Source organism: Burkholderia contaminans, from assembly GCF_029633825.1.
Taxonomy (GTDB): Bacteria; Pseudomonadota; Gammaproteobacteria; order Burkholderiales; family Burkholderiaceae; genus Burkholderia; species Burkholderia contaminans.
In genome coordinates, this window is record NZ_CP090641.1 from 1,722,819 (window position 1) to 1,778,570 (window position 55,752).

Genomic DNA, 55,752 nt, shown 5'->3' on the forward strand with positions numbered 1-55,752 from the left:
ACAACTACTGGTCGATGCGCGACCCGCAGGGCGCGCTGACGATCCAGAAGCTGATCGGCGCCGCGTCGAGCGGCGGCGGCTACGTGCGCTACGCATGGCAGCGGCCGTCGACGGGCCGCGTCGCGCCGAAGCTCGGCTACGTCGTCGCGCTCGAGCGCTGGGGCTGGATGGTCGGCACCGGCATCTATCTCGACGATGTCGACACCGCGCTGCAGCGCATCGACGCACGCGCGTCCGCGAACATCGAGCGCACGATGAGCTGGCTCACCGCGATCGCGCTCACCGGCGCGGCGGCGATCGCCGTGTGCGCGCTGGTGCTGAACGTCAGCGAGTCGCGCAGCGCCGACGCGAAGCTCAAGCTGCTCGCGCAGCGCGTCGTCGAATCGCAGGAGCAGGAGCGGGCGAGGCTGTCACGCGAGCTGCATGACGGGATCAGCCAGATGATGGTGTCCGCGAAGCTGATGCTCGAATCCGCGCTCGCACGCTTCGAACGCGGCTCGGCGCGCATGCCCGAAGCCGAGCAGGCGCTGGCGTCGGGCGTCGGGCGGCTCGGCGACACGCTGCGCGAAGTGCGGCGCATCTCGCATGCGCTGCGTCCGTCCATGCTCGACGACCTCGGTCTCGCGGCCGCGCTCGAGCAACTGGTGCGCGAGCTCGGCGCCGAAAGCGGCATCGACATCGGCTATACGCAGGTCGCGCACAGCGGCGCCCGGCCGCTGCCCGAAGCCGTCAACACCGCGCTGTTCCGGATCGCACAGGAGGCGCTCAGCAACATCGTGCATCATGCGCAGGCATCGCGCGCGGCCGTCACGCTCGACGTCGGCGCGCAATCCGTCACGCTGACCATCGCCGACAACGGTTGCGGCTTCGACGCCGAACGCTCGCAGGCCGACGCGCGCCGCGGCATCGGCCTGCGCAACATGCGCGAGCGCCTCGACGCGCTCGGCGGCATGTTGACGATCACGTCGCAGGTCGGCCACACGATCGTCGCCGCGCACGTACCGCTGCCCGGCGCCGCGTCATGACGCGCCCCATAACAGGAGACCTTTCACGCATGAGCGCCCCCGACACCGCCCGGCCCGTCGCCCGACTGTTGCTCGTCGACGATCACCCGCTCGTGCGCGACGGCTTGCGGATGCGGCTCGAAGCGGCCGACCTGTCCGTGGTCGGCGAAGCCGGCAACGCCGACGAGGCGCTCGCGCTCGCCGCGTCGCTCGAACCCGATCTCGCGCTGATGGACGTCGGCATGAACGGGATGAACGGCATCACGCTCGCGGGCGTGTTCCACGAGCGCTTTCCGGGCATCCGCGTGCTGATGCTGTCGATGCACGACAACGTCGAATACGTGACGCAGGCCGTGCGTGCCGGCGCGAGCGGCTACCTGCTGAAGGATTCGCCCGCGAGCGAGATCGTGCGCGCGATCGGCGCGGTGCTGGCCGGCCAGACGTTCTTCAGCGAAGGGCTCGCCGCACGGATGATCCAAGCGAGCGCGACCGCGTCGCCGCTCGACCGGCTCACGCCGCGCGAACGCGACATCCTCGACGCGCTGGCGGAAGGGCTGTCGAGCAAGCAGATCGCGCAGCAGACGGGGCTGTCGGTGCGCACGGTCGAGACGCACCGGCTCAATCTGAAGCGCAAGCTGGAAATCGAAGGGCAGGCGGAGCTGATCAAGTTCGCGGTCGAACATCGGCGAAAGTAGGCGCACCGCGTCGTTCGGGCTGTGAAGATCTCACGCATGACTCGACCGCTCGCGTTTCCCCGTCGCCCCGTCACGCCGCCTCATCGGCATCACGGCTACCCCCATACCCGGAGCAAAAGTCCACGATCGCCCCCAGCCATGAAAAAGGGCGCCCGAGGGCGCCCTTCGTGCATCCGGATTCCGGACCGCTCAGCGGCCGATCAATTCGTCCGCGAATTATGCTTCTGCAGATACGCGATCAGCCCATCGATCCCGCCCGATGCGAGCTGGCTCTTGAACTGGCCCTGGTAGACCTGGATCAGCCACGCGCCCGACATGTCGATGTCGTAGATCTTCCAGTCGTTGCCGACCTTGCCGAGACGATAGCCGACCGACTGGCTGTCGCCCGGCGTCGTGACCGTCGACTGGACGAGCGCGTCGGCGCCCGACGCACCGCCGGCCTTGAACGAGAACTTCGCATCCTGGCCGCCGAGCTGCGCGAGCGATGCGGCGTAGGTGCGCGTCATCAGCAGCTTGAACTGCTTGTACAGCTCCTGCTGCTGTTGCGGCGTGGCCTGCTTCCACGCGTCGCCGACCGCGATGCGGGTCGTGCGCTCGAAGTTGGTCGCGGGCAGGAAGCGCTGCTCGACGACTGCCGAGACCTTCGCCATGTCACCGCCGCGTGCGGCCGGATCGGCCTTCATCGCGTTGACGGTGCCCTCGACCGCATTGCGGACGATATCGACCGGCGCGCTCTGCGCGAAAGCGGAAACCGACACGGCGGCCGCCGCGACGAAAGCAAACAGATGACGTTTCATACGAATATCGCTCGATGAGAAAAAACGACCGGTTCATTGCACCGGCCGACGAAGCAAAGTATACCGGGCCCGGCGCCTCGGTGTGCCGACGTGACCGACTGTTACCTTTCAGCCCCCTTTGTCACAGGCGTGCAGCGGCGCGTCGAAGCAGCATGGCGCCGATTATGTAAATATCCCCTTACAAACCGGCCGGCCACCGGTATCGATTCCGCCGCCGCGAACAAATCTCCTTCCCTCCCCGAAACCCCCAACGTCACGACCGCCGCCACGCTGCGCCGGTATACTTGGCTACTTTGCCCTTGCCAGCCGCTCCCCACCGCCACATGGTGACATCTCTCATCGTCCGACTCGTTGCATGGTCGGTACGCCGCCCCGTCTGGGTCGTCGTGCTGTCGCTCGTCATCGCCGCGCTCAGCGGCGTCTATGTCGCGCAGCATTTCAAGATCAACACCGACATCAGCAAGCTCGTCGATGCGGAACCGCAATTCGCCGCGCTCGGCCAGGCTGTCGACAAGGCGTTCCCGCAACGCAACGGCACGATCCTCGCGGTCGTCGAGGCGCCCGCACCCGAATTCGCGACCGCCGCCGCGCAGGCGCTGACCGACGCACTGCAGAAGGATGCCGACGCCGGCCGCATCGGCCACGTCGCCGAGCCCGGCGGCGGGCCGTTCTTCGAGCACAACGGGCTGCTGTTCCTGTCGCCGCAGGAAGTCACCGATACGACCTCGCAGCTCGCGAGCGCGCGCCCGCTCGTCAACGAACTCGCGAAGAACCCGAGCCTCACCGGGCTCGCCACGACGCTGTCCACCACGCTCGGCCAGCCGCTGCTGACCGGCCAGGTGAAGCTGCCCACGATGGCGAAGCTGCTCGCCCGCAGCGCCGCGACGGTCGACGACGTGCTCGCCGGCAAGCCGGCCGCGTTCTCGTGGCGCGCACTGGTCGACAACGATGCCGCGCGGCAGCCCGCGCGCGCGTTCGTCACCGTGCAGCCGGTGGTCAACTACGGCGCGCTGAAGGCCGGCGCGGCAACCAGCCAGGTGATCCGCGACGCGGCCCGTTCGATCGACCTCGAGAAGCGCTATGGCGCCGTCGTGCGCCTGACCGGCGAACAGCCGCTCGCCGACGACGAATTCGCGTCGGTCGAGGATGGCGCGGCGCTCAACGGCGTCTTCACGCTGCTTGCCGTGCTCGTCATCCTGTGGCTCGCGCTGCGCTCGAAGCGGATGATCGGCTCGGTGCTCGTCACGCTGTTCGTCGGCCTCGTCGTGACCGCCGCGCTCGGCCTCGCGATGGTCGGCTCGCTGAACATGATCTCGGTCGCGTTCATGGTGCTGTTCGTCGGCCTCGGCGTCGATTTCTCGATCCAGTACGGCGTGAAGTACCGCGAAGAGCGCTTCCGCGATCCGCGCATCGATCATGCGCTGATCGGCGCCGCGCACTCGATGGGCATGCCGCTCGCGCTGGCCACCGCGGCCGTCGCGGCGAGCTTCTTCTCGTTCATCCCCACCGCCTATCGCGGCGTGTCCGAACTCGGCCTGATCGCGGGCGTCGGGATGTTCGTCGCGCTGCTCACCACGCTCACGCTGCTGCCCGCGCTGCTGCGCCTGTTCGCGCCGCCGGGCGAATCGAAGACGCCGGGCTTCCCGTGGCTCGCGCCGGTCGACGATTACCTCGACCGCCATCGCAAGCCGATCCTGATCGGCACGCTCGTGGTCGTGGTCGGCGCGCTGCCGCTGCTCGCGTTCCTGCGCTTCGACTTCAACCCGCTGCACCTGAAGGATCCGAACAGCGAATCGATGGCGACGCTGCTCGCCCTGAAGGATTCGCCGGAAGCGGCCGTCAACGACGTCGCGCTGCTCGCGCCGACGCTCGCGGACGCCGACGCGGCCGCGAAGCGCCTCGACGCACTGCCCGAGGTCGGCCGCACGACCACGCTGTCGACCTTCATCCCCGCCGACCAGCCGGCCAAGCGCGCGGCGATCGCCGCCGCCGCGAGCGACCTGCTGCCCGCGCTGACTCAACCGCCCGCGCCGCCCGCGACCGACGCGCAGCGCGTCGCCGCGCTCAAGCGTGTGTCGGACCTGCTGAGCTACGCGGCCGAGGATCACCCGGGCCCGGGTGCGGCCGCCGCGCAGCACCTGTCGGCGTCGCTCGCGAAGCTCGCCGCCGCGGATGCCGCCACGCGCGACCGCGCCGAGCGTGCGTTCTCCGACACGCTGCGCATCGCGCTCAACCAGCTCGCGTCGCTGCTGCAGCCGCAGGACGTCACGCGCGAATCGCTGCCGCCGCAGCTCGTGCGCGACTGGGTCGCGCCGGACGGCCATGCGCTCGTGCAGATCTCGCCGAAGGTGCCGAAGGGCGTCGACCCGAACGACGACACGATGCTGCGCCGCTTCGCGAAGACCGTGAAAGCCGCCGAGCCGGGCACGACCGGCGGGCCGATCTCGATCCTGCATTCGGCCGACACGATCATCAACGCGTTCCTGCATGCGGCGCTGTGGTCGATCATCTCGATCACGGTCCTGCTGTGGGTCACGCTGCGCCGCTTCGGCGACGTGCTGCGCACGCTGGTGCCGCTGCTCGTGTCGGGCGTCGTGACGCTCGAGCTGTGCGTCGTGCTCGGCATGCCGCTCAACTTCGCGAATATCATCGCGCTGCCGCTGATGCTCGGCGTCGGCGTTGCATTCAAGGTGTATTTCGTGATGGCGTGGCGCGCGGGGCAAACCGGGTTGCTGCACTCGAGCCTCACGCATGCCGTCCTGTTCAGCGCCGCGACGACGGCGACCGCATTCGGCAGCCTGTGGCTGTCGCACCACCCGGGCACGTCGAGCATGGGCAAGCTGCTCGCGCTGGCCCTGACCTGCACGCTGATCGGCGCCGTGGTGTTCCAGCCCGTCCTGATGGGCAAACCGCGCGTCAAACGCGCCAAGAACCAATCGCAAGGAATCAATGAATAAGGTGCGAATCATTGCGGCGACCGTTGCCGCCAGCGCAGTGCTGTCCGGCTGCGCGACGGGACCGGACCGCAACCCCAACGACCCGCTCGAGCCGATGAACCGGGCGATGTACAAGTTCAACGACACCGTCGACACGAACATCGCGCAGCCGATCGCGAAGGGGTACCAGAAGGTCACGCCGACGCCCGTGCGCACCGCGATCAGCAACTTCTTCTCGAACCTCGGGGATCTCGGCAACATCGCGAACAACCTGCTGCAGCTCCGCATCACCGATGCCACCGAGGATCTGATGCGCGTGGCGATGAACTCGGTGTTCGGCGTGGCCGGCCTGATCGACATCGCGACGCCGGCCGGGCTGCCGAAGCATCACCAGGACTTCGGCCTGACGATGGCGCGCTGGGGCGTGCCGTCGGGCCCGTATCTCGTGCTGCCCGTGTTCGGGCCGAGCACGATCCGCGACGGCGTCGGCCGCGCGGTGGACGTGCGCTTCAACCTGCTGAACTACATCGAGCCGGCCGCGCGCAACCCGATGTACATCGCGCAGTTCATCAGCGCGCGCTCGGACCTGCTCGGTGCGACCGACCTGCTGAAGCAGGCCGCGCTCGATCCGTATTCGTTCGTGCGCGACGCCTACCTGCAGCAGCGCAAGTCGCTGACGTATCGCAGCCAGTCGTCGTCGGCCGCGCTGCCGACCTACAACGAACCGGGTGAAGCGGGCGCCGTGCCGGCCGCAACGCCGGCCGTGCCGGGGCTGCCGAACTACGAGGATCCGGGCGAGTCGGGCGGTGCATCGGGTGCTACGCCGAACAACGCGCCGGCCGCGCCAGGGCTGCCGCAGTACGACGATCCGGGCGCGGACAACGCGATGCCGGCGAGCGCGCCTGCCGCTGCTTCGGCCGCTGCACCGGCGGCGGCATCGGCGGCCGCACCAGCGACGCCTGCGAGCGCGCCGGCCGTGCCGCAGTAACGCTGCACCGGCCGTCGCCGCCAAGACAGAGAGCGCTGCAGCTGCAGCGCTCTTTTGTCCGCGAGAAACGGAAGACCGGGGAGAAGGGTGAGACAGGCGGCGCGCGCCGCTCAGGCGATCCGCATCGCGCCGGCACGCTCGAACGCATGCCGCGCCTGGATCAGCGTCGTGCGCGCGCGCGCGCGTCGCTCGCGACCTGCAGCAGCGGGCCGAGCTGCGACGGCTGCTTCAGCAGTTCGCGCAGGATCGGCAGGATCGCCGTGCTGCCGTCGTCGCGCAGGCCGGCCGTCGCCGCGCTCGGCAGCGTGCGCCACGCCGGATCGACGATCGCACGGCACACAGCGAACGGTACGCCGCGCGCGGCCGCGAAGGCCGCCGCGATATGCGACTCCATGTCGACGGCAAGCGCGTCCTTCGCGCGATACAGCGACGACTTGTCCTGTTCGCTGATGACCGGTGCGCCGACGGCCGCGATCGTGCCGCGCGTGACGCGCGCCCAGACCGGCGTGTCGTGCAGCGCGGCGACGAGCCGTGCGCTCCAGCCCACGTCGGTCTCGACGCGGCCGAACGGCCCGTCGATCGCGTTCGCGACCACCAGCGCGCCGGGTGCCAGGTCGGGCGCGAGCCCGCCTGCCGTGCCGAAGCTCACGATGCCCGCGCAACCGCGTGCGGTCGCCTCGGTCAGCGCGCGTTCGAGGCGGTCGGCCCGCGCGGCAAAGACGGCTTCGACGCCGTCGCCGCGCGCGATGCGCGCCTCGAACGCCATCCCCGTCACGGCGATGACGGGCAACGAGCCGGTGGATTGCGGCGCCACGCGTTACAGCCCGACCGTCACGCGCGTCGTGTTGTCGCGCTTCAGGTTGCGATAGCGGGCGAGCGCCCACAGCGGGAAGAACTTGCGATAGCCGTGGTAGCGCAGATAGAACACGCGCGGGAAGCCGGTCGCCGTGAAGCGCGCCTCGTCCCACAGGCCTTCTTCGTTCTGCTCGGCGATCAGGTAGTCGATGCCGCGTGCCACCGCCGGGTTGTTCACCTCGCCGGCCGCCATCAGGCCGAGCAGCGCCCACGCGGTTTGCGACGCGGTGCTCGGCGCCTGCTCGAAGCCGCGATAGTTCAGCTTGTAGCTGTCGCCGTCCTCGCCCCAGCCGCCGTCCTTGTTCTGGATCGACAGCAGCCACTGCGCGCCGCGCTTCATGCGCGGATCGTCCGGCGTCAGGCCGGCCGCGTTCAGCGAGCACAGGGCCGTCCACGTGCCGTACACGTAGTTCATTCCCCAGCGGCCATACCAGCTGCCGTCCGGTTCCTGCTCCTTGAGCATGTAGTCGAGTGCGCGACGCGCCGGCTCGCTGTTCAGCGGCGTCTCGCCGAGCTGCGACAGCATCGACAGGCAGCGGCCCGACACGTCGGCCGTCGGCGGGTCGAGCAGTGCGCCGTGATCCGAGAACGGGATGTTGTTCAGGTAGTACTGCGTGTTTTCCGGTTCGAACGCGCCCCAGCCGCCGTCGCTGCTCTGCATCCCGACGACCCACTCGCGCGCACGCGCGATCGAATCGCGATACGCATCGTTCTGCTTGAGTTGCTGCGCGCGCTCCATCGCCACCGCGACCACCGCCGTATCGTCGACGTCCGGGTAGTGCGCGTTCGCGTACTGGAACGCCCAGCCGCCGGGCCGCACGTGCGGGCGGCGCGAAATCCAGTCGCCGCGCACGTCGAGGATCTGCAGCGGGCGCAGCCATTCGAGGCCGCGGATCGCGGCATCCTCGGCGCGCGGGTCGCGCGTTTCGAGCAGCGCGTGCGCGGCGAGCGACGTGTCCCACACCGGCGACAGGCACGGCTGGCAATACGCTTCGTCGTCGTGCACGACGAGCAGCTTCTCGATCGACTTGCGCGCGATCGCGCGGTTCGGGTGATCTTCCGCGTAGCCGAGCACGTCGTACATCATCACCGCGTTGGCCATCGCCGGATAGATCGCGCCGAGGCCGTCCTCGCCATTCAGGCGCTCGTCGACGAACGACACGGCCTGGCGGATCGCGCGTTCGCGCGTGTAGTTCGGGAACAACCCGTCGACCGCGCGCAGCGCATGGTCGACCACGCGGAAGAACGCGAACCAGCCCGGGCTCTGGTGGCCCTGGCGCGGCAGCAGCCCGGCGTTGACGGGCGGATCGATGAACAGTTCGTCGATGCGCACGCCGCGCGGGTTCTTCGCGAGCGGGCGCTTCGCGTTCAGCACGAGCAGCGGCACGATCACCGTGCGCGCCCAGTACGACACCTTCGACAGGTGGAACGGGAACCACTGCGGCAGCAGCATGATCTCGACCGGCATCATCGGCACCGCGCGCCACGGAATCGCGCCGTACAGCGCGAGCTGGATGCGCGTGAACACGTTCGACATCTCGGCGCCGCCCATCGCGTGGATGGCACGGCGCGCGCGCTGCATGTGCTCGGCGTTCTCGTCGTCGCCGATCACCTTCAGCGCGAAATACGCCTTCACGCTCGCGCTGATGTTCGGCGCGCCGTCGGTGAACAGCGGCCAGCCGCCGTCGGCCTGCTGGATGCGGCGCAGATACTTGCCGATCTTCTGTTCGAGCTCGAGGTTCGGCGTCTCGCCGAGATAGTGGACGAGCAGCACGTATTCGGCGGGAATCGTCGAATCGGCTTCGAGTTCGTAGACCCAGTGGCCATCCGCGTTCTGCGCGGCCAGCAGCGCGTCGGTCGCACGCGCGACGGCCGTATCGACGCCGGCCGGCACGGCGCCGGCGGACAGGGTAGCCATTTCGGTGAGATCGTTCATCGGTCCCTCTTTTACTTACTGTGTCTGGAGCACGTCCGCGGCCAGCTGGCCGGAGCGGATCGCACCCTCGATCGTGGCGGGCAAGCCGGTGGCAATCCAGTCGCCCGCCAGCACAAGATTGGTCCAGCGCGTACGTACGGCCGGACGTTTCATTTCCTGCGACGGCACCGCCGCAAAGCCCGCGCGCGGCTCGACGACGAGCTGCCACGCGGGGATGGCTTCCGGATTCGCGCCGGTCACGCGCGCGACGTCTTCCCAGATGCGCCGCGCGAGCGTATCGCGCGGCGTGTCGAGCCAGCGGCCCGCGTCGCGGATCGTCGCCGCGAGTTGGCCGCCGCCGGTGCGCACCGCATCGACGACGCCGTTGATGACGGTGGTCTGCAGCGGATTGCCGGCCGGCGCTTCAGCCGCAAAATACGCGGTCACGACCGCGCTGAACGTGTCGGGCGCGGTGAGTTCCGGTACCAGCGGCTGTGCGACCTCGGGCGGCACGGCCAGCACGACGGCGTCGCCCGGTGCGAGATCGATCCGCTCGCCGCCGACCGAAACCGCATCGACCGCGTTGCCGTGCGCGCCGAATTCGAACGCGTCGAGCCGCGAGTTCAGCCGGATCTGCGCGCCGCCGTGCTGCAGCATCCGCAGCGCGGGTTCGACGAATGCGCTGCCGAGGCCGTGTCGCGCGACGAGCGGACGGCAAGCGGCGCCGCCCGCGGAAAACGTACTGCACAGCGCCGCGCGTGCGAGTTCCGCACTCGCATGGCGCGGCTCGACGTTCAGCACACCGAGGAAATACGGCCGCAGCCAACGTTCCCACAACATGCCGTCGCATCGCATCGTCTGTGCGAGTGAGCGGCCCATGCGCGCGAACGCGAGCGGGGCGAGCGCGAGGTAGTCGAGCGGCGTCGTGTCCGGCGCGCGCGACGCGGCATCGAACAGCCACGACGGCCAGCGCCCGTTGCCGAAGCGCAGCGTCCAGCGCTGTTGCGACGCGACGTCGACGACCGGGAATTCAGGCAGCGCCGGCCCCGCGAGCTGGTCGGCCGCGCCGATCGCGCGCAGGTAGCGCTGCGTCGCGGGCTGTCCCGCGAACACCGTGTGCAGCCCGCTGTCGAGCGTCGTGTTCAGCATCCCGTCGAACCAGGAGCGGCAGCGGCCGCCCGCGTGCGCGTGCGCGTCGTGCAGCACGATGCGCCGCCCGCGGCGTTGCAGTTCGACCGCGGCCGACAGGCCGGCAACGCCGGCGCCGATCACGTGGACGGTTCTGGGCATCGACTCGGTTGGCTCAGAACAGCGCGTAGCGCGCCGCGATCATCAGCATGCGCGCTTTCGGCTTGCGCAGCGGCGCGCGCGGGAAGGCAAAGCCGCGCGCGATCGCGGCTTCGAGGATGCAGCGATACGCGCCCGACATGATGCGCGGCGCCTTCACCTGCGCACGCGGGCAGGTATCCATCACCGCGTCGGCCTGGCGGAAGTGCTCGAGCGCGCGCTCGACGAGCGTCGTGCACACGCGCGGCAGCGCCGGATCACGCACGATCGTCGCCGGGGCCGTGATCGCGATGCCTTCGCGCGCGAGCAGTTCGCGCGGCAGGTAGCAACGGTTGATCGCGGCATCGTCGTCGATGTCGCGCAGGATGTTCGTCAGTTGCAGCGCGCGGCCGAGGTGATGCGACAGCGTGATCCCTTCGGCTTCCGGCATCCCGAAAATCCTCACCGACAGACGGCCGGCCGCGCTCGCCACGCGGTCGCAGAAGAGGTCGAGCGTCGGTTCATCGGGTGCGCAGATGTCTTCGACTGCATCCATCGCCATCCCGTCGATCATCGCGTGGAAGTCGTCGCGCTGCAGGTTGAATGCGCGGATCTCGCGGTCGAGCGCGGCCAGGTGGCGCGGCGGGCGGCCGGCGAAGCACGCGTCGATGTCCGCGCGCCAGCGATCGAGGCCCGCGTTGCGCTCGGCGCGCGGCAGGTCGCTGTCGGCGATGTCGTCGACCGCGCGGCAAAACGCGTAGACCTGGAACATCGCATCGCGCTGCACGGCCGGCAGGATGCGCATCGCCAGATAGAAAGAACTGCCCGATGTGACGGCAGCGGCGTCGGTTTCTTGTTCGTCCACGACGGAATTGGAAACGGCCAAGACGAGCTCCACGGAGACACCCACGCGGGGCGATTGAAGAAGCCATGCCCGGCGGGGATGGTCAGGGTGTCAAATGCATGCGAGATGTGCGAACGATCGACGCAGACATGCACAAATTACCGGCCGGAAGCCGGAATTGGGCGAAAGTATAGCAATCTTTGAAGTTCGATGGCGGACACGCGCCACGGGCGGCGGCATGCCGGAAGCCGTTGGCCGGCAAGCGCGGCAGGCGCGGGCGGGCCCCGGTGCCGGCCGCGCGTCAGCCGTAAACGATGTCGCGTTGCAGGTCGAGCGCAATGAGCCCCATTTCGCGGGTGAGCTGCAGCATCGAACGGCGTTCGAGGCGCGAGCCCATGAAGCTCGTCACGCGGCCGTCGGGCTCCGCGGTGAACTGGAAGGTCGCGCCGCCCGTGCCGAACCACGCACCCGGCACATCAGGCGATTCGTGCCAGTCGATCTGCGCGAACACGCGTGCGATGCCCGCACGCACCAGGTCGCCCGGGCCGATCGGCGGCGCGATGTCGCCGAGATCGTCGAGCGAATAGGGGCCGGGCTTGTCCGGCCTCCGGTAGAAGAGATAGTCGACGTTCATGGGGCGCAATCGGAAGCAAAGCAACAAATTAGCGTGGTTCGCGATAAATTCAAATCAGATACGCACGAAATGTGGCCTGTACGAGACAAGAGGACAGATCGAAGCCGGCCCGTCCGGGCGCACGGGTTCGTCTAAGATGACACCTTTCCCAAAATCTGAAGAGCCGGACATCATGGAGACGAACGCAAGCGCCACCCCGCAGTCCGATCATCCCGTTTTCGTGCTCGTGCACGGCGCCTGGCACGGCGCGTGGTGTTACGCGCACGTCGCGGCCGCGCTGGCCGCGCGCGGCCACCTGTCGATCGCGCGTGACCTGCCCGCGCACGGGATCCATGCCCGCTTTCCCGCCTCCTACTTCGCACGCCCGCTCGACAAGGACGCGTTCGGCGCCGAGCCGTCGCCGGTCGCGAACACGACGCTCGACGATTACGCCACGCAGGTGATGCAGGCGGTCGACGACGCGTACGCGCTCGGCCACGGCAAGGTCGTGCTCGTCGGGCACAGCATGGGCGGCCTTGCGATCACGGCGGCCGCCGAGCGCGCGCCGGACAAGATCGCGAAGATCGTCTATCTCGCGGCCTTCATGCCCGCGTCGGGCGTGCCGGGCCTCGATTACGTGCGCGCACCTGAAAACAAGGGGGAAATGCTCGCCCCGCTGATGCTGGCGAGCCCACGCGTTGCCGGTGCGCTGCGCATCGATCCGCGCAGCGGCGACAGCGCGTATCGCGAGCTCGCGAAGCGCGCGCTGTACGAAGACGTGCCGCAGGCCGACTTCGAGGCCGTCGCGAACCTGATGAGCTGCGACGTGCCGGCCGCGCCGTTCGCGACCGCGATCCCGACGACCGCCGCGCGCTGGGGCGCGATCGATCGTCACTACATCAAGTGCCTGCAGGATCGCGTGGTCCTGCCCGCGCTGCAGCAGCGCTTCATCGACGAAGCCGACGCGTTCGTGCCCGGCAACCCGACCCACGTGCATCAGCTCGACAGCAGCCATTCGCCGTTCATGTCGCAGCCGGCCGTGCTCGCCGGCGTGCTGGCCGACATCGCGAAAAGCTGAGCGCGGCACGCGCCCAGGGCATCCGCTCCCCGCACGGCGGGGCGGATGCGCTACCTATGCATACGCGACCGACCGGTCGCGCCCGAGCCGCTTCGCGCGATAGAGCGCGGCGTCGGCCTCGTTGACGAGCACGTCGCAGGTCGGCGCGCCCGCCTTCGCACACGCACCGCCGACGCTCGCCGTCACCGGCACGCTGACTCCTTCGGCATCGACCGGCACGCTGCCGATCGCATCGCGCACCTTGTCGGCCACCAGCATCGCCTCGTCGAGATTCGTGCACGGCAGCAGCAGCGCGAATTCCTCGCCTCCGAAGCGGCCGAACGTATCCTGCGCGCGCACGATCGACGCGACGCGGCGCGCGGTCTCGCGCAGCACGGCATCGCCGGCCGCATGCCCGAAACGGTCGTTGATCGTCTTGAAGTGGTCGAGATCGAACAGCAGCACCGACAGGTCGCCGCCATAGCGCTGCCAGCGCGCGAATTCGTCGCCGAGCCGCGCCTCGAAGAAGCGCCGGTTCGCGATGCCGGTCAGGCCATCGCGATTCGCATGTTCGCGCAGCTTCGCGACCGCTTCCTCGCGCTCGCGCTGCATCACGCTCACGTGCGTGACGTCCGAGATCGTCACGCACACGGCTTCGACGTCGCGGCCGCGCGTGAGCGGCATGAACGTGCAGTCCTGCTGCATGTAGTCGACGCCGCCCGTGATCGGCCGGTCGTGCTCGAAGCGAAACAGGTAGGGCCGCTGCTCCCACGAGCTGAACGCGAAGCTGCCGAGCTGGAACACGCTCTCGAGCTTGCGCGACAGCCACGCGCGCGGCAGGTCGGGAAAACAGTCGAACAGGTTGCGGCCGATCACGTCCGCGGCGGGGATGCCGCTGTGGTCCTGCATGAAGCGATTCCACATCAGCACGGTCATCGCGCGGTCGAGCACGAACAGGCCGAAGCCCACCCGCTCGATCACGAGGTCGCTCAGCGACGAGGTGGCGGCCGTCATAGCGCGGACAGCAACGCGTCGAGCGCGTCGCCCATCAGCCGGATCGAATCCTCGGCCATCAGCATCACGAAATGAGCCCGGAACGCGTGGTCCTCGAGCCCGAAGTTCACTTCCAGCAGCAATGCCACGCTCCATGCCAGCTCGGTCGGCTGGAATACGTCGTCGAACGACACGTTCGCGCCGAGCAGCCCCGGCGGAAAGAACACGGGCTTGCGGCCGAGCTCGTCGAGGATCGACGCGACGCACGCGCCCATCAGCACGTTCGCGACGTCGAACACGACTTCGTCGGGGGTCGCCATCCCGCCGTACACGCCATCGCCGAACGTGCGGTCGACGACCGACATGAGCCGCGCGATGCTCGCGGTGCGGCACAACACGATCGCTTCGCCCTTGATGTCGGAACGAAAGCCCTGGCGCACGGCGGTCACGTTGTCGTGAATGCCCGTCATCTCGCGCAGCGCGTCACCCGCGTCGGTCGCTTTCACGACCCGCACGCGCGGCACCGACAGCTCGATGAAGTGCCCGAGCAACAACGCGAGCCGCGCAGCGGCGCGGCCCATAGCGAGGTTGGCGATTTCCTGCAACGCGTCGCGTTGCTCCGCCGTGAACACCGAGTCAGGCATACAACCCATACTCCTTGAGAATGGGCAGCAATGCCTCCGACGTCACGGGCTTGGCTACGAATGCGATCGCGCCCAATTCGCGCACGCGTGCTTGCGCCTGCGGCTGAATATCGGCGGATACCACGATCACGAACGTGTTCAGATCTTCGTGGCGCAGTGTCTCGAGCACCTGATATCCGCTCATGTCGGGCATCGTCAGGTCCAGAAACATCACGGAAGCTTTGCCGTCACGATAGAGCGCCAGGGCCTCTCGACCATTCGCGGCATACGCGACTTCGACGTCCCAGCCTCCCGGCAGCGCCTTTGTCAGAAGTTTGCGAGCGAGCAGCGAATCGTCGGCAATTACAATCGGCAAAGGCATGGGGCGATGCGGTATACGGAATGGTCTCTCTCGCGTTAACGACCGCGCGGCGCACTTCTTTAGGCGCCATGCGTTCGGGTGCGGGCAACCGTCTGGCGGCCACGCGCGGGCGCCGCGACGCGGGTGCGCGCGACGCACCGCACGGCGAACGCCGGCGGGCGCATATATCTGTCATAGGGAAAGCAAGGCGCGATTCTCTGAGTAAACCGGAGGCGATGCAACTCGCCATTTTCACCATTTCGAACAGAATCGATCCGAACACGCGCCATTCCGAAAACAGCCACGATCATTTTCGAGATAAGCACGCAAAATTTTTCCTTGTGTACGTTTGCGCTGCCGGATTCGTCGCGTTTTCAATCTGACAATTTCCCCCTGTCGAAATCGACAGGATGGCTGGCGTCAGGGGCCGTGCGGCGGGCCGTCGCAACTCGTTTATGATGGCAGGCACCTCTGCCTCACCCGCTTCCTCGATGACGTCCGACCGGCCTGCCGACTCCCACGCTCCCGCCTCCCCACCTGCCGACGACTGGCAGGACGACGGCAACTATGCGTCCGGTGCGCCCGAGCACGATTTCGCGGTGCGCCGCGTGACGCTGATCGTGCTGCTCGTCGCGGCGATCGTGCTGCCGTGCATCTACGTCGTGGTGATGGCGTACAACGACCTGAAGACGCGCGAGGCAGCCGCGAGCGACGTGACGATGCGCACCGTGCGGGTGGCCGAGGAGCACGCGCTCAAGGTGTTCGACCTGAGCGAGACGCTCGATGCGCGCATCGTCGATCTCGTGCAGGACATGGACGACGCGACCGTGCGCAACCGGGAGTCCGACATCCACGAAGCGCTGAACACGATCGGCGGCGGCTATCCGCAGGTGGCTGCCGTGTCGATCTTCGGCGCGAGCGGGATGCTGCTCGCGAACAGCCTCTACTATCCGGCGCCCTATGCGTCGATCGCGAACCGCGACGACTTCGCCGGCATCCGCGACGGCAAGGTCATCGAACACATCTCGCGGCTGATGATGGGGCCGCTCAAGCTCGAGAACATTCCCGTGTTCAACACGGGCGTCGCGCGGCGCCATAGCGACGGTTCGTTCGCCGGGATGGTGTCGATCGCGCTGAAGTCGTCGTATTTCAACGCGTTCTACCGAGACCTGCTCGGCGGCGCGAGCACGCAGATGACGATGGCGCTCGCGCGCTCGGACGGCGCGGTGATCGCATCGTATCCGCCGCCGCCGGCACTCGCGCACACCGATCGCGCCGTCACGTTCGGCGACGCGCGCAACGATCCGCGCGCCGGCGTCGTGCACGTGCGCCACGACGGCGCGAGCAGCGAGATCGTCGCGTATCGCCAGGTCGGCAGCTATCCCGTCTACGTGACATGCTCGTACCGCACGTCGGCGATCTGGCATGAATGGTACGAACACCTGAGCGTGCTGTTCATCTCGATGTTCGCACCGTCGGTCGCGCTGTGGTCCGTGATCTGGCTGTCGCTCAAGCGGCTGAAGGCGGAGGAGGAGGCGTGGGACCGCTGGCAGGCCGAAGCGTCGATGCGGCGCTCGATCGAATCGGCGTACCGGCAGTCGCGCAAGATGCAGGCGCTCGGCAATCTCGTCGGCAGCGTCGCGCACGACTTCAACAACCTGCTGATGATCATTTCGAGCAACGTGCAGATCGCGCGGCGGCGCGGGGTCCAGCATCTCGACAAGGAGCTCGGCGCGATCGAACGCGCGCTGAAGAACGGGCAGTCGCTCACGCGCCAGCTCCTCGGTGTCGCGCGCAAGCAGCCGTTGCACAACGAAACGATCGACGTCGGGCACTGGATCGGCACGTGCCACGAACTGCTGAAGACATCGCTCGGTTCGAAATCGTCGCTGGTCGTCGCGATCGAGCCGGGTGTCTGGCCGATCCGCGTCGACGTCGCGGAGCTCGAACTCGCGGTGATCAACCTCGCGGTCAACGCGCGCGACGCGATGGTGACGGGCGGGCGCTTCACGGTCGGCGCACGCAACGTGACGCTGCGCCGCGAGGACGGCTTTCCGCTCACCGGCGATTTCGTGCAGATCTCGCTCGACGATACGGGTTCGGGCATGGCGCCCGACGTGCTCGCGCGCGCGTTCGAACCGCTCTTCACGACGAAGGCGCAGGGGATGGGGACGGGGCTCGGCCTGCCGCAGGTGTTCGCGTTCTGCGAACGCTCGGGCGGCCTCGCGACGATCGACAGCGCGGTCGGCGCCGGCACGTCGGTGCGCCTCTACCTGCCGCGCGCACGCGTCGAGGATGTCGTCGCGCGGCCGCCGGCGGTCGTGCACGATGGGGGGGCGGGGGCGCTCGCCGGGCTGCACGTGCTGCTCGTCGAGGACAACAGCGAAGTCGCGGCCGGCACCGAAGCGCTGCTGTCGCTGCTCGGGCACCGCGTGACCTACGCGCCCACCGCCGACGACGCATTGCGCCTGATCGAAAGCGCGGCCGCGAACGACGCGTTCGACCTCGTGATTTCGGATATCCACATGCCGGGCCGCCTGAACGGCATCGACCTCGCCGAAGCGGTCGAACAGCGGCCGGAGAAACTGCCCGTGATACTCGTCACGGGTTACGCGGAGGAACTCGACCGCACGCGCACCGTCAACGTCCGCGTGCTGTCGAAGCCGTTTGACATCGCGCTGCTCGACGAAATCCTGCTGGGCATCCGTGAAGCGCGCGATGCTCGACACGCGCGGCACGCCGGCACGTGACCGGCTGCGAGCGGGCCGGTGCCGGCGGCGTGATCGGGCGTGGCGCTCAGGCCGACTTCAGCAAGCGCACCCAGCCCGTGTAGCGATCGACGAAGCCCTGCAGGAACTTGCGGGTGTCTTCGCTGACGATCTGGCCCTGGTCGTCGATGCGCGCCGGATCGTGCTTGATGAACATCTCGGGCTGCCCGAGCGTCTTCACGTCGAGATACGCGAGCACGTTGCGCAGGTGCTGCTGCGCGAGCGCGGTGCCCGTCGCACCCGGCGACGTGCCGAGCACGGCACCCGGCTTGCCCGACCACGAGTTGGAACCCCACGGGCGCGAGCCCCAGTCCAGCGCGTTCTTCAGCACGCCCGGAATCGAGCGGTTGTACTCGGGCGTGAAGAACAGCAGCGCGTCGGCGGCCTCGATCGATTGCTTGAAGCGCTTCGCGACTTCCGGGAAATCCGCGTCGTAGTCCTGGCTGTATAGCGGCAGCTCGCCGATCTCGACGAACTCGAACGAGAAATCCGCGGGGGCGAGCGAGATCACGGCGTGTGCGAGCGCGCGGTTCGACGAAGCGCGACGCAGGCTGCCGACGACCACAGCGATGCGATAGGACATGGCATTCTCCTTCCGGTGAGTAAGGAATCGGATCGATTGCTTCCGATCGAGCGACAAAGGTCTGTTTATAGGCAAGCCAGCCCGCGAACCGCCCCACGGGGCCGTACGGCCGACTTTCCACAAGGTTTTCCACAGAAATTGTGGATAACTCGGCCGTTATGTTCCGACGTTACAGATTGCCTATCGCGGGTCGTTGCCGACACGCGACACAGGGTTCGGCAAGCATAGCGCAGCGCGTCGGCCGGCTTCGTGAATTCGTGACGGAACATGCATTGCAGGCCGGCACTGCGCCCAGTAAGCTGCTGGCACTGCGATACGCCCGCCTGTGGCGCACGCTCGATCGCTTCGAGACACTTGCAACCCATCCATGCCGTCCGCCTACGACGATCCCGTTTATCTCGCGCAACTGCGGCGCGACCTGCTGCGCTTCGCGCGGCTCCAGCTCCGTGATGCCGACGCGGCCGAGGACGCCGTTCAGGAAGCGCTTGCCGCCGCCTGGTCCCATGCGGGCGATTTCGCGGGGCTGTCGGCGCACAAGACCTGGGTGTTCGGCATCCTGCGCAACAAGCTGATCGACGTGCTGCGCGCGCGGCAGCGGACGGTGAGCCTGTCCGCGCTCGATGCCGAGCTCGACGGCGAATCGGTACTCGATCGCGAGCTGTTCAAGGAAAACGGGCACTGGGCCGCGCATGCGAAGCCGCGACCGTGGCCACGCCCCGACACGCTGTTGCAGCAGCAGCAGTTCTGGACACTGTTCGAGGCGTGCCTCGATCACCTGCCGGAGCAGATCGGGCGCGTGTTCATGATGCGCGAATTCCTCGACTTCGAAATGACGGACATCTGCAGCGAATTGACGCTGACGACGAATCATTGCAGCGTGCTGCTTTACCGGGCGCGCACGCGCCTGCGAACCTGCCTGAGCGAACAAGGACTGACGACCGAAGATGCTGCCGGGGAAATGTACTGACGTGACGCGACTGCTGTCGGATGCGCTCGACCGGCATCTGACCCTGCATGAGCGCCTGCAGGTGCGCATACACCTGCCGACCTGCAGTGGCTGCAGAGCCTATCGCGGACAGATCGCGCTGCTGCGGACGGCCGCGAAAGCGGCGGCGGGGCGGGGGCCTGCCCCGGATGATGACGGGGCGTCGCCCGGGGAAGGCTAGGCCCGGATCGCGTTGACGGCGATCGTCAGGGCCGTGGTCGCATGCTGCCCGGTGATCGGGCTGGCTTCGATTGCCGATGCTCGTGCGAGTGCTTGCGCCGGGCTGACGCAATCAGAAAAATACGGCGGACAAAAATTATTCGAACAGTGCCTGCACCGATTCGGGCGGCCGGCCGACGGCGGCCTTGCCGCGGTAAACGACGATGGGCCGCTGCAGCAGAATCGGATGAGCGGCAATTGCCGCATAGGCATCCGCATCAGTCAGATCGACACGGGCAAGATTCAGCGCCTTGTACGGCTCCTCGCCGTCGCGAAGCATGTCGCGAACCGGGCGACCAAGCTGCCGATGCAGCGCTTCCAGTTCCTCGACCGTCGGCGGCGTCTTCAGATACTCGACGACATTCAACGGCGCACCGGTGGTATTCAGCGACTCGACCAACGCAAGCGTCTCGCGCGACTTCGAGCATCGGGGGTTGTGGTAGATCGTGATCATCATTCAGGCCTGGAGGGTAGATCCCTGTATTGTAGCCAGTCTGGATTGAGGGCTTGGTGGGACGAGCGGTGAGGAATCGGGAGATCGGGCGCGGATTCGCTGCTTCACAGAGGCAGGTCGACGAGGCAATGCGATGGACCGCGAGAGGGGAGTGCTGGTCGGGGGTGCGCTTCAATGAATGGGTGGGTTTATGCGCATAAAGGCGAGCGGGATTCTTTCACGGGATGGCGAATGAAGGTCGCGCACGCGTGGCCAATACCATGGGGTTTGGTCTGCAAAGGGTGTCGCCGGTGGCATCGCAGGCCGGTTGGTTTATGCGCATAAAGCGGGCGATTGCCGATCACGGGGACCTCGCGATTCGCGGCGCGGCGAATGCGGACGCTTCGGCACGTCGGTGTCATGCCTGCTCCGGTGTCATGCCTGCTCCGGTGTCATGCCTGCTCCGGTGTGATTGCTGCGTCCGTATGCTGCCTCGCAAGCAGGTCGCCCTGTACTGGATTCCGGCGGTCGGGACGTGACCTTCGTTACTCGCCCCGATCGATCACGGTTTATGCGCATAAACGTCGCGCCGGGATAGCGCGTTGGGTCGACATACACCGGTCAGATGGGATACATCGGTGCTGCATACCCAGCCAGGGTATGCTACTCGCAACCTCCGACCAGAAGCGCCTACTCCCCCGATACGATCGCGCGCCACGCTTTCCGCGGAGAGTTTATGCGCACAAACTCTCCAGCTCTCAGCTGAGGCGACCCCATCGAACGATAGGGCAGTACACGCGGCACGCGCGGCAACTCGCTACTCCCACCGACGGCGACACACGCGACGCCACCGAGTCGCGCACCGCCCTCTCGGGCATCCGACACGCCATCCGATCGAGTCATCTGCCATCGTCGCTTCGTTTATGCGCATAAACCGATAGCCCAAATGGCCAATGCGTAGTGGTCAAACGACAATTTCATTGAAATTCAAATATCGTCCTGTAGAATTCCAACGACCAAAATAGGAGTGAAAATTGGCCGCGGAAATCATTGCAGTCACTCAACAAAAAGGTGGCGTCGGCAAAAGCACGATTGCCATGCACCTCGGTGCCGCGTTCCATGAAAAAGGGAAGCGCGTCCTCGTCATCGACGCAGACCGTCAAAACACACTGGTTCACTGGTCGAGCGCATCCGGCGACAGCGACACCGGCATTCCGTTTCCGGTCGTCAACCTGGCTGAAGCCGATGGCCAGATCCATCGCGAGATCAAGAAGTTCATCAACGACTACGACATCATCGTCGTGGACTGCCCGCCGTCGATCACCGAGAAGGTATCGGGTGTGGTCCTGCTGGCCGCATCGATTGCCGTGATCCCGACGTCGTCGTCGCCGGCCGATTACTGGTCGAGCGTCGGGCTGGTCAAACTGATCCAGCAGGCGCAGGTCATGAACGAAGACCTCCGCGCCGTCTTCCTGCTGAACAAGACCGAAGAGAAGCGCATGCTGACCCGCGAGCTCAAGCGTGCGCTCGAGGAACTCGGCTTCCCGTTGCTGAAAACGCAGATCCCGACCCGGGAGGCGTACAAGCAGGCGATGGCGCTCGGTCAGACCGTGCTGCAGATGAACGATCGTGGCGGCAAGCTGGCCGCCGCAGAAATTCGCGCATGCGCCGACGAAATCGTCGCCATGCTGCCCTGACTTTATGCGCACAAAGGAGTCACATGAAACCCTCCCAATTCGCCAAAGGATTCCAAGCGCGCCCGGATATCACGACGAGCGAGAAGCGCACGGCGCTCGATCGACTCAATGCGATCGACGGCATCGTCAAGTCCGAGACGCCCACGCCGGCGCCGACCAAATCCGCGAAGAAAGACATCGCGCCGCCGCCCGCTCCCGACTTCACGCTCGATCCGTCGATCGATGAATCGGCGCAATATCGCGCGTGGCGTCTCGAGAACCGCTATGCGCCGGGGCAGGTGATCGAACTGCCGCTGAAGGCGATCAAGCATAGCCCGTTCAATCCGCGGCACTTCTATCTGAAGTCGTCGATTGCCGAACTCGCGGTCAACCTCGCGAAGCAAGGTCAGCAGCAGGCGATCCACGTGATTCCGGACTACGAGAACCCGGGCACGTATTTCGTCAGCGACGGCGGCCGTCGCGTGCGGGCACTGAAGGAAGCGAACAAGGAATCCGTCAAGGCAATCGTGATCGACGTGCCGATCGGCATCCAGAGCTACAAGCTCGGCTACGATCTCAACGTCCAGCGCGATTCGCAGACGGTGTTCGACAACGCCGTCGTGTGGCGCCGCTTCCTCGACGACAAGCATTTCCAGAGTCAGAAGGAGCTCTCCGAGCACCTCGGCCTCGACGAATCGACGGTGGCCGTCGCGCTGTCGATCGGCAAGCTGCCGGAAGCGATCATGCAGGAAATGGTCGCGCGCCCTGATCGCTTCGGTTCGAACATGGCGTATCAGGTCGGCCGCTATCACAACGCGCGCGGCACCGAGGCCACGCTGCGACTGATCAACAAGATCGTGTCGGACGATCTCAGCACGCGCCAGGTGTCGGACATCGTCAAGGGCCGCGTCGCGGCGCAGGAAACGCCGAAGGCCGCGGGCCGTCAGCGCTATGCGCAGCGTCTCGAGATCAAGCTCGGCGGCAAGTCGGTCGGCGACCTGAAGTCGTATGGTGAAGATCGCATCGAATTGCGCCTGCGCGGTCTCCCGAAGGACAAGCGCGACGCGATCCTCGAGCAGCTCGAGCGGATGCTGTTGTCGGAGTGATGGAAACGGCCGGCAGGGCCTGGTGAGGATGCCGGGCCCGCCAATCGAGCGGCGGGGCCGGCGGCGGCCCGTCAGCGGGCCTGAGCGGGCCTCAGGCGGCCCGCGACTGGTTCAGCGTGAACGACAGCAGGTCGCCGTCCGTCGGCTCGCCCCAGGTCCTCTGGGCCAGCCAGTCGAAAAAGGCCGTCTCGGCCAGCTTGGAATCGAGGCCGCGCTTGCGCCAGTCATCGCGCAGATGCGTACCCATCGTCGGCAGCGCCTCCGATTCGAACGACTCGCGCGCCACTTCGCGCTCCGCGTCGCCCTGCTCCTCGTACAGCACCTTTGCTTCCTTGCGCCGGAACGCCGCGAACTCGCTCAGCAGGCGTGCCTTCAGATCGTCCGGCTGGGCTGCTGCAATCTTCGGGGACGGCGTGCCGGCAGGCAGCGCGTCGACCGACTCGACCGGCGGCGCATAACCCTTCTTCAATGCATCCTTGAACAACGCCGGCGCGCTGCGCACCGGCGGCAGCGTCGTGCTGCGCATCCGCTGCTCGGTCATCTGCAGCGCGGCACGAATGCGGTTCTCCTCGCTATCCGCATAGAGCGTCTGCGCTTCCTTCAGCGGGATCCCGAGCTTCACCATCCGGTCGACCAGCGTGCTGTCGAACACGTTCGGGTGTTCGTCGAGCGCGAGCATCGGCTGCTTACGTTCGGTCACGCGGAACTGGATCTCCGCGACCCGGCGCCCTTCACGGTGCTCGATCAGCTCGACGAAGATGTTGGTGACCGCATTGACTTCCGCGATCGCGGGACGCAGATAATCGCGCTTGAAGTACTTGTACTCGCGCTTCGCCTCGTCGCCGGCTTCCGTGTCGGGCGTGCCCGACAGGATCGGCCGCCACCATTCCCACGGCTCGCGCATCGTCAGGTGGCTCGGGTTCGTCAGGTAGCGCACGCAGATTTCGTACAGCGCGAGACCGGCGCTGCTGCGCAGCTGGCTCTGAAACTGCAGGCTCAGACGCGCATACTGGACCGGGTCGAGCAGCTTCTTCTTGATCTTCGGCGCGAACGAGAATTCGACCCACACGCGGCGGGTCGCCGGATCCTCGAGAATTTCCGCGTCGGCGATCAGCGTCGAGATCCCCCACTTGCGGCCCGGCTTCTGGCTCGACGTCCCCGTGCTCCATTCGACCTGCACCGACACCATGCGGCGCAGGTGTTCCTTCACCAGCGCGGTGTCGTTCGAATCGAAGGCGGAGTTGGCGACGATGTCCGACAGCAGCGCGCGATACGTATCGCCCGAGTCGTCGGCCTGCTGCGCCACGGCCAGCAGGACATTGAACAGCTTGCGAGTGAGGAGCGTGATCTTGCCGCTCTTCGGCTGAATTGCGATCGCCTCGACGGCCTTCCGCAATTCGGCTGAACTGGCACTCACCACATCCACATCGGTTTTCTTGGCGCGCTTCGTCGTGGCCATACGTCGGGTCGGAGGAGAAGTTTTCCGGAAGGATAGCGCCTGCGGTGAAGTGCGTCCAGAACGACATGCTCACCATAGCGGGTGAAGTGCGCGTGCAAAACGGCACTCACCCCAGGCGCTCCCGAAAACCCTCACCGCTCCGGATTTGCAGCGTTCCGGACTCGTCCAGACGTGCTGCGGGATGCGCCGATTCACAGAATTTCACCTGTGCGCGACACGTGCGAAATGACCTCCCGTATCGGCTCACCTTTCGATTTGTCGTAATTTTACGACTGCGCGGCCGTGCATTCGGCACAGGGTTGCGATCCCACGACGGCGCGCCTCCCGATCACCCTCCATCGGCCTGTATGCATGTACAGGCGCGACTTACCGAGAGATCGGAATCGGATCCGGCATCCCGAAAGTCGCCTGCGAAACCGGCCGGCGCGACCCGATCAGGCGTGCTTTGCCGGCCCGGGCGCGCATTGTACAGCGCACAAACCGTATCGGGTCCCGAAAATACTCACCTCGAGCACAGTGTCTTCATTCGTCCGAATATCGGCGAATGCCCGACACGCGCGGGATTCGCTACCAAGGTCTCCCGAAAACGCTCACCTTACCGAAAAATCGCTGTGCGTCCCGAGGCAAGGAAACGACTCCCGAAAAATCTCACCGTAACCGCCTCGGTATCAAAAATCTCAATGCGTTCCGATACTTATGCACAGAATGCATTTGGCTGTGCGTCGCTGACAGCCCCCGAAAAGCCTCACCTTTCGACGGAAATCCTTCATACGACAACCTCGTGTCGGGCCCCGAAAAATCTCACCTGTGCCAAAAAGTGGCACAGCAAAAACGAGATTTCTCCCAGTCCTGGCGGGCTTTTCGACGAATTCAGCCGTTCACAGGTCCCGAAAAGCCTCACCTTTGACCATTTTTCGGGCAAATTCCATTCCCGAAAAGTCTCACCTGTGGCCGGAATCACAGCCTGTGATCGGGGCCCCGAAAAATCTCACCTCAAGGGGATCCGGGCAGGAAAACCCGGATTTCCCTCCCGAAAAGCCTCACCTTTGGGGCTTCACAGGCCCCCATGAGCGCTTTTGCTGTGCAAAATGGCGGGCGTTTCCCGGAAATCCTCACACCAAAGACCCGTGGAGTCCCGTGGAATCTCACCTTTCGAAAAAACTGCCCAAAAGATGGGCAGAATCAGGGCTCGAAGAAGGTCCCGCAAATTCTCACCTATGTCTGCACAGGCAGAAAACTGTGCAGTCAGGCACCGCGCGGGTTCTGTGGGTGTGAGGCCCCGAAAAGCCTCACCTTTGGTAAATCTCGTGTTTCACTGTGATCCCGAATCCGCTCACGACCTTTCCCGCAACGGCTCACGCAGCTCCCTGAACCCCATCACTTCAGCTCCCGCAGAAGATCACCTTGGCTCCCGTAAAACTTCACCTTGTCGGCCGGAAAGCCTTGCAGCATAAGGCTGTGCCGTGGCGTTAACGTTTTTAACTAAGGGTTCAAGGGTGTTTACTTCTAATACTCTCAAGACATCGGGCTGCCGAGTTTTCCACAGACACCCCAACCCCTGAACACCCACGAGCAATCGGAACCGCCGTCATGTGAAACAAATGCCGAAATTCGGGGCCTGCAGGAAAATGCTTGTGAGACAAGGACTTGGCTAATTTTCTTCGCTTTGTTTCACGGAATCCTGGACCACAGTCGTCCGGATTGGCTCACAGGCCCGATTTCTGTGCAAAGCGACGTAAATTCACAACGACAAGCCGAAAAAGGTATCGATAGATACGTATTTCGTTATGATTGCCACATTTCAATGTCTGTGAGCACAGCGATGACCCTGGACGAAATACGCCAAGCCATTCGGGACGAACTGGAATCGCTGCGTGCGAACGGTGCACGACGGCAGGAATTGTCGCTGCACGCATGCAAGCGGTTGTTCTTCGATCTCGGCATCAGGCCGTCGGCTGCCAACGTCCGCGATCTCACCCAGACCGGCAGCGCCAGCGATATCCCGAAAGACATCGACCATTTCTGGGAGCGCATCCGTTCCGCCTCCAAAATCAGGCTCGACGGCGCTGCAATCCCGAAAGCCGTCGAGGAAAAGGCGGGGGCATTGCTCGGCGCACTCTATGAAGAAGCGTTGAAAGCCGCGCGGGACAGTCTCGATGAAGATCGCGAGCAGGTTCGCGCCGGCGTTGCCGACGCCGAACAGCGGCTGCGCGACGCAACCATCCGCCAGGAGACGCTTGAAGGCGCGCTCGCGCGGAGCGAAGCAAAAAACGAGCAGTTGCAGGCTCGCGTGACCGAGCTCGAAGTCCAGCTTGCGTCGCAAACGACGCACGGTTCGGCCAGTGAAGCGTCGTTGCTCACCACAGTCGCCCGACTGGAAAAGGAACTGGCCGCGGCCGCCGGCCGCATCGAAGCCGAGCAGACGCAAAATGCGACGCTGCGAGACCGCATCGATGCGCTGCAGGCCGAACTCCAGCAGCGCACCGAGCACTACGCGCAGCAAATCAAGGATGCCGTGGCCGAAGCCGAACGCCGCGTGAAGCCGATGCTGGTCGAGCTGGATTCGTTGCGCAGCATGGCGTCGACCTACCAGAGCGGTTTGCGCGACGTTCAACGCAAGGAATTCGATTTCCTGCAGCAACTGAGTTCGGCCAAGGCACGTGCCGACCGGCTCGAAGAACAGTTGCGCAGCCAGGGTGATGAACTGGAACGTGCGACGCGCGATGTGAGTTCGCTGCGCGCGAGCCGCGGCATGAATCCGGAAATCGCCGCGCTGATTCGCCGCCTGGCCGATGCCGGGCAACTGGATGCGGACGCGTTTGCCGCGATCGGCACCTCGCTGGATCAGGAGATTCCGGTGCCGGCCCATTGTCCGCATTGCGACGGTGAGCCTGAGCTGTCACACAGCGAAGAAGGTTTCGAAGTGGCCTGCCCCGAGTGCGAGCATGCTTCGGGCGCGTGGCCGTCCCGATTCGAAGCGGTCTCGCGATTCGCGCACACGTGACGCCCGCATAGGCCATGCCGCACAGGTGAGACGATCCGGGGAGCCTGGGGTGAGGTTTTTCGGGAGCTGTGAAACGGTGAGGCTACGCCACACAAGGCTGCTCACGGATCGCTTCGCGTGAGCAGCCCATTCGTGATCAGTGAGTTTCGTCGCTATCGGACGCGTCACCGTTGCTGTCGGCCAGACCATCGCGCCAGTTCTTCCAGGCGCGGTGCAGGCGGTTCGACGAGATCGGCCGCATGAAGCCCAGCCATTTGCCGACCCGCTCGGGCGGCACGTCGTGTTCGAACAGTTCAGCTGCATAGGTATTGCGCAGCGTTTGCGGGCTCGCGCGCGCGGTGCGCGACGACGTGAGCCCCGCGGATTCGACGATCGCATCGATCGCGCGCAGCATCGTCGCCTTGTGCATCGGCCGCCCGGCATGGGACGCGGGGAACACGAGTTCCCCCGGAATCTCCTGGCGCTTGCGCTCGGTGAGCCAGGCTTCCAGCAGCGCGATCGCGAACGATGCCAGGTGGGTTTCGCGTGCGAAATCCGGATGCGTCGACTCGATCCGCAGTGACGTTCCGCTTGTATTGATGCAACTAATCGTGAGTGCTCGCGCTTCGCCGGTTTTGATGCCCGCACCGAGAAAGGCGGCAACGAGTGCGCGGTCGCGCCGCTCTTTCCAGTATGCGGAACCGGATACGCCGATCGGCGAAAAAAGATACGCGAGCAATGTTGCGCGCTCGGCCGGCGTGAGGAAACCGGTCGGTTCGTTGTCGCGCGCCTTGCGCCAGTTCGCTTCGCCATCCTGAGCAATGAATCGGGCCGGGTTGGTCGACGCGTATTCGGTGCGCCGGATGTGATCGAGCACGCGCTCGATCAGCCGCAAATAGCGCATTCTCTGGGTTTTCCGGATCGGCAGTTCGCCGACGAAATTCGCGATGGTTGCGGTATCGACCGTGGCCAGATTCTTCTGGTGCGCGCGCATCCATGTGAGAAACGCGCCCCATTGCGCGCGGTAGACGTCTGCTGACGAGCGGCGATAGTCCTGCATGGCGAGCCAGGCATCGAATGCGGCTTCCGGCGAGACGATCCAGTCGGATGCGCCGCGGTCGAACAGATCTGTTTCTTCCGGGCGTGCCGGCGTGTCGGGAGAGGCGGGAAGAGACATGTGATTTATTCCGTTAGTTGCGTATATGGTAGCCCTTTCCGCAACGTCTCGGGCAGCAAGAGGCTGATCAAGGCCGCCATACGCAGCGGCCCGGGCTCGGAGTCAGTCGCCCCATGCCTTGGACGGGCGATGAACGCGCGCGTGCGACGCCGTGTCGTTCGACGCAGTTGACGCTGCTTCATAGGCGAGAACCGCAAACGAAAATACGGCGGGCAGCGCATTCGAGCGCCCGAAGTCGATCGGATCGTCCGTTTCGGGAAAGGTCATGTCCAACTGTCGTTCGAACAATTGGCGCATGCCGGCGTCGTGCCGGCTGGCAAAGCCGAGATCGGCAAGCGCCTCGGCCTCGATGGCGTGCAGTAGCCGCCACGTCAGCGGAACGCGCTGGTGGATGTAGCGCCCGGCGATATGCCGGACGATCAGCTCGAGGTCGTGCGCGGCAGCCTTGAAGCTGAGCGCGGCCAAATCTTGTTCTTCTGTCATTGCAGGCTCCTGTCGACCGGGCAGGCGCCTCGGTGCGCCGGCTCCGGCCCATGCATGGCGGAATGTCCGTATACTGTACAAACATACAGTACTTTCCGCAACTGGCCTGCAATTGGCCGTTTGGCCAGCTGGTCGCGCCGTCAGCGATGGATCACGATCAGCAATGCCCGCGCCTCGGCCTTGCCGGGATTGCGGATTGCGTGCGGCTCATCGGCCGGGTAGCGCGCGGTGTCGCCCACCTTCAGGCGCCGGCTGGCTGCCGCGGCTTCGATTTCCATCGCACCCTGCAGCACGGTGAGGTGTTCGCGCGTGCCGGGCTCGTGGGCGTTCGATATCAGTGCGCCGCCGCCCGGCAGCGTGAGCTCGTACCACTCGAACTTGCCGGCGAGGTCGATCGGGCCCCACACACGCAACTGGTAGCGGCCGTCATGGCCGGCGAGCGTCGGGATGTCGTGCGGGCCGTCTACCCGGATGGTCTCGGGTGCCTTCGGCTGCGAGAACAGCTCGTCGAGCGTGATGCCGAGCGCGTTCGTCAGCCGCCATGCCACGGCGATCGTCGGGTTGGCCTTGTCGCGCTCGATCTCGGAGAGCATCGATTTCGATACGCCGGCCGCGCGCGACAGGTCGTCGAGCGTCAGCTTGCGTTCGTTGCGCAGCCGCTGGATCTGCTCGCCGACACGCGGCGGCGTTGCGGCCGGCTGTTGCGGCGCGGCGCTGGCAGGCGTGCGCCGCGAACCGGAGGAACTTGCCATTTGGATTCCGTTCGCTTAGAGTTGTTCGATATTTCGAATTCTAGTTCGGAATATCGGATAAATGCGGTCAACCGAACGACCGACTATAACAGTAGCAGGCCGTTGCGCCGCCGCCACGAGTGGCGCGTTGCGGAATGCGAAACCCTGTCAGGAGCTTTGCGATGCGTGATGCCTTTCTCGCCCAGGTGCGCGGGACGCTGGACCAGATCCGCGCGGACGGTTTTTACAAGACCGAGCGCGAGATCGCGAGTCCCCAGGCGGCGGACGTGCGGCTCGCCGGTGGTGCCGGCGTGCTCAATTTCTGCGCGAACAACTATCTGGGTCTGGCGAACGACTCGCGCCTGATCGACGCGGCGAAGGCCGGCCTCGACCAGGACGGCTTCGGCATGGCATCGGTGCGCTTCATCTGCGGCACGCAAACCGTGCACAAGCAACTGGAAAGCGCGCTGGCCGCGTTTCTCGGCACCGAGGACAGCATCCTCTATTCGAGCTGCTTCGACGCGAACGGCGGGCTGTTCGAGACGCTGCTCGACGAGAACGACGCGGTGATCAGCGACGAACTGAACCACGCAAGCATCATCGACGGCGTTCGCCTCTGCAAGGCGAAGCGCTTCCGCTACAAGAACAACGACCTGGTCGATCTCGAGGCGAAGCTCAAGGAAGCCGACGCAGCGGGCGCGCGCCACAAGCTGATCGCGACCGACGGCGTGTTCTCGATGGACGGCATCATCGCCGACCTCAAAGGCATCTGCGATCTCGCCGATCGTTACGGCGCGATCGTGATGGTCGACGATTCGCACGCGGTCGGCTTCATCGGCACGCACGGCCGCGGAACGCCCGAGCACTGCGGCGTCGAAGGCCGCGTCGACATCATCACGGGCACGCTCGGCAAGGCGCTCGGCGGTGCATCGGGCGGCTATGTCGCCGCGCGTCGCGAGGTCATCGAACTCCTGCGCCAGCGCTCGCGCCCGTACCTGTTCTCGAACACGCTCACGCCGAGCATCGCCGCGGCCTCGCTGAAGGTGCTGGCGCTGCTCGGCAGCGACGAAGGCGCGAAGCTGCGCGAGCGCGTGCGCGAAAACGGCGCGCGGTTCCGCAAGCAGATGACCGAGGCCGGCTTCACGCTCGTGCCGGGTGCGCATCCGATCATCCCGGTGATGCTCGGTGACGCGCAGCTCGCGACGAACATGGCCGACAAGCTGCTCGACGAAGGTGTCTACGTGATCGGCTTCTCGTTCCCCGTCGTGCCGCGCGGCCGCGCGCGCATCCGTACGCAGATGAGCGCCGCGCATACACCCGAGCAGATCGACCAGGCGGTCGCCGCGTTCGTGCGCGTCGGCAAGTCGCTCGGCATCATCTGACGGAGGCGCGATCATGAAAGCACTGGCAAAGCTCGAACGCGGCCCCGGCCTCACGCTCACGCGCGTGAAGCGCCCCGAAGTCGGCCACAACGACGTGCTGATCAAGATCCGCCGCACGGCGATCTGCGGCACCGACATCCATATCTGGAAGTGGGACGATTGGGCGCAGAAGACGATTCCCGTGCCGATGCACGTCGGTCACGAGTATGTCGGCGAGATCGTCGAGATGGGGCAGGAAGTGCGCGGCTTCGCGATCGGCGATCGCGTGTCCGGCGAAGGCCACATCACGTGCGGCTTCTGCCGCAACTGTCGCGCGGGGCGCCGGCACCTGTGCCGCAACACGGTCGGCGTCGGCGTGAACCGCGAAGGCGCGTTCGCCGAGTATCTGGCGATTCCCGCGTTCAACGCATTCAAGATTCCGCCGGAGATCTCCGACGATCTCGCATCGATCTTCGATCCGTTCGGCAACGCGACGCACACGGCCCTGTCGTTCAACCTCGTCGGCGAAGACGTGCTGATCACCGGCGCGGGCCCGATCGGCATCATGGCCGTCGCGATCGCGAAGCATGTCGGTGCGCGCAACGTCGTCATCACCGACATCAACGACTACCGGCTCGAACTCGCGCGCAAGATGGGCGCGACGCGCGCGGTCAACGTCGCGCGCGAGTCGCTGCGCGACGTGATGTCCGACCTGCACATGACCGAAGGCTTCGACGTCGGCCTCGAAATGTCGGGTGTGCCGAGCGCGTTCACGAGCATGCTCGAGGCGATGAACCACGGGGGCAAGGTCGCGCTGCTCGGCATTCCGCCCGCGCAGACGGCGATCGACTGGAACCAGGTGATCTTCAAGGGGCTCGAGATCAAGGGCATCTATGGCCGCGAGATGTTCGAGACCTGGTACAAGATGGTCGCGATGCTGCAGAGCGGCCTCGACCTGTCGCCGATCATCACGCACCGCTTTGCGGCCGACGATTACGAGAAAGGCTTCGCCGCGATGTTGTCTGGTGAAAGCGGCAAGGTGATTCTCGACTGGACGGCCTGAGTGCCGAGAAGGGGCGGTGCGGCATGTTTGCCGCCTGCCCCGTGTTTGTTTGACGGCTGCGCTTTCGAGTCGAAACACGCGAATCCGCGCTCAAGGTGAGATTATTCGGGAGCCGTGTTTGCGCGCCGAATCGCGACACGATCGCACATCGGTGACCTGCAATCGCACGCTCACTTCACCTGTCGGCAGTCGTCCCGCTTCCCGCCGTCACGCAGTTCGGCACTTGCCCCCTCTTCCAGGCACTTCCCTCTTGGCTGCCCGCGTGATCGTTCGCCACGCACGCGATGCGATGCGATGCCGAACCGCACCGTCAACCGTGAGCCTTCACGCGTCGTTGCGACTCACTCATGCGGGAAGCAGTCGACATCGATGGATATCGACCGGTGCGCTGGCCGCTACTTGATCCGTTCACCATTCAACCCTCGCGGGTCGAGCTGAAGACTCAACACGACGAGCCAGCGCTTCGGGCACTGTGGTGCGATGTCGGCCGGATCGCCGTGCGTGCCGGGAACGGTGACGAACCCGTGTTGCGCCGCGTATTGATATGCGCGTAATGCGTCGGCCTGCAGCCAGAAGCTGACGAGCGCACACGTGACGAAGCGGAACAGCAGCACCGTCGCGGCATCCGGCGCGAAGCCTGCCATCACCAGCAGGCTTTCGAACGCGAACGCCAGCGCCTGGGCGACCGCGATCGTGAGAAACGTCAGCTTCAGCACACCGCGCAGCCGCTGCGCCGCGCGCACGCGTGCGTGCCGGACGTCAAGCCGGGTGTGATCGTCGCCGCCCTCGCGCTTCGGCATATCGTGTTTCATGACACTGCTCCGACGTGCCGCGCGATGTCGAACTGCGCCGTATTGCCGGCAACGATGCGACCGCTCCCGACGCTGACGGATTTGCACAGGATCGTGCTGTCGTAGTTGTGTCCCGGAAAGCGCATCACGTCGACCGGTTGAAATCCTTCGCGCCGATAGAAATCGATGAGCCGGACTGCCGCATACGGTGCGTCGAGTGCGAGATGCGTCGCGCCGCGCGCGGCGGCCCGCCGCTGCGCGAACGCGAGCAGCGAACGGCCGATGCCGCGATCCTGCCAGACAGGATCGACGGCCAGCTGGCCGAGTGTCGCGACGTGCCGGCTGCGGTACGGATCGCAGCGGGAATCGGGATCGTGCGACCGCATCGTCATCGTCGCGACCAGGTGGGCGTTGCCGAGCGCGACGAAGCACTCGCCGGTGAGCACGCGTTCGCGTGTCGTCGCGGGCGGCTGATCGACGCCCGGGCAGTTGAAGCCCAGTGCGCCGAGCGGTGCGAACGCGCGATGCAGCAGCGCGGTCAACGTGTCGTACGAATCGCTGCACGGGTCGAAGCGCCGCACGACGACGCGGCCGTCGAGCCGCTTCGCATAAGCCGCATAGGCGCGCACGGGGCGCGCGGATTCCGGTCGCTGCATGATGTCCTTTCGCCCAGACGGGGTGACCGAAGTGTAGTGAGCGTCACGCGTCCGCTTCAAGAAAAAATGTCGTAAACGGGGCGGCCCACGTCGCCCGTCCGGGCCGTGATTCAGCCCTCTCGCCGACAGGGCTTTTGCATGCGGGTGTTGACGACGGAGAACGATCGTTCTACCGTAAACGCATGAACACACCTCACGACTCCTCCGCCGAACCGGGCGTTCGCGACCGGCTGCTCGATGCAGCCGAAGCATTGATCTATTCGGGCGGCATCCATGCAACCGGCGTCGATGCGATCGTCAAGCGATCCGGCGCGGCGCGAAAGAGCTTTTATTCGCATTTCGAATCGAAAGAGGCGCTGGTCGTGGCCGCGCTCGAACGTCGCGACGAACGCTGGATGCGCTGGTTCGTCGATGCAACGCTGGCGCGCGGCAAGGCGCCGCGCGTGCAGTTGCTCGGCATGTTCGACGTGCTGCGCGACTGGTTCGGGCAGCCCGACTTCCACGGCTGCGCGTTCCTGAACGCATCGGGTGAGATTCCCGATGCGGATGATCCCGTGCGCGTCGTCGCTCGTGAGCACAAGGCACGCCTGTTGGCATTCGTACGCGAGCGGTTCGATGCGTATGCCGACGAAACCGGCGTCGAGCGCCGCGGGCTTGCGCGACTGGCGCGCCAGTGGCTCGTGCTGATCGACGGTGCAATCGGCGTGGCACTCGTATCCGGCGATGCAAACGCCGCGCGCGACGCGCGCGCAACGGCCGAACTGCTGCTCGACGCGGTGTCCCGCTAGTCGAAGCAGCGATCCCGAACCGGCCGCGATTGTCCGCGGCCAGAACCTGAACAGGAGCAATCCATGTCCGCTTCCCCCGAAGTCCGTCCGCCCGTTCCGCCCTTCACGCTCGAAACGGCCCGCCAGAAGGTGCGCGCCGCCGAGGACGGATGGAACACGCGCGACCCGCAGCGCGTGTCGCTCGCCTACACGCCGCAAAGCCGATGGCGCAATCGTGCGGAATTCGTGACCGGCCGCGACGAGATCGTCGGGCTGCTGCAGCGCAAGTGGGCGCGCGAGCTCGACTACCGGTTGATCAAGGAGCTGTGGGCGTTCGACGGCAATCGCATCGCGGTGCGCTTTGCATACGAATGGCATGACGATGCCGGCAACTGGTTCCGTTCGTACGGCAACGAGAACTGGGAGTTCGACGAGAACGGCCTGATGGCGCATCGTCACGCGAGCATCAACGACCTGCCGATTCGCGAGCAGGATCGTCTCTATCACTGGCCGCTCGGTCGCCGTCCGGACGATCATCCGGGGCTGTCCGATCTCGGGCTGTGATGCGCGCGTCGGCTCGACTCGACGGATCGACGAACACGTCACCGGCATGCAACGGTGAGGAAATTCGGGAGTCGGTGCGCTGAAGGTGAGATTTTTCGGGACGAGGTGAAACGTCGCGTCGGGCTGTGTGCAACGAGCCGTTCGACGCGGCGGCGCATCGGGCAAACCGGGCGTGCCGCACACGTTGGCATCGCGTGATGCACGTGTTTGCACGCAACGGTGTGCCTTATTGCGCGATGCATCTCACCGATCGCACAGGGCCGGCAGTGAATTGACGATCGGTGTGCACGCACGCGATGTGCAGCTCACCGATCGTGACGACTTCGAAGACGGATGGCGGGAGCCGCGCGCGTGGCGGTGCGGTGTCGTTCATCACTCGACGTCACCGTGCTGGCGACGGAATCCGCACGAGTGCGCAAATGCGTGGCGTGTCGCTCACCGCACTCCGCACTCCGCTCACCCACCGCCTCACGCAGTCACTATCCGGCGCGTGCGAACGCGCCGGGCATGATCGTCAGCCCGCGATGCGCGCGGCGATCGCCTCGCCGACTTCCTGCGTGCCCGCATTGCCGCCGAGATCGCGCGAATGCGGCCCCGTGCGCAGCACATCCTCGATCGCGGCGACGATCGCGTCGTGCGCTTCGCGTTCGCGGCCGGCGCCATTGCCGAGGAAGTCGAGCATCAACGCTGCCGACCAGATCATCGCAACGGGGTTCGCGATGTATTGCCCCGCGATGTCGGGCGCGGAGCCGTGCACGGGTTCGAACAGCGACGGAAACTTGCGGTCGGGATTCAGGTTCGCCGACGGTGCGATGCCGATCGTGCCCGTACAGGCCGGCCCGAGATCCGACAGGATGTCGCCGAACAGGTTTGACGCAACGACGACGTCGAAGCGGTCAGGCTGCAGCACGAAGCGCGCACACAGGATGTCGATGTGCTGCTTGTCGACGGCGATGTCGGGATAGCGTTCGGCCATCTCGGCCGTGCGCGCGTCCCACCACGGCATGCTGATCGCGATGCCGTTGCTCTTCGTCGCGACGGTGAGGCGCTTCGCGCGCCGCTGTGCGAGGTCGAACGCGAATTTCAGCACGCGCTCGGTGCCGTGACGCGTGAAGATCGACTGCTGCATCACGATCTCGCGTTCGGTGCCTTCGAACATCGTGCCGCCGACCGACGAATACTCGCCCTCGGTGTTCTCGCGCACGATCATGAAGTCGATGTCGCCCGCGCGGCGGCCGGCGAGCGGCGACGGCACGCCGTCGAACAGGCGTGCGGGACGCAGGTTGATGTACTGGTCGAACTCGCGGCGGAATTTCAGCAACGAGCCCCACAGCGAAATGTGATCGGGCACCGTCGCCGGCCAGCCGACCGCACCGAACAGGATTGCGTCCATGCCCGACAGCTGCGCCTTCCAGTCGTCCGGCATCATCTTGCCGTGCTGCGCGTAGTAGTCACAGCTCGCCCAGTCGATCTGGACGAAGTCGAAGCGCACGCCGAAGCGCGCGGTCACGGCCTCGAGTGCGCGCAGGCCCTCGGGCATCACTTCGCGGCCGATGCCGTCGCCGGGAATCACGGCAATCTTGTAAGTCCTGTCGGTCATGCAAATCTCCTTGGCTGGGCGGCCGGCTGCCTGGGGCGGTAGCGGCGCGTTACGTCATTTTATTTATTTCCATTCAGATTAAAATCGTGCGAAAGGTTAATCGACTTTCCACGAATCGTGAACAAATCGCCGAATCTGGACGACCTGCGCGTGTTCAGCCTGGTCGTCCGCCTGACCAGCTTCAGCGCGGCCGCCGAGCAGCTCGCGGTATCGCCCGCCTATGTCAGCAAGCGCATCGCGCTGCTCGAGGCGCAGCTCGGCACGCGCCTGCTGCATCGCTCGACGCGCCGCGTGACGGTGACGGAAGCCGGCGAACGCGTGTACGCGCGCGCCGAGAAGATCCTCGACGACGTCGATCATCTCGTCGAGGACGTGTCGACCACGCGCACGGTGCCGCGCGGGACGCTGCGCATTTCGAGCAGCTTCGGCTTCGGCCGGCACATCGTCGCGCCGGCGTTGCTCGACTTCACCGTGCGCTTTCCGCAGCTGAACGTGCGGCTCGATCTGTTCGACCGGCTCGTCGATGTCGCGGGCGAAGGCTACGACCTCGACGTGCGCATCGGCGACGAGATCGCCGATCACCTGATCGCGCGCCGCCTCGCCGCGAACTACCGCGTGCTGTGTGCATCGCCCGACTATCTCGCACGGCGCGGCACGCCGCGCTCGCTCGCGGATCTCGCGTCGCACGACTGTCTGGCCATCAAGGAGCGCGATCACCCGTTCGGCGTGTGGCGGCTGAACGTGCGCGGCGAAACGGCAACGGTGAAGGTCGGCGGCGCGCTGTCGACGAACCATGGCGAGGTGGCGGTGCAGTGGGCACTGGCCGGGCGTGGAATCGTGTTGCGTTCGATCTGGGAAGCCGCGCCGCTGATCGAACGCGGCGCACTGTGTCGCGTGCTGCCGGAGGCAATCCAGCCCGCGAACATCTGGGCCGTGTATCCGGAACGCGTCGCGGCGTCGGCGAAAGTGCGCGTGTGCGTGGATTTCCTGGTGGAGACGCTGGCCGGTTTGAATGCCGCCGCGGGTGACGAGACGGCCTGAAACCGCCTAAAGGTGAGCTTTTACGGGGGGCTGTGCGGAACGTCGGCAGGCCCTCGGTTCCGGCTCGCAATCACGTCGCGAGCCGGTACGTCCACCTTGCACCCACGCATAGGCGGCCGCAATGTGCAGGGCCGGCCGACGATGGCGCCCGCTCGTGCCTTATGCCGCTTTCGCCACCTCTACCGCGCCGAGCATCAGGTCGAGGTTCTGCACGGCCGCGCCGGATGCCCCTTTGCCGAGATTGTCGAACACGGCGGACAGCAGCACCTGGCCGTGATCGGCATTGACGAACACGCCGAGCCGCAGGTCATTGGTGCCGTTCAGCGCTTGCGGATCGAGATGCGTGATCGCTTGCGTCGCCGCGAGCGGCGTGACGTCGACGTGACGCGCGCCGGCGTAATGGTGCGCAAGACACGCATGCAACTGCTCACCGGTCACGCCGGCAGGAAGCAGGCGCAGCTCGATCGGCACGGTGAGCACGATGCCTTGCCGATAGGCACCGTAGGCCGGCACGAACATCGGGCGATTCGTCAGACCGGCGTGCAGCTGGATCTCCGGCACGTGCTTGTGCGCGAGTGCGAGGCCGTAGACCTGTAGCGGTTTCGCTTGCGACGCATCGTTCGACTCGAATGCGTCGACGGCAGCCCGTCCGCCGCCCGAGTACCCGGAGACGGCATGGATGCTCACCGGGTAGTCGCGCGGCAGCAGGCCGGCCTGTTGCAAGGGGCGCAGCAGCGCGATCGCGCCGGTCGGATAGCAGCCGGGATTGGTGACGCGCCGCGCGTGCGCGATCGTCTGCGCGTGCCCGTTCGCCATTTCGGGAAAGCCGTAAACCCAATCCGGCTGCGTGCGATGGGCCGAACTCGCATCGATCACGCGCACCGCCGGATTCCGGATGAAGCCGACCGCTTCGCGCGCGGCCGCATCGGGCAGGCACAGGATCGCGATGTCGGCTGCGTTGATTGCCTCGGCGCGGCGCACGGGATCCTTGCGCTCGGCGTCCGGCAGCGTGACGAGCTGCAGGTCGTCACGCCCGCGCAAGCGTTCGTGGATCAGCAATCCGGTCGTGCCTTGGTCGCCGTCGATGTAGACAGTGGGGTGGCTCATGATGGTCGCGCGCCTTCGGTTCGGTCGTCGGGAAAGCCGTATCGTCCGCCGAACACCTAGAATAGGAAAAGTTGAATTTGCTGACTACGAGATTCAGTTTTCTTGAACGAGAGGTGAAGGATGCGAGAGATCAGCCTGGACCGCCTGCGCACGCTGGTCGCGATCGCGGACCACGGGTCCTTTGTCGCCGCCGCGCAATGGCTTCATCTCGCGCCGCCGACGGTCAGTCTTCACATTGCCGAACTGGAAAGCCGGATCGGCGCGCCGTTGCTGTCCCGCACGCGTGGAAACGTGCGGCCTTCGCCTATCGGTGAAGTGCTGGTGGAGCGGGCGCGTCGCCTGCTGGCCGAGGTCGAATCCACGCTGGACGATGTGCAGCGGCAGGTGCAGGGGTTGACCGGGCGCGTACGCCTCGGCGCTTCGACCGGAGCGATCGCGCACCTGCTGCCGCAGGCGGTGGCCGGGTTGCGCGAGCAGCATCCGGACATCGATGTCCAGATCGCGGTGCTCACGTCGCACGATACGCTGGCGCGCATTGCGCAGGGCACGCTCGATATCGGACTGGTGGCGCTGCCGCAGACGGCGGTCGCGGGGTTGTCGATCCGCGCGTGGCGGCGTGATCCGGTGATGGCGTTCCTGCCGGCGGACTGGCCGCTCCCGGCGCGGGTGACGCCCGGCTATCTGGCTGGCCGCCCGCTGATTCTCAACGATGCAACCACCCGCCTGTCGCGGCTCACGACGGAATGGTTCGCGCTGGGCGGCCACCGGCCGGAGCCGCGGATCGAACTCAACTACAACGATGCGATCAAGAGCCTGGTCGCGGCGGGTTACGGCGCGACGCTGCTGCCGCACGAGGCGGGCGCGCCGCTACCCGACGCACGCATCGTCATGCGGGCGTTGCGCCCGGCGCTGTGGCGTGAACTGGGTATCGCCCATCGGGCGGGGCCGGTCGAGCGGGCGACGCAGCACGTGCTCGATGCGTTGTGGGCGCTGAAGGCGCGATAGCGCGCCGGCATTCGGGAACGTCGGTGCCGCCGGTCGTTCGTGCCGGCAGTACCTGCACATCCGCGGCCTGGCGCTTCAAAGCCGGTTGTCCTTCGCGAGCGTCAGCACGCGCGCCCAGCGTTGCGCATCGCGCTTGTCCGTCATCGGCAGCTTCCATTCGCTGCGCACCGCATCGCGCACGCGCACGACGAGATGCCAGCGGCCGCCGATCGGCGCGGCCTGGCAGCCGTCGAGCTGCGACAGCGTATAGCGGCCGTCCGCGCCGTCGTGCGACAGCCACAGCAGCCCCTGCGTCGCGGACACGCGCAGCTCGCCCCACGCGCGATGCACGACGTGGGTCCAGCCTTCCTCCTTCGTATTCGGTGCGATGTCGCGGCGGCGCTTGATCCACCACGCGACCAGCGCGATCAGGATCGCGGCGGCGAGCACGGCGGCCGCGATCGCGACCGGCTGGCCGAACTGTGCGGCGATGACATGAAAAAGATGAACCGCGCCCCATCCGAGAGCGATGAGCGCGAACAGTGCAATGAAGATCGGCATGTCTGAACGGAGAAGAGGACGGACCGGCGCATGCGTCGCGCCAGTCCGTCGCGCGCGGCATTACCGTTTGCGGTGAATGTCGTGCGTCACGAAGCCCGCGTCGTTGTTGGGCAGCGCGAGGCCGTCCTTGACTGCGAGCGTCTTGCGGATGTCGTCGAGACCCGCGGACCAGTGGTCGCGCATCGTCGACAGACCGAACTGATAGTCCTTGTAGTGATGCTCGTACGCCTTCTGCTGGTAGATCAGGTGCTGGATGTTGTACTTCTTGCTGCACGACATCGCATCGGCCTCGATGCACCACGGATCCGCCTTGCGCTGCTCCTCCGGCACCTGGTCGAGCACGTGGCGCAGCACGTTGCGGTAGCGCTGTTCGCGCTGCAGCGTGTCGGTGACGAAACGCGTGCGGCTCGAATACTGCACGTCCTTCGTGCGCTCGGCGACGTCGGCCATCGTGCGCGGCAGCGGCCCGCGCGCGCTCCACAGATCGACCTGGAACGCGAGCGTGTCGCGGCGCGGCCGTGCGCGGAGCACTTCCATCAGCGGCGTATTCGACACCACACCGCCGTCCCAGTAGTACTCGCCGTCGATCTCGACCGGCGGGAATGCGGGCGGCAGCGCGCCGGACGCCATGAAGTGTTCGGGCGCGAGACGGATGCGCGAGTTGTCGAAGTACACGAAGTTGCCGGTACCGACGTTGACCGCGCCGACCGACACGCGCGTTTCGCCCGAATTGATCCGGTCGAAATCGCACAGCTTCAGCAGCGTCGCGCGCAGTTGCGACGTGTCGTACCAGCTGATCTTCTCCGGGTGATCCGACACGCCCGGCAGCGGCGGCGGGAAGCGCGGCACGAAGAAGCCCTGCTGGCCCTGCATCATCGCGCTCGCGGCCTGCGACGCGGTGAAGAACGTGCGGACCTGGTCGATGCTGTTGAACAGCGCGAACTCGAATGCGGCCGGAATCGTCGGGAAGAACGCCGGCTTGCAGATCGTTTCCCAGAATTCGCGCAGCCGCTCGACACGATGCTCGGGCGCATTGCCCGCGATCAGCGCGGTGTTGAGCGCGCCGATCGAGATGCCCGCGATCCAGTCGAGCGGGATGCCCGCCTCGTGCAGCCCTTCGAACACGCCGGCCTGGTACGCGCCGAGCGCGCCGCCGCCTTGCAGCACGAGCGCGATCGTCTCGTACGGCAGCGTGCGCGCGGCGGCAGGTGCGCCGGCCTCGTGATGCAGGTCCGCCGCATCGACGGCCTGCTTTTCGGTGCGGGCGTGCGGCTTCATTGCATGAACCAGCCGTGGCTGACGATGAACGACTGGCCCGTGAGCGCGGCGCTCGGGAAGGCCGACAGGAACAGCACCGTCTGCGCGACGTCCTGAACGGTCGTGAACACGCCGTCGACCGTATTGCCGAGCATCACCTTCTTCACCACTTCCTCTTCGCTGATGCCGAGTTCCTTCGCCTGCTCCGGAATCTGCTTGTCGACCAGCGGCGTGCGCACGAAGCCCGGACACACGACGTGCGAGCGCACGTTGTGCTTCGCGCCTTCCTTCGCCAGCACGCGGGCCAGGCCGAGCAGGCCGTGCTTGGCCGTCACGTACGCCGACTTCAGCGGCGACGCTTCGTGCGAGTGCACCGAACCCATGTAGATCACGACACCGCCGCGATCGTCCTTGTACATGTGCTTGAGCGCCGCCTTGGTCGTGAGGAACGCGCCGTCGACGTGGATCGCCTGCATCTTCTTCCAGTCGGCGAACGAATAGTTCTCGATCGGGTTCACGATCTGGATGCCCGCGTTCGACACGAGGATGTCGACCGAGCCGAACGTTTCGGCCACCTTGTCGATACCGCTGTTCACGGCTTCCTCGTTCGTCACGTCCATCGCGACGCCGATCGCCTTGCCGCCCGCCTTGACGATCTCGTCGGCGACCGCGTTCGCGCCGTCCTGGTTCAGGTCGGCGATCGCGACGGCCGCGCCCGCTTTCGCGAGCTCGAGTGCGATTTCCTTGCCGATGCCGCTCGCGGCGCCCGTGACGACTGCGGTCTTGCCATTCAGGTTGCTCATGTTCGAATTCCCGTGGTGAAAGGATTGACAGGGAGAAAGGACTGCGGACGTGTTACTGGGCCAGGTAATCGTAGACGACTTCGCCGAGGCCCAGTGTCAAATCCGCGACGATGTGGCGGGCTTCGACGATTTCGAGCACGGGCAGGTCGGCCACGGGCGCGAGCGCATGCGGCGCCAGCTCGAGCGATGCGGGGCCCGTCCATGCGCCCTTCATCTTGATGTCCTGCATGTAGTAGCGCACCAGTTCGCAGACGCGCGCGGTGCCGTCGACGTGCGGGATGATCTTCAGCAGGAAATTGGGGCCGGCGAGACGCCTGGTCTGCTCGTCGATGTCGAGTTCCTTGTGCTTGTAGCCCATCGTGCCGGTGGCGACGCGCACCTTGCCGTAGTCGAGCGTGCCGAGGAGGTGGTCGGTGTTCACGTGCAGCGTGGGCGACGCGAGTTTCTTCGGGAAGCCCCACAGTTCGCGGCCGCCGGCGATCGGCGGGTGATCGTCGAGATACATCGCGAGCGTATAGCCGCCCGGCTGGCCGTTGTATTCGACGGGAATCACCTGGCCGCTTTCGGTGTAGTCGCCAAAGCCGGTCGAATCGGCCATGCGGATGAATTCGTAATGCACGAGCGGCTCGGTGACCTGCAGCGGCTCGGGGACGATTTCGCGGAGACGGTCCGGATCGGTGCGATACGTGATGATCAGGAACTCACGATCGACGAAACGGTAAGGGCCCATCGGGAAGGCGGGGCTGGTCAACGGCATCGCAAACGCTTTCGATCGGACATCGCTGGGTTTCATGCGGACTCCTTGTTGTTGATCGCTTCGTGGATGAGTGCTCGTAAGCTCGTAATCCTATGCCTGTGCGTTGCCGTTGTGCGATGCCGCATGTGGAATTAATTGTTGCCGATTTCGAAGCAGTTGCAACGTAAATATTGAGATGAATGGCATAAACGGCCTGGATGGCATCCGGCGTCCCGATGTTTGCACGTATCGATGACGCCGCGATGTGAAAAAGGTGAGTCTTTACGGGAAGCTGGGTGAGCCTTTACGGGGGACGGGCGCGCGGGAATATGACAATTGTGTGAACTTGTGTTGCAGTGCAGGCTCTAAGTGCGTTCGTCGCGGCGGGCTTTGCCGCACGCGCGCGGCCGTCTTGTTAAGCATCACTTAAGCGGATGCGCCATAGCATCGTTCGTATCAGGCCGGGCAACCGGCCGAATTTTTACGCCCCACGCAACCGGATTCATGCAGACCCTCAATCTCACCCTCTTTTCCGCCATCAACGCCGGGGTTGCGCCGCAGCCGGGCGTGGCCCGCCTCGCCATCTTCGCCGCCGACTGGCTCGTCTATGCGTTGCCCGCGATGTTGCTGCTCACCTGGATCTTCGGCGCGCGCCCGACGCGGCGTCAGGCGATCGAAGCCGGCCTCGGCGTGTGCGTGGCGCTCGCGCTCGCGCAGGTCATCGGACATTTCTGGTTCTCGCCGCGCCCGTTCATGGCGGGCGTCGGCACGCAGCTGATTCCGCACGCGCCGGACAGCTCGTTTCCGAGCGATCACATGACGTTCGCGTGGAGCATGGCGGTCGGGTTGATGCTCGGCGGCACGACCCGGTTCACCGGGTTCGTGATGGCCGCAATGGCCGCGGTGATTGCATGGGGGCGGATCTATGCGGGCGTGCACTGGCCGTTCGACATGGCGGGCGGCGTGCTGGTCGGCACGGCCGGCGCGCTGGCCGCGCACCTGTACGGGCAACGCGTGACCGCGCTGCTCGAACGGCTCGGCGATTCGGTGCATGCCGCAGTGACGGGCCACCGGCACGCGCCGTAAGCGGCAGGAGGTCGGGCAGGACGCCGTCAGCCGGGTGTCTTGGCCGATTCGGCCGATGCGGACGGGCCACCTCCCGCATCGTGCAGTTCAGGGGTATCGGCCGGGTGTTGCGCGGCGTCGCGCTCGAGTGCGCTTTCTTTCAGGATCGCGCACATCGCGACGAACAGCGCGAGTACCACCGCGGCAAGGCCGCAATAGCCGACGATCTTCAGGTTGCGAAGGAACGGCGAAGCGTGGCTTTCTTTTGTCATGACCGGGCGCTCCTGGGCGGGCTGCGGCGGCTGTCGCCCGACAGCGGCGTCGCATCCACAGATATATACCAGTCGCGATAGCGGTGCCAAGCCCGCTGGTGCGCCGACGCCACGATTGTGTCATCGGGTGGTCAACCCCGATCGGGTACCCGTTTGCCGGGCACCCGCATCCATCAGTCTTCCAGCGTTTCGTGCACGGCCGCCGCGCCGCGCTTCCAGTAGGCCGCCGCGCGGATGCGCGACTTGTCGACGCCGCGCTCGGCGGTCAGGTGCTGGCGTACCGCGCGCATCGACAGCGCTTCACCCGCGGCCCACACGTAGCCTTCGCCGGACGGCGGCAGCGGCAACTCGCGCACGGCATTCAGCAGCACGTCGCCGTCCGCCGCGTCGGCTTCGGCGCGGAAGCGCCAGATTTCATGCACGTCGGCACGCGTGTCGAACGCGACCTGCGCGGTACGATCCGCGACTTCCATCACGACGGCTACGCGCGCGCCGGCCGGCAATTCCTCGAGACGCCGCGCGACCGCCGGCAGCGCCGTATCGTCGCCGATCAGCAGGTGCCAGTCGAAACCGGTCGGGACGACGAACGAACCGCGCGGGCCGCCGATGCCGAGCCACTGGCCGACACGTGCCTGGGCGGCCCACTGCGACGCGGGGCCCGGGTGGTTCAGCACGAATTCCAGATCGAGTTCGCCGGCGGCGCGGTCGAAGCGGCGCGGCGTGAAGTCACGCGCGACCGGCTTCGGTTCGCCTTCCGGAAACTCGGGACCGTTCGCGCCGAGCGTCGGCAGCACGGGCCGTTCAGCGCCGGGCGGCGGGAAAAATACCTTCACGTGATCGTCGAACGACGCGGATTCGAAATCCGCGAGATCGGGGCCGCCGAGCGTGACGCGCAGCAGGTGCGGCGTCACGGCGTGTACGCGCAGGACTTGCAGCAAGCGGAACTTGAGGGTGTGGCGCACGCGGGTCACGGTGCGCTCGGATGTGTTCTGCATCAATCGGTTCTCCTTAGGGTTTGGAGGGGCGGCGCGGATTACGCGCTGGTGCCGCCTTCGATTTCAGCCGTCGCGCGGCGCATGATGGCCGCGATGCGACGCTGTTCGTCGGCGTCGGCGGCGCTCTTGTGCAGCAGCGCCCGCTTGAGTGCGAGACGCGCCTCGACGAACTCCGGCAGCCAGCCTGCTTGCGCTTCGTCCGGCGTTTCGTTGCCCGCCGACTCCCCGGCGAACGCGCGGCGCATGAACTCCATCTTGCGCGCGAGGTGCGTGAGGCGCGCGAACAGCGTATCGACGCGTTCGCGCTGCGCGTCGAGATGCGCGCGGCCGGCGTCGGTCAGCGCATAGCGCTTGCGGTTGCCTTCCGCCTGCGATGCGACGAAGCCGACTTCTTCGAGATACGTGAGCGCCGGATACACCATGCCGGGGCTCGGGCTGTAGAAACCGTTCGAACGCGTGTCGAGCGCCTTGATCAGCTCGTAGCCGTGGCTCGGTTGCTCGGCGACCAGCGCGAGCAACAGCAGCTGGAGATCGTCGGAGCTGAACTGGCGGCCGCGCGGCATGCCGTCGTCGCCGAAATCGCCAAAGCCGCCGCGCCCGCCACGGCCGCCGAACGGGCCGCCACCGAACGAATCGTGGCTGCGACGGTGGCGGCCGATCGCGTACCAGAGACCGGTGAACCACTCAGGGCGGCCATGCGCACCATGACCGTCGCATCGGGCATGGCCGCGGAAAGGGTTGTGTCGCATGATCGAGTCCTATATGTCGTAAAACATATCTAAAGATATATATCGAAAGATAGGTCGTCAAGGAGATTTATTGGGGCTGGATTGCGGAGCGAGGGGAACTGGGGCGCGCGGCGGAGATTGCCGCCGATGCGTTTCATCCAGCTCGACGGCGCGTCGATCACGACGATCGGCGCGTTGCTGGTTCTGCAGACGTTGCCGGCAATTGATCGTGACGCAGCAGTGTGCCGGCACGTATTCGCGCGCCGACGGCCCCGCGAGGCATTGGCCGTGAGGGACTCGAGTTTCCCAGTATTTGATGTCATGCAATCTAATAAAATACCGGTGGTCATTATTTAAATCGCTTGAACTGTTTAATTTATTTTCTTTCGATCAAACAAATTTTCCGTGCCGGCAAAGGTATTTAAATCGGCTCCATCATCCAATGTGGTGTTCCCGTGCAACGCAGGCCTGCTTTGGGTTGCAATGGAATGAATATTTCCGACCCTCTATATCTGAATTGAAACTCGTTGAAAATGTAAAGCATTGCAATATCAAAGCGGGATTTGAGTATTTCGATTGCGACGTATGATTTTGTTTGGCAGGATTTTCATCAAGTTACTCTATTTTAAAACAACAAAACAACCGGCCATTCAAACAGTCGAAATAATGCGCGCCGGATGAGCAACGATTCGAAAGGAAGCTGACGAAGAAACTGGTTACGAGGCGGCGGACGGTCGACACCGTTCGCGATCACTGAATCAATCGCTTTCCCGGGCGTGGACGCGTCACCCCAGCGATCCGGGCGAATCCGATACGGGGCAGCCATGGCGATACTCAAGAACGATTCTTCCGGGGAAGCGTGCCTGCTCCGCGCGTATCACGTGTTCGGCCGCGATGCCGCACGCTGCGATACGGTCATCCGCGACGCGTCGGTGTCCCGGGTCCATGCCCATATCCGCTGGGTCGGCGGGTTATGGGAGCTCCACGATCACAGCAGCAACGGCACGTCGGTATCGGGCGTGCCGTTGCGCGACGGCGAGCACGCGGTGCTGCAGCGAGGCGACGTGATCCGGTTCGGCAGGGCGGGTGTCGCGCCCTGGCGCGTCGATGCGCTCGACGATCCGGCCGATACGCTGTGGCCGGTACGGGGCGCCGTGCATCCGATCGTGCTCACGCCGCGCCAGATCCTGGCTGCCCACGCCGCGCAGCCGGTCACGATCGTCAGGTCGCCGGCCGGCGATTGGCTGTGCGACGACACGCTGCCACCGCGCGCGCTTCATGACGGCGATGAAGTATCGACGGGCGACTTCACGTGGCGCGTGGCGCTCGTGCGCCACGGCTCGACGATGACGCTGCGTGCGCCTGCCGATCCGGCCGCGCCGCCCCGATTGCTCGAATTCCTCGTCAGCCGGGACGAAGAGCACGCGCGGGCGCTGCTGCATGTTCGCGGCGGCGTGGTCGATCTCGGCGAGCGCGCGCATCACTACAGCCTCGTCACGCTCGCCCGCGCACGTTCGGCCGACATGCAGGCCGGTTATGACGCGGCCACGCAAGGCTGGATCGAACTCGACCGGCTGGCGCGCATGCTCGGTATCGATACGTCCCATCTCAACGTGCAGATTCATCGCGCCCGGAGCCAGTTCGCGGCGCTGCCGGGGCTGGACGCGAGTCAGCTGGTCGAGCGGCGGCGCGGCAGCGTCCGCTTCGGCGATTTTCCGTTCCGCGTCATGCGCGGCGAGCGCCTGGAATGCCAGTCGGTGCCGGGCGTCGAGCCGCGCATCGGCATGCATCGTCCGGCGCCGGATCCGGTCGTCCATTGCTCGTGAACGCGGAACGACAGCCCGGGCGGCCGACCGTGACACGTGCACGCGCCGTGCGTCACGCGCGAGAATCGCAGCAGCCCGCCGCGCCGTTCGCGCCGTTGGCAGGCAAGCGGCATTACCGGCTCGGTGCGTTGCTCGGCGAAGGCGGCAGCGGCGTGGTGTTTCGCGCAACCTGCGACGAGACGGGGCAAGACGTCGCGATCAAGCTGATGCGGGACGATGTCGCGCGGACCGAAGCCGAGCGCGCGCGCCAGCGCATGCGCTTTCGGCGCGAGACGAGCCTGTGCGAGGCACTGCGGCACCCTAACATCGTGGCGCTGCTGGACAAGGGGGAAGCGCCCGACGGGCGGCTGTTTGCCGTATTCGAACGCGTGCAGGGCCGGACCCTGCGCGACCGGCTCGCGATGGAGGGGCCGCTGTCGGCCATCGATACGGGACGGCTGATGACGGAGGTGCTCGAGGCGCTCGCGGCGGCGCATCGCCGCGGCATCGTGCACCGGGATCTGAAGCCGCAAAACATCGTGCTCGCGATGGCCGAAGACGGGCTGCACGCGAAGCTCCTCGATTTCGGGATCGGCGCCCTGTTGCCGGGCACAACCGATATCGCGCCGCAGGCGGCGACGCTGGCGGCCGAGGTGCTCGGCTCGCCGTCATACTGCGCGCCCGAGCAATTGCGCAACGAACCGCCGACGCCGGGAAGCGACCTGTATGCGTGGGGCCTGGTCGTGATCGAATGCCTGACGGGCGAAGTCGTGATGCAGGGCACAAGCGTGGCCGACATTCTCTATCGGCAGCTCAGCCCGGTGGATGTCGCGCTTCCACCGGCGATCGCGTCGCATCCGCTCGGCTCGGTGCTGCGGCAAGCGTTGGGCAAGCATCCGGCGCAGCGTGCCGCCTCGGCCGACGAACTCGTCGCGCAGTTTCGCGCGCTCAATTTCGCCGCGCTCGTCGGCCCGCTCGATGCCGGCCGCGCAAGCCGGCGCCCGCAGCCGCACCCGTTCGCGCCGCGCAGCGACGCGGTCGCAACGGCAGGCGAATACCGGCAGGTCACCTCGCTGTGCTGTTGCGTGACGATCGCCGGAGACGGCCGGCAACGCCATGCGGGAACCGATCACGGCGCCCTGCTCGACCGCTACGAGGCGCAATGGCTGACGAAGTGCGCGGATATCGCCGTCGGCTATGGCGCGCAGGTCGACGAGCGGCTCGGCGACACGCTGCTGTTCCATTTCGGCCTGCAAGGCGATATCGACTGGCCCGCGCGCCGCGCGGCGCGTGCGGCGCTCGACATGGTGCGGGTGGCCGCGCGCGCGCGGTTGCCGGTGCCGGCCGATGCCCGCGATGCCGTCGGCGGCGAAGGCTGGCACGTCGAAGTAGCCGCTGCGATTCACGTCGGGCAGGTTCTCGTGCATGCGGCGCAGAGGGCAGGCGGATCGACGCCGGTCGTCGCATCACGGCTGTTGCGGCTGGCCGGGCCTGGGCAGATCCTGATCAGCGACGATGCGCGGCTCGCGCTCGAACGGCATGCCGACTTCCGGCCGACCGCGTTGCGGCTGGCGCGGGCGGGCCTCGCGCCGCAGCCGGTGCATGAACTGCTCGGCGAGCGCCGGGCCGATACGCCGTTCGATTCGCTCGACGGCGGCATGCGGGCGCCGATGATCGGCCGCGCGCGCGAACTCGATGCACTGCTGCGCGCGTGGCAGGCGACGCGCGTACGCCATCGTCGCGCGATGCGCGGCGTGCCGCGGCTCGTCGTCGGCGATGCAGGAATCGGCAAGTCGCGCCTCGTGTACGCGCTGTGCGAGGCCGTGCGCACACAGGGCCACGCGTTCGCGCATTGCGGGTGCCTGCCGGAGCGGGAGAATCATGCGCTGTTTCCGATCCTGCGGTTCATCGGCGCGCATTGGCAACTCGACGCCGACAGCCCGGCCGACATCACGCACGCGGCGATCGACGCGATGCTCGCGGCGCTCGAATGCGATCGTGCGGCGGCCCGTGTCGCGCTCGCGACCTGGCTGGGGCTGCCCTGCGATGCGAAGGCGGCGAGGTGGCCGAGTGCGCGCGAGCCGCACGCACTGTTCGACGTGCTCGAGCAATTGATCGTGTCGCTCGGGAACGGCGCGCCGGTGTTGCTCGTCGTCGAGGACGTCCAGTGGATCGACCGCTCGACCGAGGATTTTCTGGCGTACCTGCAGCGCTCGCCGCGCGCGGCGGCGCTCTGCATCGTGCTCACGTCGCGGCCCGCCAGGCTCGCGCGCTGGCGTGGCGCGACCGAACGCGTGGTGCTGCGCCGCCTGCCGCGCGACGACGCGCGGCGCCTGATGTCGGCGCACCTGGGCCAGGGCGCGCTCGATCCGGCCTGGCTCGACCCGCTCGTCCATCGTACGGCGGGTATTCCACTGTTCATCGAGGCCGTTGCACGCGAACTGACGATGAGCGGGGCGGACGGCTCGCTCGCAGGGCTGCGGACGACGGACCCGTGCCCGCTTCCGCTCAGTCTCGGCGGGATGCTCGGTCGCGCGCTCGACCGGATCGACGACGCGCGCGATACCGCGCAGCTCGCCGCGACGATCGGGCTCGAGGTGGATGCGCAACTGCTGGCCGCGGCGTCGCCGCATGATCGCGTCACGCTCGACGCGCACCTGCAACTGCTGCTGGAAGAGCGGATCATGTACGCGCAACATCGGCGCGATCGTGTGTTCTATTCGTTCCGTCACGCGTTGATTCGCGACGCGGCGTACGCGTCGATGCCGCCGGACGTGCGGGGCGCCAACCATGCGCGCGTCAGCCGCGCGCTGGCCGCGCAAGCCAACGGCGTCGACGGACACTTCGCGCGCGCGTGCATGTGAATCCTACGGAATCCTGCATTTTTTTTGCGCGGCTGTCCCGGCGTCGCGGCAACCCGTTTCATCAGGCGATCCGGACACAGGATCGCCGCCGGAATCCGTCGAGGCAGCGGCCTAGAACCGCGTGCTGAACCCGATCCGCGCGATCGACTGCAGGGCGCCACTCGCTGCGCCGTTCGCATCCATCACGCCGTTGATCTGCGCATTGCTGCCGTGGTTCGCGCGCTGATGCACGCCTGCCACGTACACCATCGTGCGTTTCGACAGCCAGTACTGGACGGCAGCCAGGAACTGGTGCGCGTGCGCGTTGTCGAGCGTGTCGTTGCCCTTCATGTACGTGTAGCTCGCGCCGATCACCCATGCCGGCGACGGTCGCCACGCGGCGCCGGCTTCCGCCGACCACGCTCCAGCGCCGTTTTGCGCATTGCGTACGGCCGTGAAGAGTGCTTTCCCGGTGACCGTGCCGAGCGTGTAGTGCATGCCCGCGCCCCAGTTGCGCACGCTGGTCGGCGGCAGCCCGTCCGTCGCGCCGTACTTCTGGTTCGTATAGGCCGCGCCCGCGCCGAACGGGCCGTTGTCGTAGCTCGCGCCGACGCTGACCGTGTTGTTCGCGCCCACCGAACCTGCAACGTTTCCGAAGCCGTACAGCGCGCCGAAGGTCAGGCCCGACAGCGACGGGCTCGTGTACTTGACCGAATTGGCGACGCGATTGCTGCCCGCGACGCGATCCCAGTCGAATGCGCCGGTCGGGTTGTTCGGCAACGCGAGCTTGTCGAACGGGCCGTTGCGAAAGCCGTACAGGCCGACCAGATCCTGCGCGATCTCGTTGCCGCTCGCGGCCAGCGCATCGACCATGAACTCGTACTGGTTGCCGAGCGTCAGCGTGCCGTACCGGTCGTTCTGCAGCCCGACGTAGGCCGTGCGCGCGAACAGGCCGCCGCCGATGATCGAGCCGTTGCCGAGCGAATACTGGTTGACGAGCCGAAAGATCGCGCGCGTACCGGCGCCGAGATCCTCCTTGCCTTCGAAACCGAGCAGGTTCGGGAAAAAGATGTTGTCGTCGAACTTCGCGGCGCCGTGGCCGCCCTGGTTGCTGACATAGCTGATGCCGGCATCCATCAGCCCGAACATCGTCACGCTGCCCTGCGCGAACGACGCGGCGGGAACGGCGCATGCCGCGAGCGCCAGAAGGGTCTTTTTCGTCATCTCCAATGTGCTCCTCACATGTTTCCGATCGGGTCGGATATTTTTGATTGGACTACTGATTGATATGAACAAAGCCGAACCGGATGAATCCCGGTTCGGTGGTACCGGAAGGAAGCCGGTGTGTGACGGGCATCGGCGGAAGCAACCGGCTTGCCGATGCCCGCGATACGCGTTGGGCCGTGTGCTAGACCGTCGAATACCCGCCATCGACCGGCACGACCGCGCCGGTCACGAACGATGCACCGGGCGAGCACAGGAACAGGATCACGTCCGCGACTTCGTCGGTCGTGCCCCAACGCCCGAGCGGCGTGCGTTCGAGGATGCGGCGCGACGCCTGCATGTCGGCCTTCAGGCCGCTGCTTAGCGGCGTGTCGATCCAGCCGGGCGCGACCGCGTTCACGCGAATGCCGCGATCGGCCCACGCATGCGCGAGCGAGCGCGTGAGCTGCGCGATACCGCCCTTGCTCGCGCTGTATGCGGGGCGATCCTTGCTGCCGAAGTACGTGTACATCGACGCGACATTGACGATGCTGCCGCCGTTGGCCGACAGTGCCGGCCGTGCGGCGTCGGATGCCCGCATCACCGACGTCAGGTTCACGTTCAGCACGAGTTCGAACTGGTCCATCCGGTACTCGTCCGCGTGCCGGCTGATGCCGACGCCGTTGACGAGCACGTCGAGCCGCGGCAGCGCCGCGATCGTGCGGGTCAGCGCATCGCTGTCGGTCACGTCGAGTTCCACGCAGCGGACGCCTGCATGCACGGGCGCATGCGGGCCGGCCGCATCGAGCCCGAGCGCGACGACCGACGCGCCGGCTTGCGCGAACCGCATCGCCGTGCGCGCACCGATGCCCGACGTGCCGCCCGTCACGACGACGGACCGGCCCTCAAACGCCCACTGACGACTCATGCTCGACGCTCCCGATGGTGTGTGCGCGACGGGCCGGCCGTTGCGCGGGTGAAACGAGGATCTTGATCTGCGCGCGGTCGGCGAGCAGCGCGTCGAAGCCGTCGGCGACGGCGTCTTCGAGCGACACGGTGCGCGTGACGATCGACGTGAGGTCGAGCGCGCCCGACGCGACGATGCGCAGCAGGTCTTCGTACGCATGCCGGTAGCCGACGCTCGCCGTGAAGGTCAGCTCGTCGTTGACTGCGCGGAACGCGTCGAAGCCGGCGTGCGGCATCAGGCCGACCATCACGACGCGGCCGCCCTTGCGCAGTGCCTGCATCGCCGCTTCGAACGTGGCCGGCAGCCCGGCCGCTTCGAAGCTCGCGTCGACGCCGAGCCCGCCCGTGGCCGCACGAATCGCGTCCTGTAGCGCGGGTGCGCCGGGTGCGCGGGCATCGAACGTGTGCGTGGCGCCGAAGCGCGTGGCTGCCGCGAGCCGTTCGGGCGAGACGTCGACGGCCACGATCGTGGTCGCCCCTTGCAGCTTCGCGAGCATGATCAGCAGCAGCCCGATCGGCCCGAGCCCGAATACCGCGCAGGTTTCGCCGAGCCGCAGTTCGCCGCGCCGCAACGCGTGCAGCGCGACGGCCGCCGGCTCCATCACCGCGGCCTGCTCGAGACTCACGGCGTCAGGCAGGCGATGCAGCATGTACGCCGGCACGACCGCGAAGTCGGCCATGCCGCCGTCGCCCATCAGCCCGGCGAAGCCCATCGACACGCACAGGTTGTACGACCCCGAGCGGCAGTACGCGCACTGGTGGCAGCGATACTCGGGCTCGACCGCGACGCGATCGCCCGCGCGCAGCGCCGTCACGTCGCCACCGACTTCGACGACGGTGCCGCAGAACTCGTGGCCGAGCGTCAGCGGCGCGGTGCGGCGCGACAGCGGATGCGGCGTGTCGACCGGGATCGCATGCGGGCCGTCCGCGTATTCGTGCAGGTCGCTGCCGCAGATCCCGCAATACGCGATCGCGATGCGCACGTCGCCGGGGCCGACGCGCGGCGGGTCGATTTCCACGAGACGGACGTCACGCGGGCCATGCCATTGAAGTGCCCGCATGTCAGCGTCCTCCGAGGTTGTGTGCATCGAGACGGCTCGCGGCCGAGCCGGCGGGTGCGCGCTTGCGCAGCACGGCGGGTGCGGTCTCGACGAGGCCGAACGACAGCACGCACGCGAGGATCGCGCCGGCGGCCGACGTCCACATCGCGAACTGCAGGCCGTACTTGTCCGCCGCGAAGCCGGCGACCGTCGGCGCAACGAAGCCGCCGATCAGCTCGCCCGCGCCCATGATCAGCCCGAGCGCGCTGGCGATCGCGCGCGGCGGCACCGTTTCGGCCGGGATCGTCGCCATGAACAGCGTGAAGCAGCCGAGGCCCGTGTACGTGGCGAACACGAACGCGCCGAGCGCCCACAGCGAACCGGCATGGATCATTACGACCGGGCACACGGCCGCGATCAGCGCGAACGCGATCATCGTCGGCTTGCGGCCGATCCGGTCGGAGATTGCCGGCACCGCAAAGCCCCAGAACACCCACGCGGCGCCGAGGCAGGTCATCACGACGCCCATGCCGGACGGCGAAAGATGGCGGCTTTCCACGAGGAATACCGGCGCGAACGAGATGATCACGACGAACCACGTGAGAAAGAAGCAGCTGATCAGCATGCAGAGCAGGATGTTGCGCTCCTTCAGCAACGCCCAGCGGCTCACTGCCGCGCCGTTCGCGGCCGGTGCGCCGGTGGTTTCAGCCTGCGCGTGCCGCACGCCGCCGGGCGGCACTTCGCGCACCCAGCGCCAGATGCAGAACGCGATCAGGAAGCCCGGAACGCACGATACGTAGAACGCTTCGCGCCAGCCGTACGCGGTCGCGATGCCGATGACCACCGGCGGGCCGATCATCGCGCCGAGCAGGCCGGCGGCGGAGCCCTGCAGCAGGCCCATGTTCAGCCCGCGGCGGCTCGGCGTCGAGCTTTCGACCATCAGCGATTGCGACAGCGGCAGCACGGGGCCTTCGGCGATGCCCATCAGCGCGCGGAACGCGATCAGGCTCGCGAAGCCGCCGACGAGCCCCGACAGCGCCGAGCACACGGAAAAGCCGAGCACGGCCGCGATCAGCAGCGGCTTGCGCGTGCCGCGCGCGTCGGACCACGCGCCCGTCGCGGCGCCGGACAGTGCCCACGTGAGCGCGAGCGCGGACGACACCATGCCGAGCTGCGTGTTCGTCAGGTGCAGTTCGGCCGACATGAACGGGAACAGGAACGACAGCGCGAGGCGGTCGAAGAACACGAAGCCGAACGTCATGAACAGGATCAGCAGCAGCCTGTTCTCATACGTCCACGTGGATCGGGAAGAGGAGGAGGATGTCATGGTGAGCCTCGCCGCACGTCAGCGGAACAGCTTCTCGATCGCTTGCGCGCCGAGGCCGACCTTTTCGTAATGCGCCTTGCACATCGCGATGTACGAGTGCACGTCGAAATAGCCGTCGGGGTTGCCCGCTTCGTCGAGCCAGATCAGCGGCCCCTTGACGATGAAGAACGCGCGCATCGGCTCGGGATGATCGAACGCGACGAGCGTGTGACCTTCGCCCGGCGTCTCGTACACGAAATCGCCGCGTGTCGCGGTCCATTCGTGCTCCAGATAACCCCACTTGCCTGACAGCGTGTAAGCGAACACCTCGTGCGGATGATAGTGCCGGTTCACGAGCCCGGCTTCCTTGGCCATCAGGATGTCGCACCATTTGTTTTGCGACGGGGAGATCCACAGCGGCCGTGACGAAACCGTTTCGGTGAACGGAACGTAATAGCGCTCGTCGTCGGTGGCCGCGTTCGCGATGTACGCTTCGGGCAGCGCATCGGGCTTGAACGGATTGGCAATCGGCGCGATGTTTTGCCAGAATTCGGCTACGGCTTTGTCGACCACGGTCTGTCTCCTTGGGTATCGGTTGTCGTGGGCTCGACTTTAGCCAGCCGGTGCGCGCCGCTCTTGACTGGGCTGGACGAATTGCTTGACCGCGCCGGACATTGCATCGCACCAG

At 66.3% G+C, this 55,752-nt stretch carries 51 protein-coding genes and 2 pseudogenes (1 of these 53 cut by a window edge); 22 read left to right on the forward strand and 31 right to left on the reverse strand.

Going from position 1 to position 55,752, the window contains the following annotated elements; genetic code table 11:
* Together LXE91_RS25385 and LXE91_RS25390 are read left to right on the forward strand one after the other, a co-directional pair.
* On the forward strand, window positions 1–1,025 hold the 3' portion of the coding sequence (locus tag LXE91_RS25385) for a cache domain-containing protein (RefSeq protein ID WP_039340330.1). 361 nt of this gene lie to the left of the window's left edge; the window shows 1,025 of its 1,386 coding nt (coding positions 362–1,386); the start codon falls outside the window, past its left edge; the stop codon is at window positions 1,023–1,025.
* Between the two features lie 29 nt (window positions 1,026–1,054).
* Complete coding sequence (locus LXE91_RS25390) at window positions 1,055–1,699, forward strand: response regulator (protein ID WP_039340328.1); 645 nt, start codon at window positions 1,055–1,057, stop codon at window positions 1,697–1,699.
* A 200-nt stretch (window positions 1,700–1,899) separates the two neighbouring features.
* On the opposite strand, the gene LXE91_RS25395 is transcribed toward LXE91_RS25390, so the two are convergent.
* Complete coding sequence (locus tag LXE91_RS25395) at window positions 1,900–2,496, reverse strand: MlaC/ttg2D family ABC transporter substrate-binding protein (protein ID WP_039340326.1); 597 nt, start codon at window positions 2,494–2,496, stop codon at window positions 1,900–1,902.
* 323 nt (window positions 2,497–2,819) lie between these two features.
* Between LXE91_RS25395 and hpnN the strand changes: the two genes are divergently transcribed.
* Window positions 2,820–5,453: a hopanoid transporter HpnN gene (gene hpnN / locus LXE91_RS25400; RefSeq protein WP_039340324.1), complete on the forward strand. Its 2,634-nt coding sequence runs from the start codon at window positions 2,820–2,822 to the stop codon at window positions 5,451–5,453.
* Window positions 5,446–6,420, forward strand: a complete 975-nt coding sequence (locus LXE91_RS25405; protein ID WP_039340322.1) for an MlaA family lipoprotein — start codon at window positions 5,446–5,448, stop codon at window positions 6,418–6,420. The genes hpnN and LXE91_RS25405 overlap by 8 nt, the downstream gene beginning before the upstream one ends.
* Window positions 6,421–6,530: 110 nt before the next feature.
* Here the strand turns inward: LXE91_RS25405 and LXE91_RS25410 are convergent.
* The 5 genes and pseudogenes from LXE91_RS25410 to LXE91_RS25430 all read right to left on the reverse strand — a co-directional run bounded on the left by LXE91_RS25410 (window position 6,531) and on the right by LXE91_RS25430 (window position 11,934).
* Window positions 6,531–7,186: pseudogene (locus tag LXE91_RS25410) on the reverse strand (phosphorylase).
* Between the two features lie 51 nt (window positions 7,187–7,237).
* The gene (shc, locus tag LXE91_RS25415) at window positions 7,238–9,211 is read right to left on the reverse strand and encodes a squalene--hopene cyclase (protein ID WP_046196375.1); all 1,974 of its coding nucleotides are present in this window, start codon (window positions 9,209–9,211) and stop codon (window positions 7,238–7,240) included.
* Between the two features lie 15 nt (window positions 9,212–9,226).
* Window positions 9,227–10,480 (reverse strand): hydroxysqualene dehydroxylase HpnE, encoded by a 1,254-nt coding sequence (gene hpnE / locus LXE91_RS25420; RefSeq protein WP_039344660.1) that lies wholly within the window; start codon window positions 10,478–10,480, stop codon window positions 9,227–9,229.
* Between the two features lie 13 nt (window positions 10,481–10,493).
* Window positions 10,494–11,342, reverse strand: coding sequence for a presqualene diphosphate synthase HpnD (gene hpnD, locus LXE91_RS25425; protein ID WP_039344705.1), 849 nt, complete (start codon window positions 11,340–11,342; stop codon window positions 10,494–10,496).
* 259 nt (window positions 11,343–11,601) lie between these two features.
* Window positions 11,602–11,934 (reverse strand): hypothetical protein, encoded by a 333-nt coding sequence (locus tag LXE91_RS25430; RefSeq protein ID WP_039344657.1) that lies wholly within the window; start codon window positions 11,932–11,934, stop codon window positions 11,602–11,604.
* A 172-nt stretch (window positions 11,935–12,106) separates the two neighbouring features.
* Here LXE91_RS25430 and LXE91_RS25435 point away from each other — a divergent pair, with 172 nt between their 5' ends.
* Window positions 12,107–12,991 (forward strand): alpha/beta fold hydrolase, encoded by an 885-nt coding sequence (locus LXE91_RS25435; protein WP_039344655.1) that lies wholly within the window; start codon window positions 12,107–12,109, stop codon window positions 12,989–12,991.
* A 54-nt stretch (window positions 12,992–13,045) separates the two neighbouring features.
* Here LXE91_RS25435 and LXE91_RS25440 read toward each other — a convergent pair whose 3' ends face one another.
* Genes LXE91_RS25440 through LXE91_RS25450 form a run of 3 tightly spaced genes read right to left on the reverse strand, consistent with a single transcriptional unit; the run spans window position 13,046 to window position 14,968 of the window.
* Window positions 13,046–13,984 (reverse strand): GGDEF domain-containing protein, encoded by a 939-nt coding sequence (locus tag LXE91_RS25440; protein ID WP_039344653.1) that lies wholly within the window; start codon window positions 13,982–13,984, stop codon window positions 13,046–13,048.
* Window positions 13,981–14,607, reverse strand: coding sequence for a chemotaxis protein CheC (locus tag LXE91_RS25445; protein ID WP_039344650.1), 627 nt, complete (start codon window positions 14,605–14,607; stop codon window positions 13,981–13,983). Before LXE91_RS25445 ends, LXE91_RS25440 begins: the two co-directional genes overlap by 4 nt.
* Window positions 14,600–14,968 (reverse strand): response regulator, encoded by a 369-nt coding sequence (locus LXE91_RS25450; protein WP_039344648.1) that lies wholly within the window; start codon window positions 14,966–14,968, stop codon window positions 14,600–14,602. Before LXE91_RS25450 ends, LXE91_RS25445 begins: the two co-directional genes overlap by 8 nt.
* Before the next feature lie 20 nt (window positions 14,969–14,988).
* Here LXE91_RS25450 and LXE91_RS25455 point away from each other — a divergent pair, with 20 nt between their 5' ends.
* Complete coding sequence (locus tag LXE91_RS25455) at window positions 14,989–15,330, forward strand: hypothetical protein (RefSeq protein WP_082139541.1); 342 nt, start codon at window positions 14,989–14,991, stop codon at window positions 15,328–15,330.
* A gap of 108 nt (window positions 15,331–15,438) precedes the next feature.
* Window positions 15,439–17,697: a hybrid sensor histidine kinase/response regulator gene (locus LXE91_RS25460; protein WP_039344645.1), complete on the forward strand. Its 2,259-nt coding sequence runs from the start codon at window positions 15,439–15,441 to the stop codon at window positions 17,695–17,697.
* Window positions 17,698–17,743: 46 nt separating this feature from the next.
* Here the strand turns inward: LXE91_RS25460 and LXE91_RS25465 are convergent, their stop codons facing one another.
* Window positions 17,744–18,298 carry an NADPH-dependent FMN reductase gene (locus LXE91_RS25465; protein ID WP_039344642.1) on the reverse strand — a complete coding sequence of 185 codons (555 nt, stop codon included), beginning with the start codon at window positions 18,296–18,298 and terminating at the stop codon, window positions 17,744–17,746.
* A 367-nt stretch (window positions 18,299–18,665) separates the two neighbouring features.
* On the opposite strand from LXE91_RS25465, the gene LXE91_RS25470 reads away from it, so the two are divergent.
* Both LXE91_RS25470 and LXE91_RS25475 read left to right on the forward strand, forming a co-directional pair.
* A complete protein-coding gene (locus LXE91_RS25470) occupies window positions 18,666–19,265 on the forward strand; it encodes an RNA polymerase factor sigma-70 (RefSeq protein ID WP_039344639.1) in 600 nt (199 codons plus the stop codon).
* On the forward strand, window positions 19,243–19,464 hold the full coding sequence (locus tag LXE91_RS25475; protein WP_039344636.1) for a zf-HC2 domain-containing protein: 222 nt from the start codon (window positions 19,243–19,245) through the stop codon (window positions 19,462–19,464). Before LXE91_RS25470 ends, LXE91_RS25475 begins: the two co-directional genes overlap by 23 nt.
* Before the next feature lie 135 nt (window positions 19,465–19,599).
* On the opposite strand, the gene arsC is transcribed toward LXE91_RS25475, so the two are convergent.
* On the reverse strand, window positions 19,600–19,959 hold the full coding sequence (gene arsC, locus LXE91_RS25480; protein WP_039344633.1) for an arsenate reductase (glutaredoxin): 360 nt from the start codon (window positions 19,957–19,959) through the stop codon (window positions 19,600–19,602).
* 1,010 nt (window positions 19,960–20,969) lie between these two features.
* Here arsC and parA point away from each other — a divergent pair.
* Window positions 20,970–21,632, forward strand: a complete 663-nt coding sequence (gene parA / locus LXE91_RS25485; RefSeq protein WP_011353621.1) for a ParA family partition ATPase — start codon at window positions 20,970–20,972, stop codon at window positions 21,630–21,632.
* 23 nt (window positions 21,633–21,655) lie between these two features.
* Window positions 21,656–22,717 carry a ParB/RepB/Spo0J family partition protein gene (locus LXE91_RS25490; RefSeq protein ID WP_039344630.1) on the forward strand — a complete coding sequence of 354 codons (1,062 nt, stop codon included), beginning with the start codon at window positions 21,656–21,658 and terminating at the stop codon, window positions 22,715–22,717.
* A 91-nt stretch (window positions 22,718–22,808) separates the two neighbouring features.
* Here the strand turns inward: LXE91_RS25490 and LXE91_RS25495 are convergent, their stop codons facing one another.
* Entirely contained in the window at window positions 22,809–24,176 is a 1,368-nt protein-coding gene (locus LXE91_RS25495) for a replication initiation protein (protein WP_011353619.1), read from the reverse strand.
* A gap of 1,822 nt (window positions 24,177–25,998) precedes the next feature.
* Here LXE91_RS25495 and LXE91_RS25500 point away from each other — a divergent pair.
* Complete coding sequence (locus LXE91_RS25500; RefSeq protein WP_039344626.1) at window positions 25,999–27,180, forward strand: DNA-binding protein; 1,182 nt, start codon at window positions 25,999–26,001, stop codon at window positions 27,178–27,180.
* Window positions 27,181–27,316: 136 nt separating this feature from the next.
* Here the strand turns inward: LXE91_RS25500 and LXE91_RS25505 are convergent, their stop codons facing one another.
* From LXE91_RS25505 to LXE91_RS25515, 3 genes are all read right to left on the reverse strand, one after another.
* On the reverse strand, window positions 27,317–28,336 hold the full coding sequence (locus LXE91_RS25505; protein WP_039344623.1) for a tyrosine-type recombinase/integrase: 1,020 nt from the start codon (window positions 28,334–28,336) through the stop codon (window positions 27,317–27,319).
* 102 nt (window positions 28,337–28,438) lie between these two features.
* Complete coding sequence (locus LXE91_RS25510) at window positions 28,439–28,819, reverse strand: DUF2471 family protein (RefSeq protein ID WP_039344620.1); 381 nt, start codon at window positions 28,817–28,819, stop codon at window positions 28,439–28,441.
* 140 nt (window positions 28,820–28,959) lie between these two features.
* Window positions 28,960–29,571, reverse strand: coding sequence for a helix-turn-helix domain-containing protein (locus tag LXE91_RS25515; protein ID WP_039344617.1), 612 nt, complete (start codon window positions 29,569–29,571; stop codon window positions 28,960–28,962).
* Window positions 29,572–29,732: 161 nt separating this feature from the next.
* Between LXE91_RS25515 and LXE91_RS25520 the strand changes: the two genes are divergently transcribed.
* Window positions 29,733–30,932, forward strand: coding sequence for a glycine C-acetyltransferase (locus tag LXE91_RS25520; RefSeq protein WP_039344614.1), 1,200 nt, complete (start codon window positions 29,733–29,735; stop codon window positions 30,930–30,932).
* Between the two features lie 13 nt (window positions 30,933–30,945).
* Complete coding sequence (gene tdh / locus LXE91_RS25525; protein ID WP_011356765.1) at window positions 30,946–31,974, forward strand: L-threonine 3-dehydrogenase; 1,029 nt, start codon at window positions 30,946–30,948, stop codon at window positions 31,972–31,974.
* Between the two features lie 395 nt (window positions 31,975–32,369).
* Here tdh and LXE91_RS25530 read toward each other — a convergent pair whose 3' ends face one another.
* Window positions 32,370–32,786: a hypothetical protein gene (locus LXE91_RS25530; protein ID WP_039344611.1), complete on the reverse strand. Its 417-nt coding sequence runs from the start codon at window positions 32,784–32,786 to the stop codon at window positions 32,370–32,372.
* Window positions 32,783–33,421 carry a GNAT family N-acetyltransferase gene (locus tag LXE91_RS25535; RefSeq protein WP_039344607.1) on the reverse strand — a complete coding sequence of 213 codons (639 nt, stop codon included), beginning with the start codon at window positions 33,419–33,421 and terminating at the stop codon, window positions 32,783–32,785. The genes LXE91_RS25530 and LXE91_RS25535 overlap by 4 nt, the downstream gene beginning before the upstream one ends.
* A 182-nt stretch (window positions 33,422–33,603) precedes the next feature.
* Here LXE91_RS25535 and LXE91_RS25540 point away from each other — a divergent pair, with 182 nt between their 5' ends.
* Window positions 33,604–34,209 (forward strand): TetR/AcrR family transcriptional regulator, encoded by a 606-nt coding sequence (locus tag LXE91_RS25540; protein WP_039344604.1) that lies wholly within the window; start codon window positions 33,604–33,606, stop codon window positions 34,207–34,209.
* A gap of 63 nt (window positions 34,210–34,272) precedes the next feature.
* Window positions 34,273–34,752, forward strand: a complete 480-nt coding sequence (locus LXE91_RS25545) for a nuclear transport factor 2 family protein (RefSeq protein WP_039344601.1) — start codon at window positions 34,273–34,275, stop codon at window positions 34,750–34,752.
* A 514-nt stretch (window positions 34,753–35,266) separates the two neighbouring features.
* On the opposite strand, the gene LXE91_RS25550 is transcribed toward LXE91_RS25545, so the two are convergent.
* Entirely contained in the window at window positions 35,267–36,352 is a 1,086-nt protein-coding gene (locus LXE91_RS25550; RefSeq protein WP_039344597.1) for a tartrate dehydrogenase, read from the reverse strand.
* A 117-nt stretch (window positions 36,353–36,469) separates the two neighbouring features.
* Here LXE91_RS25550 and LXE91_RS25555 point away from each other — a divergent pair, with 117 nt between their 5' ends.
* Window positions 36,470–37,393, forward strand: a complete 924-nt coding sequence (locus LXE91_RS25555; RefSeq protein ID WP_039344594.1) for a LysR substrate-binding domain-containing protein — start codon at window positions 36,470–36,472, stop codon at window positions 37,391–37,393.
* Window positions 37,394–37,552: 159 nt separating this feature from the next.
* On the opposite strand, the gene argC is transcribed toward LXE91_RS25555, so the two are convergent.
* Window positions 37,553–38,500, reverse strand: a complete 948-nt coding sequence (gene argC, locus LXE91_RS25560; RefSeq protein WP_039344591.1) for an N-acetyl-gamma-glutamyl-phosphate reductase — start codon at window positions 38,498–38,500, stop codon at window positions 37,553–37,555.
* A 120-nt stretch (window positions 38,501–38,620) separates the two neighbouring features.
* On the opposite strand from argC, the gene LXE91_RS25565 reads away from it, so the two are divergent.
* Window positions 38,621–39,505 carry a LysR family transcriptional regulator gene (locus tag LXE91_RS25565; RefSeq protein WP_039344588.1) on the forward strand — a complete coding sequence of 295 codons (885 nt, stop codon included), beginning with the start codon at window positions 38,621–38,623 and terminating at the stop codon, window positions 39,503–39,505.
* Between the two features lie 75 nt (window positions 39,506–39,580).
* Here LXE91_RS25565 and LXE91_RS25570 read toward each other — a convergent pair whose 3' ends face one another.
* The 4 genes from LXE91_RS25570 to LXE91_RS25585 are packed head-to-tail and all read right to left on the reverse strand — an operon-like array spanning window position 39,581 to window position 42,898.
* Window positions 39,581–40,045 carry a hypothetical protein gene (locus LXE91_RS25570; protein ID WP_039344585.1) on the reverse strand — a complete coding sequence of 155 codons (465 nt, stop codon included), beginning with the start codon at window positions 40,043–40,045 and terminating at the stop codon, window positions 39,581–39,583.
* A gap of 60 nt (window positions 40,046–40,105) precedes the next feature.
* The gene (locus LXE91_RS25575; protein ID WP_039344582.1) at window positions 40,106–41,323 is read right to left on the reverse strand and encodes a patatin-like phospholipase family protein; all 1,218 of its coding nucleotides are present in this window, start codon (window positions 41,321–41,323) and stop codon (window positions 40,106–40,108) included.
* Window positions 41,320–42,105, reverse strand: coding sequence for a 3-hydroxybutyrate dehydrogenase (locus LXE91_RS25580; RefSeq protein ID WP_039344578.1), 786 nt, complete (start codon window positions 42,103–42,105; stop codon window positions 41,320–41,322). Before LXE91_RS25580 ends, LXE91_RS25575 begins: the two co-directional genes overlap by 4 nt.
* 52 nt (window positions 42,106–42,157) lie before the next feature.
* Window positions 42,158–42,898, reverse strand: a complete 741-nt coding sequence (locus LXE91_RS25585) for an acetoacetate decarboxylase (protein ID WP_039344575.1) — start codon at window positions 42,896–42,898, stop codon at window positions 42,158–42,160.
* A gap of 447 nt (window positions 42,899–43,345) precedes the next feature.
* On the opposite strand from LXE91_RS25585, the gene LXE91_RS25590 reads away from it, so the two are divergent.
* Entirely contained in the window at window positions 43,346–43,927 is a 582-nt protein-coding gene (locus tag LXE91_RS25590; RefSeq protein WP_039344572.1) for an undecaprenyl-diphosphatase, read from the forward strand.
* 26 nt (window positions 43,928–43,953) lie between these two features.
* On the opposite strand, the gene LXE91_RS25595 is transcribed toward LXE91_RS25590, so the two are convergent.
* The 3 genes from LXE91_RS25595 to LXE91_RS25605 all read right to left on the reverse strand — a co-directional run bounded on the left by LXE91_RS25595 (window position 43,954) and on the right by LXE91_RS25605 (window position 45,922).
* A complete protein-coding gene (locus LXE91_RS25595) occupies window positions 43,954–44,178 on the reverse strand; it encodes a hypothetical protein (protein WP_039344569.1) in 225 nt (74 codons plus the stop codon).
* A 173-nt stretch (window positions 44,179–44,351) separates the two neighbouring features.
* Window positions 44,352–45,173: a siderophore-interacting protein gene (locus LXE91_RS25600; RefSeq protein WP_039344566.1), complete on the reverse strand. Its 822-nt coding sequence runs from the start codon at window positions 45,171–45,173 to the stop codon at window positions 44,352–44,354.
* A gap of 38 nt (window positions 45,174–45,211) precedes the next feature.
* Entirely contained in the window at window positions 45,212–45,922 is a 711-nt protein-coding gene (locus LXE91_RS25605; protein WP_039344563.1) for a PadR family transcriptional regulator, read from the reverse strand.
* A 126-nt stretch (window positions 45,923–46,048) separates the two neighbouring features.
* Between LXE91_RS25605 and LXE91_RS25610 the strand changes: the two genes are divergently transcribed.
* The 3 genes and pseudogenes from LXE91_RS25610 to LXE91_RS25620 form a co-directional block, all read left to right on the forward strand.
* Window positions 46,049–46,258 carry a hypothetical protein gene (locus LXE91_RS25610; protein WP_039344561.1) on the forward strand — a complete coding sequence of 70 codons (210 nt, stop codon included), beginning with the start codon at window positions 46,049–46,051 and terminating at the stop codon, window positions 46,256–46,258.
* Between the two features lie 467 nt (window positions 46,259–46,725).
* On the forward strand, window positions 46,726–47,727 hold the full coding sequence (locus LXE91_RS25615) for an FHA domain-containing protein (RefSeq protein WP_039344556.1): 1,002 nt from the start codon (window positions 46,726–46,728) through the stop codon (window positions 47,725–47,727).
* Window positions 47,728–47,756: 29 nt separating this feature from the next.
* Window positions 47,757–50,561 (forward strand): annotated as a pseudogene (locus LXE91_RS25620) (TOMM system kinase/cyclase fusion protein); the annotation flags it as partial.
* Between the two features lie 120 nt (window positions 50,562–50,681).
* Here LXE91_RS25620 and LXE91_RS25625 read toward each other — a convergent pair.
* The 5 genes from LXE91_RS25625 to LXE91_RS25645 form a co-directional block, all read right to left on the reverse strand.
* A complete protein-coding gene (locus LXE91_RS25625; protein WP_039344553.1) occupies window positions 50,682–51,773 on the reverse strand; it encodes a porin in 1,092 nt (363 codons plus the stop codon).
* Between the two features lie 184 nt (window positions 51,774–51,957).
* Window positions 51,958–52,680: an SDR family NAD(P)-dependent oxidoreductase gene (locus LXE91_RS25630; RefSeq protein WP_039344547.1), complete on the reverse strand. Its 723-nt coding sequence runs from the start codon at window positions 52,678–52,680 to the stop codon at window positions 51,958–51,960.
* Window positions 52,658–53,779 carry a 2,3-butanediol dehydrogenase gene (locus LXE91_RS25635; RefSeq protein WP_039344544.1) on the reverse strand — a complete coding sequence of 374 codons (1,122 nt, stop codon included), beginning with the start codon at window positions 53,777–53,779 and terminating at the stop codon, window positions 52,658–52,660. The genes LXE91_RS25630 and LXE91_RS25635 overlap by 23 nt, the downstream gene beginning before the upstream one ends.
* Window position 53,780: 1 nt before the next feature.
* Window positions 53,781–55,085: an MFS transporter gene (locus LXE91_RS25640; protein WP_039344541.1), complete on the reverse strand. Its 1,305-nt coding sequence runs from the start codon at window positions 55,083–55,085 to the stop codon at window positions 53,781–53,783.
* 18 nt (window positions 55,086–55,103) lie between these two features.
* The gene (locus LXE91_RS25645) at window positions 55,104–55,637 is read right to left on the reverse strand and encodes a 2,4'-dihydroxyacetophenone dioxygenase family protein (protein ID WP_039344538.1); all 534 of its coding nucleotides are present in this window, start codon (window positions 55,635–55,637) and stop codon (window positions 55,104–55,106) included.
* Window positions 55,638–55,752 lie beyond the last annotated feature (115 nt).

Bases quoted from the DNA above. Each gene is read 5' to 3' on its own strand.
- LXE91_RS25390 (WP_039340328.1), top strand. From the start codon at position 1,055: ATGAGCGCCCCCGACACCGCCCGGCCCGTCGCCCGACTGTTGCTCGTC.
- LXE91_RS25395 (WP_039340326.1), bottom strand. From the start codon at position 2,496: ATGAAACGTCATCTGTTTGCTTTCGTCGCGGCGGCCGCCGTGTCGGTT.
- hpnN (WP_039340324.1), top strand. From the start codon at position 2,820: ATGGTGACATCTCTCATCGTCCGACTCGTTGCATGGTCGGTACGCCGC.
- LXE91_RS25405 (WP_039340322.1), top strand. From the start codon at position 5,446: ATGAATAAGGTGCGAATCATTGCGGCGACCGTTGCCGCCAGCGCAGTG.
- shc (WP_046196375.1), bottom strand. From the start codon at position 9,211: ATGAACGATCTCACCGAAATGGCTACCCTGTCCGCCGGCGCCGTGCCG.
- hpnE (WP_039344660.1), bottom strand. From the start codon at position 10,480: ATGCCCAGAACCGTCCACGTGATCGGCGCCGGCGTTGCCGGCCTGTCG.
- LXE91_RS25430 (WP_039344657.1), bottom strand. From the start codon at position 11,934: ATGAACGTCGACTATCTCTTCTACCGGAGGCCGGACAAGCCCGGCCCC.
- LXE91_RS25435 (WP_039344655.1), top strand. From the start codon at position 12,107: ATGGAGACGAACGCAAGCGCCACCCCGCAGTCCGATCATCCCGTTTTC.
- LXE91_RS25440 (WP_039344653.1), bottom strand. From the start codon at position 13,984: ATGACGGCCGCCACCTCGTCGCTGAGCGACCTCGTGATCGAGCGGGTG.
- LXE91_RS25445 (WP_039344650.1), bottom strand. From the start codon at position 14,607: ATGCCTGACTCGGTGTTCACGGCGGAGCAACGCGACGCGTTGCAGGAA.
- LXE91_RS25450 (WP_039344648.1), bottom strand. From the start codon at position 14,968: ATGCCTTTGCCGATTGTAATTGCCGACGATTCGCTGCTCGCTCGCAAA.
- LXE91_RS25455 (WP_082139541.1), top strand. From the start codon at position 14,989: ATGGTCTCTCTCGCGTTAACGACCGCGCGGCGCACTTCTTTAGGCGCC.
- LXE91_RS25460 (WP_039344645.1), top strand. From the start codon at position 15,439: ATGACGTCCGACCGGCCTGCCGACTCCCACGCTCCCGCCTCCCCACCT.
- LXE91_RS25465 (WP_039344642.1), bottom strand. From the start codon at position 18,298: ATGTCCTATCGCATCGCTGTGGTCGTCGGCAGCCTGCGTCGCGCTTCG.
- LXE91_RS25470 (WP_039344639.1), top strand. From the start codon at position 18,666: ATGCCGTCCGCCTACGACGATCCCGTTTATCTCGCGCAACTGCGGCGC.
- LXE91_RS25475 (WP_039344636.1), top strand. From the start codon at position 19,243: ATGCTGCCGGGGAAATGTACTGACGTGACGCGACTGCTGTCGGATGCG.
- arsC (WP_039344633.1), bottom strand. From the start codon at position 19,959: ATGATGATCACGATCTACCACAACCCCCGATGCTCGAAGTCGCGCGAG.
- LXE91_RS25490 (WP_039344630.1), top strand. From the start codon at position 21,656: ATGAAACCCTCCCAATTCGCCAAAGGATTCCAAGCGCGCCCGGATATC.
- LXE91_RS25495 (WP_011353619.1), bottom strand. From the start codon at position 24,176: ATGGCCACGACGAAGCGCGCCAAGAAAACCGATGTGGATGTGGTGAGT.
- LXE91_RS25500 (WP_039344626.1), top strand. From the start codon at position 25,999: ATGACCCTGGACGAAATACGCCAAGCCATTCGGGACGAACTGGAATCG.
- LXE91_RS25505 (WP_039344623.1), bottom strand. From the start codon at position 28,336: ATGTCTCTTCCCGCCTCTCCCGACACGCCGGCACGCCCGGAAGAAACA.
- LXE91_RS25510 (WP_039344620.1), bottom strand. From the start codon at position 28,819: ATGACAGAAGAACAAGATTTGGCCGCGCTCAGCTTCAAGGCTGCCGCG.
- LXE91_RS25515 (WP_039344617.1), bottom strand. From the start codon at position 29,571: ATGGCAAGTTCCTCCGGTTCGCGGCGCACGCCTGCCAGCGCCGCGCCG.
- LXE91_RS25520 (WP_039344614.1), top strand. From the start codon at position 29,733: ATGCGTGATGCCTTTCTCGCCCAGGTGCGCGGGACGCTGGACCAGATC.
- tdh (WP_011356765.1), top strand. From the start codon at position 30,946: ATGAAAGCACTGGCAAAGCTCGAACGCGGCCCCGGCCTCACGCTCACG.
- LXE91_RS25530 (WP_039344611.1), bottom strand. From the start codon at position 32,786: ATGAAACACGATATGCCGAAGCGCGAGGGCGGCGACGATCACACCCGG.
- LXE91_RS25535 (WP_039344607.1), bottom strand. From the start codon at position 33,421: ATGCAGCGACCGGAATCCGCGCGCCCCGTGCGCGCCTATGCGGCTTAT.
- LXE91_RS25540 (WP_039344604.1), top strand. From the start codon at position 33,604: ATGAACACACCTCACGACTCCTCCGCCGAACCGGGCGTTCGCGACCGG.
- LXE91_RS25545 (WP_039344601.1), top strand. From the start codon at position 34,273: ATGTCCGCTTCCCCCGAAGTCCGTCCGCCCGTTCCGCCCTTCACGCTC.
- LXE91_RS25550 (WP_039344597.1), bottom strand. From the start codon at position 36,352: ATGACCGACAGGACTTACAAGATTGCCGTGATTCCCGGCGACGGCATC.
- argC (WP_039344591.1), bottom strand. From the start codon at position 38,500: ATGAGCCACCCCACTGTCTACATCGACGGCGACCAAGGCACGACCGGA.
- LXE91_RS25565 (WP_039344588.1), top strand. From the start codon at position 38,621: ATGCGAGAGATCAGCCTGGACCGCCTGCGCACGCTGGTCGCGATCGCG.
- LXE91_RS25570 (WP_039344585.1), bottom strand. From the start codon at position 40,045: ATGCCGATCTTCATTGCACTGTTCGCGCTCATCGCTCTCGGATGGGGC.
- LXE91_RS25575 (WP_039344582.1), bottom strand. From the start codon at position 41,323: ATGAAGCCGCACGCCCGCACCGAAAAGCAGGCCGTCGATGCGGCGGAC.
- LXE91_RS25580 (WP_039344578.1), bottom strand. From the start codon at position 42,105: ATGAGCAACCTGAATGGCAAGACCGCAGTCGTCACGGGCGCCGCGAGC.
- LXE91_RS25585 (WP_039344575.1), bottom strand. From the start codon at position 42,898: ATGAAACCCAGCGATGTCCGATCGAAAGCGTTTGCGATGCCGTTGACC.
- LXE91_RS25590 (WP_039344572.1), top strand. From the start codon at position 43,346: ATGCAGACCCTCAATCTCACCCTCTTTTCCGCCATCAACGCCGGGGTT.
- LXE91_RS25595 (WP_039344569.1), bottom strand. From the start codon at position 44,178: ATGACAAAAGAAAGCCACGCTTCGCCGTTCCTTCGCAACCTGAAGATC.
- LXE91_RS25600 (WP_039344566.1), bottom strand. From the start codon at position 45,173: ATGCAGAACACATCCGAGCGCACCGTGACCCGCGTGCGCCACACCCTC.
- LXE91_RS25605 (WP_039344563.1), bottom strand. From the start codon at position 45,922: ATGCGACACAACCCTTTCCGCGGCCATGCCCGATGCGACGGTCATGGT.
- LXE91_RS25610 (WP_039344561.1), top strand. From the start codon at position 46,049: ATGCGTTTCATCCAGCTCGACGGCGCGTCGATCACGACGATCGGCGCG.
- LXE91_RS25615 (WP_039344556.1), top strand. From the start codon at position 46,726: ATGGCGATACTCAAGAACGATTCTTCCGGGGAAGCGTGCCTGCTCCGC.
- LXE91_RS25625 (WP_039344553.1), bottom strand. From the start codon at position 51,773: ATGACGAAAAAGACCCTTCTGGCGCTCGCGGCATGCGCCGTTCCCGCC.
- LXE91_RS25630 (WP_039344547.1), bottom strand. From the start codon at position 52,680: ATGAGTCGTCAGTGGGCGTTTGAGGGCCGGTCCGTCGTCGTGACGGGC.
- LXE91_RS25635 (WP_039344544.1), bottom strand. From the start codon at position 53,779: ATGCGGGCACTTCAATGGCATGGCCCGCGTGACGTCCGTCTCGTGGAA.
- LXE91_RS25640 (WP_039344541.1), bottom strand. From the start codon at position 55,085: ATGACATCCTCCTCCTCTTCCCGATCCACGTGGACGTATGAGAACAGG.